This window comes from Alexandriicola marinus, from assembly GCF_004000435.1.
Lineage (GTDB): Bacteria > Pseudomonadota > Alphaproteobacteria > Rhodobacterales > Rhodobacteraceae > Alexandriicola > Alexandriicola marinus.
The window spans coordinates 780934-838604 of the sequence record NZ_RBVZ01000002.1; the positions used below are offsets into that span (position 1 = coordinate 780934).

The 57671-nt window shown below is 61.9% G+C and carries 54 protein-coding genes and 1 tRNA gene (2 of these 55 only partly in view); 20 read left to right on the forward strand and 35 right to left on the reverse strand.

Annotation, left to right across the window (positions count from 1 at the left end):
- On the reverse strand, positions 1–113 hold the 5' end (the start) of the coding sequence (locus EP376_RS10215; protein WP_127655433.1) for an ABC-F family ATP-binding cassette domain-containing protein. Its footprint begins 1414 nt before the window's first position; 113 of the gene's 1527 nt are visible here — the first part of the coding sequence; its start codon is at positions 111–113; its stop codon lies off the left edge, out of view.
- Positions 114–439: 326 nt separating this feature from the next.
- On the opposite strand from EP376_RS10215, the gene rsfS reads away from it, so the two are divergent.
- From rsfS to EP376_RS10255, 8 genes are all read left to right on the forward strand, one after another.
- Entirely contained in the window at positions 440–868 is a 429-nt protein-coding gene (rsfS, locus tag EP376_RS10220) for a ribosome silencing factor (protein WP_420837126.1), read from the forward strand.
- A gap of 13 nt (positions 869–881) precedes the next feature.
- Positions 882–1352, forward strand: coding sequence for a 23S rRNA (pseudouridine(1915)-N(3))-methyltransferase RlmH (rlmH, locus tag EP376_RS10225; protein WP_127655435.1), 471 nt, complete (start codon positions 882–884; stop codon positions 1350–1352).
- Positions 1353–1445: 93 nt separating this feature from the next.
- A complete protein-coding gene (gene gpmI, locus EP376_RS10230; RefSeq protein ID WP_127655436.1) occupies positions 1446–2969 on the forward strand; it encodes a 2,3-bisphosphoglycerate-independent phosphoglycerate mutase in 1524 nt (507 codons plus the stop codon).
- Position 2970: 1 nt separating this feature from the next.
- The gene (locus tag EP376_RS10235; protein WP_127655437.1) at positions 2971–4089 is read left to right on the forward strand and encodes a murein hydrolase activator EnvC family protein; all 1119 of its coding nucleotides are present in this window, start codon (positions 2971–2973) and stop codon (positions 4087–4089) included.
- 19 nt (positions 4090–4108) lie between these two features.
- The gene (locus EP376_RS10240; RefSeq protein WP_127655438.1) at positions 4109–5461 is read left to right on the forward strand and encodes a S41 family peptidase; all 1353 of its coding nucleotides are present in this window, start codon (positions 4109–4111) and stop codon (positions 5459–5461) included.
- Positions 5462–5466: 5 nt separating this feature from the next.
- The gene (locus EP376_RS10245; protein ID WP_276317301.1) at positions 5467–5970 is read left to right on the forward strand and encodes an RNA pyrophosphohydrolase; all 504 of its coding nucleotides are present in this window, start codon (positions 5467–5469) and stop codon (positions 5968–5970) included.
- Positions 5967–6464, forward strand: a complete 498-nt coding sequence (locus EP376_RS10250; protein WP_127655439.1) for a hypothetical protein — start codon at positions 5967–5969, stop codon at positions 6462–6464. Before EP376_RS10245 ends, EP376_RS10250 begins: the two co-directional genes overlap by 4 nt.
- A gap of 112 nt (positions 6465–6576) precedes the next feature.
- Positions 6577–7683 carry a Do family serine endopeptidase gene (locus EP376_RS10255; protein ID WP_127655440.1) on the forward strand — a complete coding sequence of 369 codons (1107 nt, stop codon included), beginning with the start codon at positions 6577–6579 and terminating at the stop codon, positions 7681–7683.
- An 84-nt stretch (positions 7684–7767) separates the two neighbouring features.
- Here EP376_RS10255 and EP376_RS10260 read toward each other — a convergent pair whose 3' ends face one another.
- From EP376_RS10260 to dapE, 7 genes are all read right to left on the reverse strand, one after another.
- Positions 7768–9120, reverse strand: a complete 1353-nt coding sequence (locus tag EP376_RS10260; RefSeq protein WP_127655441.1) for a sensor histidine kinase — start codon at positions 9118–9120, stop codon at positions 7768–7770.
- Entirely contained in the window at positions 9117–9791 is a 675-nt protein-coding gene (locus tag EP376_RS10265; RefSeq protein ID WP_127655442.1) for a winged helix-turn-helix domain-containing protein, read from the reverse strand. Before EP376_RS10265 ends, EP376_RS10260 begins: the two co-directional genes overlap by 4 nt.
- A 111-nt stretch (positions 9792–9902) precedes the next feature.
- A complete protein-coding gene (locus tag EP376_RS10270) occupies positions 9903–11141 on the reverse strand; it encodes a lytic murein transglycosylase (protein WP_420837127.1) in 1239 nt (412 codons plus the stop codon).
- The gene (locus EP376_RS10275; protein ID WP_127655444.1) at positions 11141–12370 is read right to left on the reverse strand and encodes a lytic murein transglycosylase; all 1230 of its coding nucleotides are present in this window, start codon (positions 12368–12370) and stop codon (positions 11141–11143) included. The genes EP376_RS10270 and EP376_RS10275 overlap by 1 nt, the downstream gene beginning before the upstream one ends.
- Positions 12371–12468: 98 nt before the next feature.
- The gene (gene rnr / locus EP376_RS10280) at positions 12469–14724 is read right to left on the reverse strand and encodes a ribonuclease R (RefSeq protein WP_127655445.1); all 2256 of its coding nucleotides are present in this window, start codon (positions 14722–14724) and stop codon (positions 12469–12471) included.
- Between the two features lie 54 nt (positions 14725–14778).
- Positions 14779–15201, reverse strand: coding sequence for a GNAT family N-acetyltransferase (locus tag EP376_RS10285; RefSeq protein WP_127655446.1), 423 nt, complete (start codon positions 15199–15201; stop codon positions 14779–14781).
- A complete protein-coding gene (gene dapE, locus EP376_RS10290; RefSeq protein ID WP_127655447.1) occupies positions 15198–16343 on the reverse strand; it encodes a succinyl-diaminopimelate desuccinylase in 1146 nt (381 codons plus the stop codon). Before dapE ends, EP376_RS10285 begins: the two co-directional genes overlap by 4 nt.
- A 264-nt stretch (positions 16344–16607) precedes the next feature.
- Between dapE and EP376_RS10295 the strand changes: the two genes are divergently transcribed.
- On the forward strand, positions 16608–17750 hold the full coding sequence (locus EP376_RS10295; RefSeq protein ID WP_127655448.1) for a Hint domain-containing protein: 1143 nt from the start codon (positions 16608–16610) through the stop codon (positions 17748–17750).
- On the opposite strand, the gene EP376_RS10300 is transcribed toward EP376_RS10295, so the two are convergent.
- The 13 genes from EP376_RS10300 to EP376_RS10360 all read right to left on the reverse strand — a co-directional run bounded on the left by EP376_RS10300 (position 17751) and on the right by EP376_RS10360 (position 32574).
- Positions 17751–18098: a hypothetical protein gene (locus EP376_RS10300; protein ID WP_127655449.1), complete on the reverse strand. Its 348-nt coding sequence runs from the start codon at positions 18096–18098 to the stop codon at positions 17751–17753.
- 40 nt (positions 18099–18138) lie between these two features.
- Entirely contained in the window at positions 18139–19059 is a 921-nt protein-coding gene (locus tag EP376_RS10305; protein ID WP_127655450.1) for a DMT family transporter, read from the reverse strand.
- Positions 19060–19120: 61 nt separating this feature from the next.
- Positions 19121–19309, reverse strand: a complete 189-nt coding sequence (locus EP376_RS10310) for a hypothetical protein (RefSeq protein WP_127655451.1) — start codon at positions 19307–19309, stop codon at positions 19121–19123.
- Positions 19310–19367: 58 nt separating this feature from the next.
- Positions 19368–20552 (reverse strand): PQQ-dependent sugar dehydrogenase, encoded by a 1185-nt coding sequence (locus tag EP376_RS10315; RefSeq protein WP_127655452.1) that lies wholly within the window; start codon positions 20550–20552, stop codon positions 19368–19370.
- A 26-nt stretch (positions 20553–20578) separates the two neighbouring features.
- Positions 20579–21631 carry a tRNA epoxyqueuosine(34) reductase QueG gene (queG, locus tag EP376_RS10320; protein WP_127655453.1) on the reverse strand — a complete coding sequence of 351 codons (1053 nt, stop codon included), beginning with the start codon at positions 21629–21631 and terminating at the stop codon, positions 20579–20581.
- Positions 21632–21697: 66 nt separating this feature from the next.
- Complete coding sequence (gene fzlA, locus EP376_RS10325) at positions 21698–22381, reverse strand: FtsZ-binding protein FzlA (protein ID WP_127655454.1); 684 nt, start codon at positions 22379–22381, stop codon at positions 21698–21700.
- 31 nt (positions 22382–22412) lie between these two features.
- Positions 22413–23171: a monofunctional biosynthetic peptidoglycan transglycosylase gene (mtgA, locus tag EP376_RS10330; protein ID WP_127655455.1), complete on the reverse strand. Its 759-nt coding sequence runs from the start codon at positions 23169–23171 to the stop codon at positions 22413–22415.
- Between the two features lie 96 nt (positions 23172–23267).
- Positions 23268–24200, reverse strand: coding sequence for a Hint domain-containing protein (locus EP376_RS10335; protein ID WP_127655456.1), 933 nt, complete (start codon positions 24198–24200; stop codon positions 23268–23270).
- A gap of 145 nt (positions 24201–24345) precedes the next feature.
- Positions 24346–28887, reverse strand: coding sequence for a glutamate synthase large subunit (gene gltB / locus EP376_RS10340; RefSeq protein ID WP_127655457.1), 4542 nt, complete (start codon positions 28885–28887; stop codon positions 24346–24348).
- Between the two features lie 129 nt (positions 28888–29016).
- Positions 29017–29706: a hypothetical protein gene (locus tag EP376_RS10345; protein ID WP_127655931.1), complete on the reverse strand. Its 690-nt coding sequence runs from the start codon at positions 29704–29706 to the stop codon at positions 29017–29019.
- A complete protein-coding gene (locus EP376_RS10350) occupies positions 29706–30377 on the reverse strand; it encodes a hypothetical protein (protein ID WP_127655458.1) in 672 nt (223 codons plus the stop codon). The genes EP376_RS10345 and EP376_RS10350 overlap by 1 nt, the downstream gene beginning before the upstream one ends.
- On the reverse strand, positions 30374–31099 hold the full coding sequence (locus EP376_RS10355) for a hypothetical protein (protein ID WP_238928716.1): 726 nt from the start codon (positions 31097–31099) through the stop codon (positions 30374–30376). Before EP376_RS10355 ends, EP376_RS10350 begins: the two co-directional genes overlap by 4 nt.
- Positions 31100–31116: 17 nt before the next feature.
- Positions 31117–32574: an NAD(P)-dependent oxidoreductase gene (locus EP376_RS10360; RefSeq protein WP_127655459.1), complete on the reverse strand. Its 1458-nt coding sequence runs from the start codon at positions 32572–32574 to the stop codon at positions 31117–31119.
- Between the two features lie 210 nt (positions 32575–32784).
- Between EP376_RS10360 and EP376_RS10365 the strand changes: the two genes are divergently transcribed.
- Positions 32785–33588 carry an undecaprenyl-diphosphate phosphatase gene (locus EP376_RS10365; RefSeq protein ID WP_127655460.1) on the forward strand — a complete coding sequence of 268 codons (804 nt, stop codon included), beginning with the start codon at positions 32785–32787 and terminating at the stop codon, positions 33586–33588.
- Positions 33589–33631: 43 nt separating this feature from the next.
- Here EP376_RS10365 and EP376_RS10370 read toward each other — a convergent pair whose 3' ends face one another.
- Entirely contained in the window at positions 33632–34612 is a 981-nt protein-coding gene (locus EP376_RS10370; protein ID WP_127655461.1) for a complex I NDUFA9 subunit family protein, read from the reverse strand.
- A gap of 210 nt (positions 34613–34822) precedes the next feature.
- Between EP376_RS10370 and EP376_RS10375 the strand changes: the two genes are divergently transcribed.
- Positions 34823–34909, forward strand: a tRNA-Leu gene (locus tag EP376_RS10375).
- A gap of 15 nt (positions 34910–34924) precedes the next feature.
- On the opposite strand, the gene EP376_RS10380 is transcribed toward EP376_RS10375, so the two are convergent.
- Positions 34925–35146, reverse strand: coding sequence for a hypothetical protein (locus EP376_RS10380; RefSeq protein WP_127655462.1), 222 nt, complete (start codon positions 35144–35146; stop codon positions 34925–34927).
- An 845-nt stretch (positions 35147–35991) separates the two neighbouring features.
- Here EP376_RS10380 and EP376_RS10385 point away from each other — a divergent pair.
- The gene (locus EP376_RS10385) at positions 35992–39990 is read left to right on the forward strand and encodes an Ig-like domain-containing protein (protein ID WP_127655463.1); all 3999 of its coding nucleotides are present in this window, start codon (positions 35992–35994) and stop codon (positions 39988–39990) included.
- A 287-nt stretch (positions 39991–40277) separates the two neighbouring features.
- On the opposite strand, the gene EP376_RS10390 is transcribed toward EP376_RS10385, so the two are convergent.
- The 3 genes from EP376_RS10390 to EP376_RS10400 form a co-directional block, all read right to left on the reverse strand.
- Positions 40278–41009 carry a DUF4386 family protein gene (locus EP376_RS10390; protein ID WP_127655464.1) on the reverse strand — a complete coding sequence of 244 codons (732 nt, stop codon included), beginning with the start codon at positions 41007–41009 and terminating at the stop codon, positions 40278–40280.
- A 249-nt stretch (positions 41010–41258) separates the two neighbouring features.
- Complete coding sequence (locus EP376_RS10395) at positions 41259–42284, reverse strand: AraC family transcriptional regulator (RefSeq protein WP_127655465.1); 1026 nt, start codon at positions 42282–42284, stop codon at positions 41259–41261.
- Between the two features lie 109 nt (positions 42285–42393).
- Positions 42394–43374, reverse strand: coding sequence for an NAD(P)-dependent alcohol dehydrogenase (locus tag EP376_RS10400; protein ID WP_127655466.1), 981 nt, complete (start codon positions 43372–43374; stop codon positions 42394–42396).
- A gap of 97 nt (positions 43375–43471) precedes the next feature.
- Here EP376_RS10400 and EP376_RS10405 point away from each other — a divergent pair, with 97 nt between their 5' ends.
- On the forward strand, positions 43472–44356 hold the full coding sequence (locus EP376_RS10405; RefSeq protein WP_127655467.1) for a LysR family transcriptional regulator: 885 nt from the start codon (positions 43472–43474) through the stop codon (positions 44354–44356).
- 13 nt (positions 44357–44369) lie between these two features.
- On the opposite strand, the gene EP376_RS10410 is transcribed toward EP376_RS10405, so the two are convergent.
- From EP376_RS10410 to EP376_RS22975, 5 genes are all read right to left on the reverse strand, one after another.
- Positions 44370–44744: a hypothetical protein gene (locus EP376_RS10410; protein ID WP_238928717.1), complete on the reverse strand. Its 375-nt coding sequence runs from the start codon at positions 44742–44744 to the stop codon at positions 44370–44372.
- Between the two features lie 91 nt (positions 44745–44835).
- A complete protein-coding gene (locus tag EP376_RS10415) occupies positions 44836–45345 on the reverse strand; it encodes an anthrone oxygenase family protein (protein WP_127655468.1) in 510 nt (169 codons plus the stop codon).
- Positions 45346–45412: 67 nt separating this feature from the next.
- Positions 45413–46240, reverse strand: a complete 828-nt coding sequence (locus EP376_RS10420; RefSeq protein ID WP_127655469.1) for an NmrA family NAD(P)-binding protein — start codon at positions 46238–46240, stop codon at positions 45413–45415.
- Positions 46241–46358: 118 nt separating this feature from the next.
- Positions 46359–47357, reverse strand: a complete 999-nt coding sequence (locus tag EP376_RS10425) for an AraC family transcriptional regulator (RefSeq protein ID WP_127655470.1) — start codon at positions 47355–47357, stop codon at positions 46359–46361.
- A 40-nt stretch (positions 47358–47397) separates the two neighbouring features.
- Positions 47398–47538 carry a hypothetical protein gene (locus tag EP376_RS22975; protein ID WP_164744905.1) on the reverse strand — a complete coding sequence of 47 codons (141 nt, stop codon included), beginning with the start codon at positions 47536–47538 and terminating at the stop codon, positions 47398–47400.
- 180 nt (positions 47539–47718) lie between these two features.
- Between EP376_RS22975 and EP376_RS10430 the strand changes: the two genes are divergently transcribed.
- The 7 genes from EP376_RS10430 to EP376_RS10460 all read left to right on the forward strand — a co-directional run bounded on the left by EP376_RS10430 (position 47719) and on the right by EP376_RS10460 (position 52478).
- Complete coding sequence (locus EP376_RS10430; RefSeq protein ID WP_127655471.1) at positions 47719–48330, forward strand: ribonuclease D; 612 nt, start codon at positions 47719–47721, stop codon at positions 48328–48330.
- A 1-nt stretch (position 48331) separates the two neighbouring features.
- Positions 48332–49300, forward strand: a complete 969-nt coding sequence (locus EP376_RS10435; RefSeq protein ID WP_127655472.1) for a KpsF/GutQ family sugar-phosphate isomerase — start codon at positions 48332–48334, stop codon at positions 49298–49300.
- Positions 49301–49317: 17 nt separating this feature from the next.
- Positions 49318–49911 (forward strand): hypothetical protein, encoded by a 594-nt coding sequence (locus EP376_RS10440; RefSeq protein ID WP_127655473.1) that lies wholly within the window; start codon positions 49318–49320, stop codon positions 49909–49911.
- A gap of 85 nt (positions 49912–49996) precedes the next feature.
- Positions 49997–50410 (forward strand): LptA/OstA family protein, encoded by a 414-nt coding sequence (locus tag EP376_RS10445; RefSeq protein WP_420837128.1) that lies wholly within the window; start codon positions 49997–49999, stop codon positions 50408–50410.
- Positions 50411–50413: 3 nt separating this feature from the next.
- A complete protein-coding gene (lptB, locus tag EP376_RS10450; RefSeq protein WP_127655475.1) occupies positions 50414–51172 on the forward strand; it encodes an LPS export ABC transporter ATP-binding protein in 759 nt (252 codons plus the stop codon).
- 238 nt (positions 51173–51410) lie between these two features.
- Entirely contained in the window at positions 51411–51974 is a 564-nt protein-coding gene (gene hpf, locus EP376_RS10455) for a ribosome hibernation-promoting factor, HPF/YfiA family (RefSeq protein ID WP_127655476.1), read from the forward strand.
- Between the two features lie 39 nt (positions 51975–52013).
- A complete protein-coding gene (locus EP376_RS10460) occupies positions 52014–52478 on the forward strand; it encodes a PTS sugar transporter subunit IIA (RefSeq protein ID WP_127655477.1) in 465 nt (154 codons plus the stop codon).
- Between the two features lie 16 nt (positions 52479–52494).
- Here EP376_RS10460 and EP376_RS10465 read toward each other — a convergent pair whose 3' ends face one another.
- The 4 genes in view from EP376_RS10465 to EP376_RS10480 are tightly spaced (at most 48 nt apart) and all read right to left on the reverse strand, a layout consistent with a single transcriptional unit that may run on beyond the window.
- A complete protein-coding gene (locus tag EP376_RS10465) occupies positions 52495–53928 on the reverse strand; it encodes a sulfotransferase family 2 domain-containing protein (protein ID WP_127655478.1) in 1434 nt (477 codons plus the stop codon).
- A gap of 3 nt (positions 53929–53931) precedes the next feature.
- Positions 53932–55629, reverse strand: coding sequence for a DUF5927 domain-containing protein (locus tag EP376_RS10470; RefSeq protein WP_127655479.1), 1698 nt, complete (start codon positions 55627–55629; stop codon positions 53932–53934).
- The gene (locus EP376_RS10475; RefSeq protein ID WP_127655480.1) at positions 55626–56636 is read right to left on the reverse strand and encodes a glycosyltransferase family 2 protein; all 1011 of its coding nucleotides are present in this window, start codon (positions 56634–56636) and stop codon (positions 55626–55628) included. The genes EP376_RS10470 and EP376_RS10475 overlap by 4 nt, the downstream gene beginning before the upstream one ends.
- A 48-nt stretch (positions 56637–56684) precedes the next feature.
- Positions 56685–57671, reverse strand: partial view of a glycosyltransferase family 4 protein gene (locus tag EP376_RS10480; protein ID WP_127655481.1) — the 3' portion only. Its footprint extends 201 nt past the window's final position; only the last 987 of its 1188 coding nucleotides appear in the window; the start codon falls outside the window, past its right edge; its stop codon occupies positions 56685–56687.

Here is a 57671-nt window from a genome sequence, read left to right on the forward strand (position 1 = left end):
CCGTTCGCGGCGACAAGCCCAAGTCTGCTGCCCTTGTCGAGCGTCAGGTCGAGGTCGGAGAACAGCGGGGTGCCAAGGGTAATGCCAAGGGCGCGAAGATTGATCTGGGTCATCAGGAGAACTTTCGGTCTGTCAAAGGAAACGACGCCGCTGAAAGCGGCTTGTCGGGCAGACCGGGCAAACGCTTTCCCTGATCAGCCCTGCAAACGCATCTGCAGGGCAAGAACAGGTCCGCGTTGTCTGTGATGACGCCAGCGCGCGGGCATGGTCTCTCCTTCTGAACTTCGGGTATTTCTTGCATGACCGGTCGCAACGCGCAACAGATGAGCCTCGCGATTGCGGGTTCGATGGCTTACATTGAAATGTCACCCGGGCGAGGTTATTCTAGGTTGAGCCCGGCGTCGGGGCTTTGATCGGCGCGCGTCAGGAGGAAAATGAACTGTCCCTTCACTCTCAGGCAGCACCGTCTGCTTCGACATCGGATCATGGGCCCACGCCCGGAGACCGGACAATGACCCGAACCACCAGCGACATGCTGTTGGACGCGGTCCTCAAATCCCTGCAAGACGACAAGGCCGAAGAGATCGTGCAGATTGATCTGCGCGGCAAGTCCGAGATGGGCGACTGGATGGTCATCGCATCCGGCCGGTCTTCGCGTCAGGTCACGTCCATGGCGGAAAAGCTGACAGACCGGCTCAAGGCCGATCACGGCATCCTGTCCAAGGTCGAAGGGCGGGAAACCGGCGACTGGGTGCTGATCGACACGGGCGACATCATCGTTCACCTTTTCCGTCCCGAAGTGCGCGAGTTCTACCAGCTCGAGAAGATGTGGATGCCGCAGGGCGGGGCCGCGGCGCAAAGCCGCTGATACCGCTGGCATCATGAAGGTAACGATTTGCGCCGTGGGCCGACTGCGCGCCGGCCCCGAGCGCGACCTGATCTCTGACTACCTCAAGCGATTCGACAGGACAGGCCGTGCCCTCGGGCTCGGCCCCGTCGAGATGCGCGAAGTCGAAGACCGCAAGGGCGGCGGCATGCCCGCCGAAGCGGCGCTTCTTGAAAAGGCGATCCCCGATGGCGCGCTGATCTGCACCCTCGACGAAAGGGGGCGCGATCTGACCTCCCCCGAACTTGCCGGGCAGATCGCCCGATGGCGCGATGATGGAAGATCGGATCTGGCCTTTGTGATCGGCGGCGCCGACGGCATCGACCCTGCCCTGCGCGAAAAGGCCGATTTCGCGATTTCACTGGGCAGGATGGTCTGGCCGCACATGCTGGTTCGGGTCATGCTCAGCGAACAACTCTACCGTGCCGCCACGATCCTGTCGGGTGGCCCCTATCACCGGGCCTGATCCGGGCGAATTCTTGCCTTTCGGCGCGGCGGGACCGTTCAACTTTCCGATCCAAGCCGCTACAAGGCGCACAAACACGAAAGGAACAGCCGAATGTCCGGTCGCAAACCCGTGGTCTTGTGCATTCTGGATGGCTGGGGGCTGAGCGATCGCACCGAAGCCAACGCCCCCTACCTTGCCAATACACCGAACTTCGATCGTATCATGGCAAACTGCCCCAATGCGCAGCTGATCACCCACGGTCGCGACGCGGGCCTGCCCTCGGGCCAGATGGGCAATTCCGAGGTCGGGCACACGAATATCGGCGCCGGTCGGGTCGTGGCGATGGACCTTGGGCAGATCGACCTCGCGATCGAGGATGGATCCTTTGCCCAGAACGAGGAAATCAAACGGTTCTCGGCAACGCTGTCGGACACGGGCGGGGTCGCGCACCTGATGGGCGTGATCTCGGACGGTGGGGTCCATGGCCATATCGATCATGTTGTCGCCGCCGCGGACATCATCACCAAGGCCGGCGTGCCGGTGGTCATTCACGCGATCACCGATGGCCGCGATGTGGCACCCACCTCGTCGGAGCATTTCGTGGGCGACCTGATCGACCGTCTTCCGACAGGTGCGAGCATCGGCACGGTGATCGGGCGCTACTATGCGATGGATCGCGACAACCGGTGGGAACGGGTCGAAACTGCTTATGACGCGATGGTCGGTGGAAATGGCCCCCGCGCCAAGACCCCGCTGGATGCCGTGCGCGACGCGCTTGCCGACGGCAAGACGGACGAATTCATCCCCGCCACCGTGATCGGCAACTATGCCGGCATGACAAGGGGCGACGGGCTTTTCTGCCTGAATTTCCGGGCCGACCGGGCGCGCGAAATCCTCGCGGCGATTGCCGATCCCGAATTCGACGGCTTTGATCGGGTTCAGATGCCGGAACTGTCGGCGCGCCTTGGCATGGTTGAATATTCAGACCGGCACAAACATTGGTATCGCACCGTCTTTCCCAAGCGGGAGATCGTGAACACGCTGGGCGCCTGGGTTGCGTCCCACGGCCTGCGTCAATTCCGCCTGGCCGAGACCGAGAAATATCCTCACGTCACTTTCTTCCTCAACGGCGGGAAAGAGGAGCCCGAAAAGGGCGAAGACAGGGATATGCCCAAATCCCCCAAGGTCGCGACCTATGATCTGCAACCCGAAATGTCGGCAGGCGACGTCAGCGACAGCCTCGTCGCGGCGATTGGCGCGGGATACGACCTGATCGTGGTGAATTTCGCCAATCCCGACATGGTTGGGCACACAGGCGATCTTTCTGCCGCGATCCGCGCCTGCGAGGCCGTGGACACGGGCCTTGGTCGCGCGCTCGAGGCACTCGAGGCGCAGGGCGGAGCCATCGTCGTGACCGCCGATCACGGCAATTGCGAGATGATGGTCGATCCCGAAACCGGCGGGCCCCACACGGCACATACCACCAATCCCGTGCCTGTCATCGTGTGTGGCGCGCCCGACGGCGCGACCCTTCGAAACGGACGGCTCGCTGATCTTGCGCCCACGGTCCTCGATCTCATGGGGCTGAATTTGCCGCCGGAAATGACCGGCAAGACCCTGATCGTGACGGACTGAGATGCGCAGATTATCGCTGCTTCTGGTTTTTCTTTCGGGCCCGGTCTGGGCTCAGGGCGATACCGCGGCCACAGCCGCGGCTGCCGCAGAAAGACTGGAAGCGGCGGCGGTCCTGCTCAACGAGGCGGGCAGCTCGCGCGACAGGGTCGCTGCACTGACCGAGACGGTTCAGGCCTATGAAGACGGGCTTGTCGCCCTGCGGGACGGATTGCGACGCGCCGCGATTCGCGAACGCGCCCTGCGCACCGAACTCGAGGCACGCTCGGAGGAGGTCGGTGAATTGCTGGCCGCGCTTCAGATCATGGGCCGTGCGCCCGCGCCGCTCTTGCTGTTGCATCCTTCCGGACCGCTGGGAACGGCCCGGTCTGGAATGCTCGTCTCCGAGGTGACACCGGCCGTCCAGACCCGGGTCGATGCGTTGCGCGCCGACCTCGAAGAAGTGACGCAGCTGCGTGACCTGCAGGTCAGCGCAGCCGAAACCCTGCAAGAGGGGCTGGTCGGCGCACAGGAAGCGCGGTCACAGCTGGCCAACGCGATCCAGAACCGCACGGATCTGCCCCGCCGGTTCACCGAGGATCCTGTTGCGACCGCCGTCCTGATCGCATCGACTGAAACGCTCGATGCCTTTGCAAGCGGTCTGGCCGATGTTGTGGATCGTGAACTCGCGGGGCCGGTTCCCGATGCCACCGATCGCAAGGGCACGCTGCCCCTGCCCGTTCAGGGCGAGGTGATCCGACGCGCCGGAGAGGCCGATGCCGCGGGGATCGTCCGCCCCGGCATCGTGATCGCCGCCCGTCCCCGGTCGCTCGTGACGACACCCGCGGCGGCGACCATACGGTTTCGCGGGCCGCTTCTGGACTATGGCAATGTCATCATCCTTGAACCGGCGGCGGACGTGCTGTTCGTGATCGCGGGTCTTGCCGAGGTGTTCGGCGAAGCCGGGCAAGTGATCCCGGAAGGCGCGCCGCTGGGCCTGATGGGCGGATCCACCCCTGGTGTTGACGCGATTTTGACTGAAACTCTGACGACAGGAGCGGGCAGCCGGAGCGAGACGCTTTATCTCGAGGTGAGAGAAGGGCAGTCTGTGCCAGATCCGGCGACATGGTTCGCGATTCAATGAGACATATGGGAAGGCAGGCATGAAAAAATTCTTGATGGCCGCGGTTGGCGGCACGTTTCTAGGCCTCGTGACCACGTCACAGATCGCGGGCCCCCTTGTCGCGCAGGAGGCCGAACGCAATTCAAGCGTCTACGAACAACTTGATCTGTTCGGCGACATCTTCGAACGGATCCGCGCGCAATACGTCGAGGAAGTCGATCCGTCCGAACTTATCGAGGCCGCAATCGACGGAATGCTGACCTCGCTCGATCCGCATTCCAGCTATCTCAGCCCCGAGGATGCCGCCGACATGCGGTTCCAGACCCGTGGCGAATTCGGCGGCCTCGGCATCGAGGTCACGCAGGAAGAGGGTTGGGTCAAGGTCGTCTCGCCAATGGACGGAACGCCTGCTGACGCCGCCGGTATTCAGGCGGGGGATTTCATCACCGCCGTCGATGGCGTCAATACACTTGGCCTCACGCTTGACGAAGCGGTCGAGATGATGCGCGGGCCCGTCGGTTCCGAGATCATCATCACGGTCGTCCGCGAGGGCGAGACCGAACCCTTCGAGGTGTCGATCATCCGCGACACGATCCGGCTGACGGCCGTGCGCGCCCGGTCCGAAGGGGAAAGCGTCGTTTTGCGGATCAGCACGTTCAACGACCAGACATTGCCGAACCTGCGCGACGGTCTGGCCGAGCAGATTGCCGAGGCCGGTGGCGTGGACAACGTCAATGGCATCGTGATCGACCTGCGCAACAATCCCGGCGGCCTGTTCAACCAGGCGATCTATGTGGCCGACGCCTTCCTTGACGCGGGTGAGATCGTTTCGACCCGGGGCCGTCAGCCCGAGGATGGCGATCGCTATAACGCGACGCCGGGTGACCTTGCCGAAGGTCTGCCGATCGTCGTTCTGATCAACGGCGGCTCGGCCAGTTCGTCCGAAATCGTGGCCGGCGCGCTTCAGGATCATCGCCGCGCGATCGTCGTGGGCACGCAATCCTTCGGCAAGGGGTCGGTCCAGACCGTCATGCCCCTGCGGGGTGACGGCGCGATGCGGATCACGACGGCGCGCTACTACACCCCGTCGGGCCGGTCGATCCAGGCGCTGGGCATTTCGCCCGACATCATCGTCGAACAGCCGCCCCGCCGCCCGCAATCCGAAGAGGAAGAGGATGCCCAGTTCATCAGCGAGGCGGATCTGCCCGATGCCCTGTCGAACGAGACGCTGACCGAGGATCAGCTTCGGGTGATCGAAGAGGATCGCGCCCGCGCAGAAGCATCCGCCGCGCTGCGCGAGCAGGATTATCAGCTGGCCTATGCGCTCGATATTCTGAAGGGTCTTTCGGCTCTTGCTCCGGCCCGGGCAACTCCGACGACAACGGCGGAGTGATCCGGGTGACCGCGAACGACACCGTCCCCTCCGCCGAACAGATCGCACTGCTGCCCTACAGGCCCTGCGTCGGCGTGATGCTTGTCAATGCGGAGGGGCGGGTCTTCGTGGGTCAGCGGCGCGACTGGCCGGAACCGGCATGGCAGATGCCACAAGGCGGCATCGACGAGGGTGAACCGGCCCGTGAGGCCGCCTTGCGCGAACTGGAAGAGGAAACCGGCGTCAGCCGCGATCTGGTGCGGATCGAACACGAAACGGCGGGATGGATCCCCTATGATCTGCCCCTGGAAATCGTGAACAAGCGCTGGAAGGGCCGGTTTCGCGGACAGGAACAGAAATGGTTCCTGATGCGGTTTCTCGGAACGGACGACCAAGTGAATATCGAAACGGCCGAGCCCGAATTTTCGGTCTGGCGCTGGGCTGACCCCAAGGATCTGGTTCCGGGAATCGTCCCATTCAAGCGGGAGGTCTATGCCCGCGTTCTGGATGAATTGGGGGACCTGATATGACCATGGCGTCACGCATCTTCGCAATCGCAGCACTTGCCGGCCTGACGGCGGGGCCAGCGCTTTCCCTGTCCTGCATGCGGCCCGACCCCGTCCGCGCATTCGGACAGGCCGCCGCGTCGGAGGACCGGTATGTCGTCCTGTATGGCAGCTTTGCCTTTGACGGATCGGCCATGCCGTCCTTTGACGACCGCAGTGATACCGAGACGATCGACCCGGTTCCGGCAACCTTTTCGGGAATGGCGCTCAACACCGACGGGTTCACCATCCCGTACACGACGGACCTTTGGCTTCAGCCCACCTGCGCAGGCATCTGGTGCGGCGGCATGCAACCGGCCGACGATGTTCTGGCCTTTGTCCGGGATCGGGGCGACGGCACCTATGAACTGGAGCTTGGGCCCTGCCCCGCCTGGGCCTTTTTCGATCCCTCCGCGCAGGTTCTGGATCGAATGGCGGCCTGCCTTGCCGGCACGGCTGAATGCGATCCCGGCCGCTAGGCTTCACCTGCGCGTGACAAAGTATGCATTTTTGTAAGGCTGCGGCCACGCATCTGTGAAACCCGGCATCTATGTCTGTCTCATCGACCAGTCAGAGACAGGAGTTCTCACGATGCCAAGTTTGCGAACTGCACGCAGCCTGTCGCTTGCGGCCATGTTGGCCACCGCGACCGCCCTTACCATTCCCACAACGTCCCTTGCCGCCCCGGAAGGCGGATATGCCGACCTGGTCGAGCAGGTTTCGCCCAGCGTCGTCTTTATCGAGGTGACCGGTGCAGCCCCCGCCGAGATGGAGCTTCCTCCCGGGTTCGACAACGAGGAGTTCCGCCGCCGCTTTGGTGACCGTTTCCCCGGGATGCCGTTCCCCGACATGGACCCCGAGCCGATGCGGGGCCTTGGAACCGGGTTCGTGATCTCGGAAGACGGTCTTCTGGTAACCAACAACCATGTGATCGACGGCGCATCGGAAATCTCGGTCACCTTCGAAGATGGCCGCACCTTCACCGCCGAGGTCGTGGGCAGAGACCGGCTGACGGATGTGGCGCTTCTTCAGATCGACAGCGACGAGACCTTTGCCGCGCTGAAATTCGGTGATTCCGAGGCGATGCGCCGTGGCGATGACGTGATGGCCATTGGCAATCCCTTCGGCCTTGGCGGCACCGTCACGACGGGGATCGTCTCGGCTCTGGCGCGCGACATCAATTCCGGGCCTTACGACAACTTCATCCAGACCGATGCAGCGATCAATCGGGGCAATTCCGGCGGCCCGCTGTTCAATGACGATGGCGAGGTGATCGGCATGAACACCGCGATCTTTTCGCGGTCGGGCGGATCGAACGGGATCGGCTTCGCCGTGCCGTCGAACATGATCGAACGGGTTGTCACCGACCTTGCCGATGACGGCACGATCTCGCGCGGGTGGCTTGGCGTCCAGATCGGCCCGATGAGCGAAGAGGTCGCCAATGTCCTTGGCTACGACACGCCCGTCGGCGCGGTGGTCGGCGACGTGACGCCCAACAGCCCGGCGGAACGCGCAGGCTTTGCCAATGGCGACATCATCCTCGAAGTCGAGGGACAGGAGCTTGAGGATCCGCAGGCTCTTCAGCGGGCGATCGCCGATATTCAGCCCGGCACCGATGTCGACGTGACCATCTTCCGCAAGGGTCAGCAGATGACGCTGGACGTCACGCTTGGCGAGCTGCCCACAAGCGACACCTGATATCGCGCAAGACCCCGTCCCGGGGCTCTACTCCAGCGATGCCTTCGCGCCGCCCGAATCCCCTCCGGGCGGCGCGAAGCGCGTTCAGGCCTCTGGAAATGTCAGCGTGACAGAGAGCCCGGGGCCCGCATCACCCAGTTCCAGCTTGGCGCCATGCAAATCGGCGATGGCCGAAACAAGCGCGAGCCCAAGGCCGCTGCCCTCGGTCGTCCGGCTCCGCTCAAGCCGGTAGTGACGTTTGAGGACATTGGCCCGTTCTTCCTTCGGAATGCCCGGCCCGTCATCCGTCACCTGCAGGAACGGACGGGGCTTTGCCCCGACCTTGACGTCGATCCGGCTGCCCGGAGGGGCATGTCGCAAGGCGTTCTCGATCAGGTTGGCCGTCACCTGACCCAGAAGCTGTCGTTCCCCCGTGACGGGCGCGGGCCCATCGCGCACAAGCACGAGCTTGTGGCCGCTTTCCTCGGCTGTCGGTTCAAAGACATCGACGATCCCGGCCACGACCTCGGCCAGATCCATCCGGGTGAACCTTTCTTCGATCCGGCCCCCTTCGATCTGGGCGATTTGAAGCAGCGATTGAAACGTCTTGACGATGCCTGTCGTCTCTTTGCGGGCGCGCGCGGCGATCTCGGCCTGTTCCCCCGAAAGGCCCGCCTCCTCCAGCCGCGACAACAGGACCGAGACCCGCTGAATCGGTGTCTTGAGGTCATGTGCGATATCGGCCGAAACCTGCTTGAGCGAGGCGATCGATGCCGCCTGTGCGACAGCCATCCTGTTCACCGCGCGCCCGATATCGGCGATGTCGTCGGGCGCGTCGTCCAGCCCGGTCACCCGCGCCTCGAGATTGCCGCCGGTCATCTCGCGAAGCGTGCCCCGGATCGCCTCGACCCGGTCGCGGGCCCGGCGCGCCGACCACAGGCCCAGCACCGACCCGATCGCCAGAGTCGGCAGAAGGTTCACCACGAGGACGATCCCGAAGATGCGGAACAGATCCTCGACGTGATCGCGGTTGCGGGCCAGCGTCAGCTGACCATTGCCGACCCGGCCCTCGACCACGAGATAGCTGTCGGCCAGCTGGTCTTCTGACAGCGGGATCTCGGAGGCGCCCACGATCGAAAGGCCGCCCAGAGACGGCAATCCCTGCACATTCGAAAACCGGTTCCCATCGTCGGACCGGTAATCGATGATCGTCGTCCGGGGTGGCACGGTCGTGATCTCCTCGATCACCTTTTCGACCAGGTCCCTTTGCCGTCGTTCCAGCCGGTAGCTTTCGAATTCCTGCAAGACCTGTTCGCGCAGGACCGCGTCGGCCGAGCGTTCGACGATCATGTAGGCCGCCCCGAAGCTGAGCGCCGTCGACACCGAGAATACCGCAATCAGGCGCACGGTCAGACGGAGCGGCGTCGACCTGAAGATCGCTCCGCGTGCGCGGGTCATTCCACGTCGATCCGATAGCCCGAGCCGCGCACCGTCTTGATCAGTTCGGTGTCGAACGGCTTGTCGACCTTGGCCCGCAGGCGGCTGATATGGGTTTCGACCACATTCGTCTGGGGATCGAAATGGATGTCCCACACCGACTCGAGCAGCATGGTCCGGGTCTGCACCCGTCCCTTGCGGCGCAAGAGGTGCTCTAGAAGGGCGAATTCCCGGGGCAGAAGGTCGATCTCCTGCCCGCCACGGGTCACTTTCCGGGTCAGCAGATTCATCTCAAGATCCCGGGCCGACAGGACGGTAGGCTCGTCAGACACCGGTGGCCGGCGACCCAGCGCATTGATCCGGGCCGACAATTCGCCGAAGGCGAAGGGCTTGACGAGGTAATCGTCGGCGCCGGCGTTCAGCCCCTCGATCCGATCCTCGACCCCGCCCAGCGCGGTCAGCATCAGAACGGGCGCCTTCTGTCCCGCGCCCCGCAATGTCTTGACCACGGCCAGCCCATCGATGCCGGGCAACATGCGATCAACGACGATCACGTCGTATTGGCCGACCGTAGCCTGAACGAGGCCGTCATTGCCGGTGTCGATATAATCGACGGAATGGCCCTCCTGCCTGAGCCCGTCGGTGATATAGGCACCGGTCGTCTCGTCGTCTTCGATGACAAGTATTTTCATCGGGTTCCCCATGCCTCCCTGCCCGGCAGGATCTGATGCTGACGGCAAGGGTTCAAGCGTATCATATGCAGACAGGTTCGACCTTGCTGCATCATGACAGGGATGTAAGGTTCACTCCCCCGCGCGCAACCGATCAAGAAGGGATGCCGGAGCATATCCGTCAGGGATCAGTCCACGCGCCTGTTGATAGGCGCGGATCGCGTTGACCGTGTTCGGCCCGATCAGGCCGTCGACGCCCAGCGTATCGAAACCCGCCGCCGACAACAGGCGTTGAAGCTCCCGGCGTTCCTCAAAGGTCAGCGCGCGGTCACCATAGGGCCAGTCGCTGGTGATCGGCCCACCGCCCCGAAGACGATCCGCCAGATGACCGACCGCGATCACATAGGCATCGGCGGTGTTGTACCGCTCGAGCGCTGCGAAATTGTCATAGACAAGGAACGCGGCCCCACCTGCCCCGGCAGGCAGAAGAACCGACGCACGCCCATGATCGGGCATCGCGGCACCATCGGCCCGGGCCACACCCATCGCAGCCCACGCCTGTTCGTCACGCAGGATGCGGCGGTCGGCCTGCATGTAGTCGAACCCGTCAGGCAGAGTGATTTCGAACCCCCAGGGCTGGCCGCTCTTCCAGCCCGCATTGCGAAGGAAATTCGCTGCTGAAGCCAGGGCATCGTCGGGCGCGTCCTCCCAGATGTCGCGCCGCCCGTCACCGTCGAAATCGACGGCGAGCGCCTCGAACGAGGTCGGCATGAACTGCGTGTGCCCCATCGCGCCGGCCCAGCTTCCCCGCAGCCTCTCGGCGGTCGTATCGCCGTTTTCAAGAATGCGCAGCGCCGCGATCAACTGGGTCTCGAAGAACGCGCCACGCCGCCCGTCGGCCGCCAGTGTCGCAAGCGCCGACAGCGTGTCGGTATCGCCGCGCACCGCGCCATAGGCGCTTTCCAATCCCCAGATCGCCGCGATGATATGCCGATCCACGCCGTATTGGGCCTCGATCCGATCAAAGAGACCCGCATGCCGTTCAAGCGCCCGACGGCCATTGTCGATCCGCGCGTCGGAGACCGCGGTCTCGAGATAGACCCAGACCGGTCTGCTGAATTCGAACTGGGTGCGGTCGCGCTCGATCACCGATTCGAGCGGTCGGATATCGCCCAGCACCGCCAGCGTTTCGGCAGAGATGCCTTCATTCCGCGCGCGCTGTCGAAACGAAGCCAGCCAATCGTCAAAGCTTGCAGATATCGTCGTGTCCACGGGTCGAGGCTCCCATTCCGGGTCGGGAACGACAATCTCGGCCATCGCCGTCCCAGCGGCAAGGATCAACGACCCGATCAACATCGCATGACGGCGCATCATCGCAACCGCACCAGAAGATCGCGCGACGCCACACCTGTCACCGGCAGGCCATTGGCGGCCTCCCATGCCCCGATCGCGGCGGTCGTCCTGTCGCCGATGACGCCGTCCACATCGCCGGGATCGAAACCCGCGGCGGCAAGCCTGCGCTGGATCTCTTGTCTGTCAGACATCCTCAGCCCCTGCGCATCTGGCGGGAACCCGCCACGAATGGGCGGACCCCCGGCGATCCTGTCCGACAGATAGCCGACGCCGATGATGTAGTTCTGCGAATTGTTGTAACGGCTGAGAACGGTGTAGTTGGAAAAGATCATGAAGGCAGGCCCCGCGGGGCCCATAGGCGTCAGGATCGACGCGCTTCCGTTGTTCGGAACGACGCGGCCATCCATATCGCGCACGCCCAGCGCGGCCCAGCTCTCCGCGCTGCGCCCGCCGCCGCGCCCGGTAAGGCTCTGGTCAAAGTCTTGCGGCAGACGCACCTCGACGCCCCAGGGCTGACCGCGACGCCAGCCGGATCGCGCAAGGTAGTTCGCAGCGGAGGCAAGGCCGTCTGTGGGATCGTCTTCCCAGATGTCGCGTCGGCCGTCGCCACGGAAATCGACGGCATAGGCCTCGTAGGTCGTCGGTATGAACTGCGTGTGCCCCATGGCACCGGCCCAGCTGCCGGTCATGTTGCGGGGCGAGATGTCGCCGTTCTGCTGAATGCGCAGCGCAGCCAGCAATTGTCGCTCAAAGAACGCGCCCCGGCGCCCTTCGTAGGCCAATGTCGACGTGGCAGAAATCACCGGGATCGACCCGCGTCGGGCGCCATAGCGGCTTTCGACACCCCAGATCGCAGCGATGACATGGGCCTCGACCCCATATTGCGCCTCAAGCTGGCGCAAGAGCCCACCGAACTGCGAGAACTTGGCCCGGCCATCCCGGACTTGCTCCTCGTCGGCCACGATGGCGATGTAATCCTCGAGCGTGCGCACACGCTCTGTCTGGTTGCGATCCCGTTCGATCACGCCGGGGGTAAAGCCCGCGACGGAAAACGCCGCGTCAAAGATCGGGGCACGGATGCCCGCAGCCAATGCACGAGACCGGAACGCATCGACCCATGCATCCCAACCCGGATTGCGGGCTGTGGGCAGGGCATCAGTCGTGGAGAACGCGGGCTGACCTGAGGCGCATCCTGACAGCGCCAAAGTGCTGATACCCAGCAGAACGGACCTTCGGGACAATCCCATGACAACTCTCTAACCAGATCATTCGAATAGACAGTATCTCAGCCGGATCAGGCTCGACACCCCGGCGTCTCGGCTGCGCAGATTGTTGCCAATCGGGGCTATTTCCGGCGGCGGCGGACCTTCCGGGCCTTCTGTGCGGCCTTCTTGGCGGCGCCGGCCTTGCGTCGTGGCGGCTTGCCCCGGCTGCGTTGAGGACCCTTGGGCAATGCCTCGTCCTCGATGGCCACAAGCTCGGCCACGATCCCGCCTGTGACGGGCACGACCTCGCTCAGTTTCACGGTCACGCGCTGCCCGATCGAGATCTCCCGCCCCGTGTCGCTTCCCATGAGGGTCTGGGCGTCACGGTCATAGTGGAAATATTCCGCCCCCAGAGTGCGGATCGGGATCAACGCATCAGCGCCTGATCCATCGAGGGAAACGAAGACGCCGAATTTGGCGATTCCACTGATCCGGCCAGTGATTTCTTCGCCCACCCGTTCATTCAGGAAAGCGGCAAGGTAGCGGTCATTCGTATCGCGCTCGGCCATCATCGACCGTCGTTCGGTGTCGCTGATCTGTTGAGCCGTCTTGTCGAGGTTGTCGATATCTTCGCGGCTTAGCCCGTCATCGCCCCAGCCATGGGCCGAGATCAGTGACCGGTGGACGATCAGATCGGAATAGCGCCGGATCGGTGAGGTGAAATGGGCGTACTTCTTCAGCGCGAGCCCAAAATGGCCGAAATTCTGCGGGCTGTAATAGGCCTGTGTCATCGACCGCAGGGTGGCGAGGCTGATCAGCTCTCCCTGTTCGGTGTCATGGGCCTGTTCCAGCAGGCGGTTGAGGTGCTGCGTCTGAAGGACCTGCCCCTTGGCCAGCGTCAGACCCGACGCCTTGGCCACCTCGCGCAAAGTATCCAGTTTTTCGGGGCTGGGTTCTTCGTGGACCCGGAACAGAAGAGGGCTGCGCTTGGCGATCAGGGTTTCGGCGGCGGCGACATTGGCCAGAACCATGAATTCCTCGATCAGGCGGTGGGCATCCAGCCGTTCCTTCTGATCGACGGAGACGACCTTGCCATCATCCGAGATCACGATCTGGCGTTCGGGCAGGTCCAGTTCCAGCGGCTGCCGCGCCGCACGAGCCCTTCGAAGGGCGGCATAGGCACCGTAGAGCGGCCTGAGAACCGGCTCGAGAAGGTCTTCGGTCCGCTCGCTCGGTTCGCCATCGATTGCCGATTGAACCTCGACATAGTTCAGCGAAGCGACAGACGACATCAGCCCCCGGACAAACCTGTGCGACAGCTTGTTGCCCGAGGAATCGATCTTCATTTCGACCGCGATACAGGCGCGCGGCACATTTTCGTGGAGCGAACACAGATCCCCTGACAGCCGGTCGGGCAGCATCGGCACGACACGGTCGGGGAAATAGGTCGAGTTGCCCCGCTTGCGCGCCTCGCGATCGAGCGCAGATCCAGGGCGCACGTAGTGGGCCACATCCGCAATGGCGACCCACAGGACAAAGCCGCCTTCGTTCCGCGGATCGTCATCGGGGATCGCCAGAACCGCATCGTCCCGATCCCGCGCATCGGCGGGGTCGATCGTCAGGAGCGGGATTTCACGCAAATCCTCGCGCCCGGACAGGCCCGCGGGTTTCGCGCTGTCGGCCTCGGCGACCGCCTCGTCGGGGAAATGGTCGGGGATGCCATGCTGATGGATCGCGATCAGGCTCACGGCCTTGGGCGCGGTCGGATCGCCCAGCCGGGCGACGACGCGGGCCTTGGGCAGGCCCAGACGCCCCTTTGGCCCGGCCTGCTCGGCCTCGACCAATTCGCCGTCCTTGGCGTTCATCGTCTTGTCGGAGGCCACGAGCCATTCCTTCGTGGACCCTTTGTCGACGGGCAGGAGCCGGCCACCTTCGGACGATTTGCGGAAGACCCCAAGAATCCGAAGTGGATTTGTCCCGATCCGGCGGATCAGACGCCCGGTATAGGTGTGATCGTCGCCGGGTTCCGCCTCGGTCAGGCGCGCAAGAATCCGGTCGCCGCCGCCAAGGGCGGGATCGGACTCCCTCGGCAAGAGCAGGATCACGGGCTCCGGCCCTTCGCCATGCCATTCAAGTGGCTTTGCAAAAAGATCGCCGTTGCCGTCGGGCTCCCGCACCTGCAGGACCGTCACGGGGGGCAGCCTTTCGGGATCGCGATAGCTTTTCTGCCGCTTCTGCAGAAGCCCTTCGTCCTCCAGCTCGCGCAAGAGCCGCTTGAGGTCGATCCGCGCGGCGCCCTTTACGCCAAAGGCCTTGGCGATGTCGCGCTTCGAGGTCAGGGTCGGATTATCGGCGATCCATTCCAGGACAGCCTCTCGCGTGGGGATACCGGTCATGATCCTCGCCTAGCACGGGGCGCAAGGCACGTCACCGGACAATCGATCCCGAGGTCACAGGGCGCGGGTCATGTCCCGATGGGGAATGCCGGCGTCGTCATAGACCGGCCCCTCAGCCGTAAAGCCCAGCGCCTCGTAGAACCCGATCGCATGGGTCTGGGCGCCCAGCTTGGCCATTGTAACGCCGGGGCGTTTGGCCGCCGCTGCGCAACAGGCCTCGACCAGAGCAGAGCCATGGCCATTGCCGCGGTAATGCTTCAGCACGCAGACCCGGCCGATCTTGGCTACGTCGTTCGAGACCAGAATGCGCGCCGTTCCGATGGGTTCGCCCTGATGATGGACCAGAAGGTGAACGGCCTCGTCGTCGCGGCCGTCACGTTCATCCGCAAGGCTCACGCCCTGTTCCTCGATGAAGACGACCCGCCGCAATTCAAAGCAGGCGTCCAGATCCCGGGTCTCTGCAATCGAGATACTCATGCAAAGTAGTCCGCGAGGATCCGGGAATAGACGGATTTGAGCGTTCGGATATGCTCCACCTCGACGCATTCATCGACCTTGTGCATCGTCTGACCGACAAGCCCGAATTCCACAACAGGGCAATGGTTCTTGACGAACCGCGCATCCGACGTGCCGCCCGTGGTCGACAGTTCCGGCCTGCGGCCCGTCACCGCCTCGACCGAAGACGCCACAAGATCGGACAGCTCTCCCGGCGGAGTAATAAAGCTTTCGCCCGAGATCTTGACCTTCATGTCGACGCTCACGCCGAATTCATGGGCAACGCGGTCGGCCTCGGATTGCATCCATTCCGTCAGGGTCGCGCCCGAATGCAGATCGTTGAACCGCAGGTTGACCGTCGACCGGCATTCCGCCGGGATCACGTTGTTCGCCGGGTTTCCCGTGTCAATTGTCACGACGGCGAGGGTCGAGGGATCGAAATGATCGGTCCCGGTATCAAGCTCGTGGCTCGACAACCTGTCCATCAGTCGCGCCATCGCAGGAAGCGGATTGCGGGCCCGGTCGAGATAGGCGGAATGCCCCTGCACACCAGTCACGGTAAACCACGCCGTCATCGAACCGCGTCTGCCGATCTTCATCATCTCGCCCATCGTCGTGGGGCAGGTCGGCTCGCCGACAAGGCAATGGCTCATCGCCTCGCCATTCTCGGCCATCCAGTCAAGCAGCGCCGTGGTGCCGTCGACCGCGTCGCCCTCTTCATCGCCGGTGATCGCCAGAATGACTGCGCCGTCCGGCGGCGTCTGGGACACGAAATCGATGGCGGCCGCGGCAAAGGCGGCGACACCGGATTTCATGTCGGCCGCGCCACGACCATAGATCGTGCCATCGCGCAGCTCCGCCCCGAAAGGATCGACGGACCAGTCGTCACGATTTCCGATCGGCACGACATCGGTATGCCCGTTAAAGCCGAATGTGCGCGCCTCTCCCTTGCCGCCCCAGCGGGCGAACAGGTTCGATACGTCACCGCGATCGACGCGGGTGCAGTCGAAACCGTGGGTATCAAGCAAGGCTTCAAGCAGGTCGAGCGCGCCACCCTCTTCGGGCGTGACCGAGGGGCATCTGACAAGCTCGCGTGTCAGTTCGACAGGATCTATCTGGTCCATCTGATGGCTCCTGGGTTGGTATGGGTCTGACTACCGGCACCCGCTAGGGCGAACAATCCCGAAATGACTGTGGCCACCATGCGACAATCCCACATCTAGTGGTGCGCCGTCAGCGTTTGGCAACATGACGGATCGCCAAGCCGCCCTAATGTGCAATCTGGGGCTTGGGTTCGCCCGGCCGGTAAGGCCGGTATCGCATGGGTGACTCTTCTCTTCTTCAGCCATCACGTTTCAGATGGCATTCCAAGCGGAGTGGTTCAAGGCATGGACGCCGGAGCATTGTTTTGCCGCTGGATCGGCTTGCGGGACGCGAGTGCCAGCAGTTTCGCGCCGGCGGGCCTTGGTCGGCCGCACCCATCCTCCACATCGACCACGCCCCCGCTTGCCGAAAGCGCGACACCGGCGCGCGGAACGATCCGCATCGAACGGCTCGCCGATCCCGCGAACTCGCCTGAAAACGTGCTTCGGATGTCGATGCGCGATCCCGACCCGCTGCTGTTCACGATCAGGATCGATCCCGACGGGACGGTCGCCCTTCTGATGCGCCGGGGCCAGACGGACCTTCTGGTCACCCTCGACCTTCCTGCCTGTCCAGCGGGATCGCGGATGACGATCCAGTATGGCTGGGATCTCGATGCGCGGCTTGGATACTTCTGGGCAGAGGTGCCCTCCATCGGGGCCTACTGCATCCGGCCGATCCCCTCGTCGCTTGGTCTGTCGATGGCGGAACTGCGCAGGCTGGTTGACGATCCGCAAGCCTGCCAGATCTCCGACGAAGTGATCTATGTGGCCGCTGCCGAGGGGCTTGCCCCGGCCGGTCCGTTGCCCGGGCTTGATGGCGCGGGACTGGTCGAAACGAAGGACGGCCAGCTAAAACCGTTGGCAAGCATCGCACGCGGCGACGAGGTCAAGGCAGCCGACGGCGCGCCGGCACAGGTCAGGTGGGTGGGGTCGAGCGAGATGCCCGCCGGCGGCCGGATGGAACCGTTCCGCGTCAACACGCCCTATCACGGCGCAAGAACTCCGCTGGTTCTGGCAGGGACGGCGCGGCTGAGGCTCGGCGGTATCGCGGTGGAGTATCTGTTTGGCGAAACCGAGGTCGCCGTTCAGGTCCGCCATCTTAGAGACAACGTGGCCATCGTCCCGGCCCGCCATGCGCATGAGCTTCTGTCGGATCCGCTGATCAGGTATTATCAGCTGGTCCTCGACCGGCCCGTCCCGATCAGGCTGTCCGGCGTCGTGGTCGAGACGCTGGATTGCAGCCAGCTCAGAGGCAATCCGAACCTGCATTTCCGATCAGTCCTGACAGCACTGCCGCCCGAGATCCTCTCACCGGAAATAGCCACGCAATGCAAACTGCTGCGGGTCTACGAGGCACAAAGCCTGCGTCAGATGCAGGCCGCCTGATCAGCCCTTGTCGTCATCTTCGAAGAATGGCGTCATCTGCGCGACGATCACGCTGTTTTCATCGAGCGCGCGATCCATCAGGGCGCGTTCCTCATCGCTGATGTCGTGACCTTCGGCCAGACGTTCCTCCAGCGTGCCATAACCGCTGACATCAAGGGGGTTCAGATCGGCCTGTTTCAGGATCGCGACGGTCTCCCGCACGGCCTCGGCCTCATCGACGCCAGAGGCAAAGCACATCAACGCGCCGCCTGTCGCGCCTTCGGGCAGACCGTCGCCGGCCTTCCTGCCGACCTCGACCAGAAGGGTGAAGACCTGTTGCTTGCGACGAAGAGATTTATCCTGAGCCATGGGATCGGGCTATATCGAGCAGATCATCTGCGCAAGCCGCTCATCCGTTGGAGGGCGGCATCGCCTTGCGTTGCCGCGCGCGTTCGAGGCCCAGATGACGTTCGCGCAGGATGATCGACACGCCGGCCACGATGATGATCGCGGCGCCGATGATCATGGTCAGCGTCGGCACCTCGTCAAAGACGAGGTAGCCCACACCCAGGGCGAGCAGCATCGAGGTATATTCGAACGGCGCAATCAGCGATGCATCCGCATGCCGGTAGCTGGTTGTCAGCAGGATCTGACCAATACCCCCCAGAACACCGGCCAGAATCAGAAGGCCCGCCTCGCGTGGCGAGGGCCAGACCCAACCCCAGAAAATAGTCAGAAGCGACATGCAGGTTGCCGTGACAGAGAACCAGAAGACGATCGCGGCCGTCCCCTCGGTCCGCACCAACTTGCGGACGAAGACCTGCGCAAGGGCCGCAAAGATCGCCGAACCAAGAACGACAACAGCGCCCAGCGTCTCGGCCGTGTTCAGATCGGCACCGACCGACAGACGCGGTGACAGCACGATCATCACGCCGATCATACCGAGTGCGACCGCCGACAGCCGGAAAAGGCGCACGTTTTCATTGAGGAACATCGCCGCGAACACGACGACAAGCAAAGGCGCCGCATAGCCGATCGCGGTGACTTCGGGCAGGGGCAGCAGTCCAAGGCCCGCAAATCCAAGGCCCATTGACGTAGTCCCGATCAGACCACGCCAGAGATGGCCCATAGGATTATCGGTCTTGAGACCGGAGCCGAGCTCGCGGCGCGCGGCCAGCCAGACAAGGATGACGGGGATCGCGAATAATGACCGGAAGAAGACCGCCTGCCCCGGTGGAACATGCTCTGACGTCGCCTTGATAAGAGAGACCATGGCGACGAAGATGCAAACGGATACGATTTTGAAAGCGATACCGCGGAGGGGCTGCATGGACATTCCTTTCCATGCAGCAATATCAATCCCAGCCGCGGGGAAAAGTCCCTATCGCCGGTCAGTCCTGAGTCTGACGATCGATCCGCAGAAACTGGCCGAGGCGTCCGTCGCTGCTGCGTTCGGTCGCCCGGGCATGGGCCTTGCGGACCGCCGGATGAAGCCTCTTGGACTTGTCGAGCCTGAGGAATGCGGCCCGCATCTCCTTGGTGACGGGGTCTCCGGATTTGTCGATAAGATGACGTGTCATGTCGTCTCCTCCTTTTGTCAGGGGACTTACCCTAACATGGAAACCCCGAACGCCAAAATCAACGGGCGGTCATGCGCACGATCTCGCCAAAGGGTTCGGGGGCATCGATCAGCAGCAGAAGTGATCCGTCGGCCAGTTCCTCGACATCCCGGACGCGCCCCAGTTCGGGCACAAGCCGTTCCTCCCCGGCGACACGGTCCCCGTTGAGTTCCAGCCGCACCAGCCCACCGGGATTGAGCGATCCGATCAAAAGATCGCCCGCCCAGTCGTCGAACCCGTTGCCGCTGTGAAAGATCATGCCACCTGGGGCGATCACCGGATCCCAGTAATAGACCGGTTCTTCGAAGCCGGGCGCACGCGCCTGACCGGAGCCGACATCGCTGCCGCGATATTCGATGCCATAGCTGACGACGGGCCAGCCATAATTGCCGCCGGGCTCTGGCCGGTTCAGCTCATCACCGCCCCGCGGCCCGTGCTCGACCGTCCAAAGGGCACCGTCGACGGGATGCACCGCGGCGCCTTGCATATTGCGGTGACCAAGCGACCAGATCGTATCGATCCCGTCGCGGCCGATGTAGGGATTGCCGGGTGCAGGGTCGCCGTCGCGGGTCACGCGGACAACCTTGCCATAGGTCGTATCGATCTCTTGCGCCCGGTCGCGTTCGTCGGCGGCGGAATGTTCGCCGGTGGTAATCCAGACCGTCCCGTCAGCCTGCGGCAGAATCCGGGAGCCGTAGTGCATCGGGTGCCGTGACGGCGGCTCCTGCACGAAGATGTCCTGCACCTCGGTCATCCGGGTGAAATCCCCGGAAATGACCCCACGGGTCGCGGCCGTGACCGTCCCGCCCGGAACCCGTTTCGCATAGGTCCAGAAAACGGTGCGATCCTCGGCGAAATCGGGGCTGACCGCCACATCGAGTAATCCGCCCTGCCGCCTGTCATCGACCTCGGGCAAGCCCTCGACCGGGATCGACATGCGACCGTCGGGCGTGATGACCCGCATCCGGCCCGGCCGTTCGGTAACCAGCCAGCCACCACCGGGCAGGGTCGCGATCCCCCAGGGATGCGACAGGCCATCGACGAATACCTCGGTCGCGACGGCAGTGGTCGGCAGAGCGGGGGCACGGGTCTGGTTTTCGAAGGCTGGAGCGAAATCCGCATTGGCCTCGCCTTGTGCAACTTCCTGGGCGGTCACGCCAAGAGGGGTGAACAACATCGCAGCAATAACAAGTTTCTGTCTCATGGGGCCTCCTTCGTTCACCCAAAGACCTAGCCCATCCCGGCGCCCGAGCCAGTTGACAGGCGTGCAACCGCCCATGTCGCGGCGTCTGCCACGGCAGGATCGGGATCGTCCAGAAGACGCTGCGCCGCACCGGTCAAAGCCAGATCAGCCGAATTGCCGATGGCGTAGAGAACATTGCGCACGAACCGGTCGCGTCCGATCCTCTTGATGGGACTGCCGGAAAACCGCGCGCGGAAAGCGGCATCGTCAAGGCCGGCAAGGTCTGCAAGCCGGGGCGCCTCCTCGGCATTGAGGTAGCGCATCTCGTGGGCGGCAACGGCGAACTTGTTCCATGGGCAAACGGCAAGGCAATCGTCGCAGCCATAGATCCGGTTCCCGAGGCCGGGGCGAAGCGCCTCGTCCACCGGGCCCTTGTGCTCGATCGTGAGGTAGGAAATGCAGCGCCGCGCATCGAGCTGGAACGGCGCGGGAAAGGCGTCGGTCGGACAGACATCAAGGCAGGCCCGGCATGAACCGCAATGCTCGACCTCGGGTGGGTCGGGTTCGATTTCGACGGTGGTATAGATCGCCCCGAGGAACACCCAGTTGCCTAGATTGCGGCCCAGAAGGTTGGTGTGCTTGCCCTGCCAGCCAAGACCGGCAGCCTGCGCAAGCGGCTTTTCCATCACCGGTGCGGTATCCACGAAGACCTTGATTTCGGCATCGGGCACCTGCGCGATGAGCCATCGGCCGACACGTTTGAGGCGCTTCTTCACTATGTCATGATAATCGCGGCCCTGTGCATAGACACTGATTGCCGCCCGGTCCTTGTGTTCGAGAACCTCCAGCGGATCGTGCTGGGGCGTATAGGCCTCGGCCAGCATGATGACCGACCGCGCCTCGGGCCACAGCGCGGCCGGGTCGCCGCGCCAGTGCATCCGCTCGGCCATCCATCCCATCTGCCCGTGCCGTCCGTCCGCGACGAATTCTGCCAGCCGACCGGCCGCGTCGGGGATCGCATCGGGGCGGCAGACACCCATATCGACGAAACCGGCATCCAATGCTTCGGCGCGGAGGGCTTCTTTGAGCCCGTCCGTCATCTGTCCTGCGCAAGTCTGGGCACGTGGATGTCAGCCGCGGACAACGTGCCGTCCGGCACCTGCCGCTCAGAAATCGAGGTCGGCATAATGCGCGGGTGGCAGGAAGCCGGGGATCTGATCGGCAAGGATGGACCGGAAGGCCGGACGCGACTTGATCTTGGCATACCAGTCCTTCACCGCGTCCGACCGGTTCCAGTCGACATCCGAGATGTAGTCGAGGCAGCTGAGATGCGCGGCGGCCGCGAAATCCGCCAGCGTCATCGTATCGCCGGCAAGCCAGCGCCGCTGATCCAGAAGCCAGGCCATGTAGTCGATGTGATACTTGATCGCGCGGGCACCGGACTTGACGTTGGCGCTGTCGGGATAGCCGGTGCCCATGACCTTGCGAAACACCCGTTCGCCCATGAGTTTGGACGTCACTTCGGAATGGAACTTGTCATCGAACCACGACACAAGGCGGCGCGCCTCGTAGCGGGTCTCGGCATCGCGCGGCAGCAGCGGGGGATCGGGATAGGTATCTTCGAGATATTCGCAGATCGCGCTGCTTTCGGAATAGGTCCGGCTTCCGATTCGCAGGACAGGGACCTTGCCCGCAGGGTTGCGACGCAGAAAATCGGGATCCTTTTCCCAATACTTCTCTTCGATCAGCTGAACCTCGATCTTCTTTTCGGCAAGGCTCAGGCGAACCTTTCGGCTGAACGGCGAAAGAGGAAAATGATAGAGGGCGTTGGTCGAGCGTTCCGGTTGCATGGCTGATCAATGCCACCGCGGCGGGACGTATTCAATCCCGATCACCACTGAAACAGGCCGCCCGCCCATCCGCGAGGATCGTTGCCGCCCCATCCGCGATGCTGGCGGCCCTGCTGCGCACGAAAGATGACGGGTTCGACGCCGACCGGTTCTTGGGATTGGGGAGCACCGCGGCAAGGCGGGCTGCCTGAACCGCGCTCAGGTCGGCGGCATCAACGCCGAAATAGTGTTGCGCAGCAGCCTGAACACCGAACACGCCCTCGTCGAATTCGGCGACGTTCAGATAGACCTCGAGGATGCGCCGCTTGGACCAGACCGCCTCGACCACCGGCGTCAGAAGGGCCTCGACGGCTTTGCGCACATAGGACCGGCCATGCCAGAGATAGACGTTCTTCACCGTCTGCTGGCTGATGGTCGAGGCCCCCCTGACGGCGCCGTCTTCCATCGCCTGCCGGATCGCATCGAGATCAAGACCCCAGTGTTCGCAGAAGTTGGCATCTTCGGCGGCCACTGCCGACCGGGCCATCACGGGTGCGATTTCGTCAAGATCGACCCATTCGGACCGGATCTCATCCAGCCTTTGCCGTTCCTGATACATGTAGGGCGTGATGGGCGGGTCGATCGCCGCGATGGCAATGACGGCCAGAAGGACGACCGCGATCGCCCCGAAGAACAGGCGCATGATCCAGCGAAACAGCCAGCGGAACGGCCGGAACCGGCGACGCGGCGCTGGCCTTGCGTCGTCAGACCCCTTGTTCCTTGCCTGCCTTGTCTTTGCTTTCTTGGCCATGGCGCCATAAGCCTTTCACGTAGATCAAACGTCAAGTCCGGTATTCGCCGGCATCGGGCAATTTGCCGAGCCGACGGCAGGTGCCTGTCCGGTGATCTAGGCCGCCATCAGGACCGGCGCGCCAAGAACAGACGCTTCGCTCCCCTTGAGAACAACGCGCGCAGTGCGCGGCACGGCCGTCTCGGGCTTGGCTCTCAGTTCGGGGAAAAGCTCGAATATCTCGTTACGCATGACGTCATCGGTGCCCATGATATAGGCACCGGGGTGAAAGCTTTCCGACAGGATACCTTCGGATTCGACGATCTCGTGACCGTCGAACAGGATGTGGTGGTATTCGACCTGCCGCATCGGCGTGACCCGGATCGACGTGCCGTTGACAAGATGCTTGGCAGCCACGAGAACCTCCTCCTCGCCGAACCACAACTCTGCTCGCCAGCCCGTGACAAGCATCCGGTGCTGCGGTGATACAAGCAGGGGCCGCGGGTTGCCGAATGCACCCGCATCGAACCGGATGGGGGCGAAGTCTCCGATTCCGGCAATCCGTCTCTTGCCGCGCCATCTGATCGGGATCGGACCATGATCCTTTGTCCAGACGTCATCGCCAACCACGAGGTCCTCGATCGGCAAAAGCCCGCGCGCGGTTCGTATGAAGGTGCCCGCGACGAAGCAGGGGGGCCCAAGGTCGCCGACATCATGTTCGGTGCTGACGGTCACAAAGGTTGAAGAGACGAAGGTCGAATCCTGCAGGATCGTGCCGTCATTGGGCGTAAAGACCGCCCGGCCATCCGCAGTATAATAGGTGATCCCTGTAATCGTATCCGAGGTCCCGTCGGAATAGACGACGGTGATCTGGTCGTTGACCCAGACAGATGTGATCTCGGAGCCGTCGAATTCGTCTCCGACATTCGGCTCGATCAGATCGTTGTCGTCGGCATCTTCGAAATCAAACGTCTCGACTGTCAGCGGGGTCCCGACGGGCGGCGGATTGCCCGGATCCATGACGTAGAACTGGTCTGTATAGATCGCCATAGATCACCTCGACATTGATTACCGAGGAAACAATCGCCGCTGAAACGGGCCTCAATTGGAAACAACCAAGGTAAATTTGGGTGGATCTGCACGAAAAGGGCCCCAAGCGCATGCCGGGGCCCTTCAATTGTGTCCAAATTGAGGATTACTCCGCCGGAACCGAAGCCGACTCCTCGCTCAGGGGAACCTTGAGATGGGGCAACATCTCCTTCGGGCAGATCTGGACGAAGTGGCCCTTTTCACTGGCCCAGTGCTGAAGGATATCGGCGGCTTTCCGACTTCCCGTCTCGGCCAGATGCCTTTCGATCAGACCGCGCAACTCGGCTTCCCAGTGATCCATAGTCACCGGACAGGTCACCAGCGTTTCCATGTTCATGAGCGACGGGGCGAGCCCTTCAGGATCATAGACATAGGCCATGCCACCAGTCATGCCGGCCCCGAAATTGGCTCCGATCTCACCAAGGATGACGGCGACGCCACCGGTCATGTACTCGCAGCCGTTCGACCCGCAGCCCTCGACCACGACCTTCGCACCCGAATTGCGCACAGCGAACCGTTCGCCCGCGCGACCGGCGGCAAAGAGATATCCGTTGGTCGCACCATAAAGAACGGTGTTGCCGATGATCGTGTTCTCATGCGCCACCAGTGGCGAGGCCATGGGCGGACGCACGACAATCGTGGCGCCGGACAGACCCTTGCCGACATAGTCATTGGCATCGCCCGACACCTCGAGCTTGAGGCCCGGCGCACCGAATGCACCCAGCGATTGGCCGGCAGAACCCTTGAGTTTCACCGTCAGGTGATCGGGCTGCAACTCGTTGCGCATACCGAACCGGCTGACGATATGGCTCGAGGTGCGTGTGCCGATGGTGCGGTGGGTGTTCTGAACCGCGTATTCCAGCTGCATCTTTTCGCCTTCGGCGAGGAACCGTGCCGCATCGCGCACGATCTCCGCATCCAGCGTATCCGGCACTTCTTCGCGCGGCTTGGTGCGATCGTATCTGATCTGATGCGCACCATCGACAGTGATCAGCAGCGGGTTCAGGTCGAGATCGTCCAGATGCGCCGAGCCGCGGCTGACCTGCGTCAGCAGGTCCGCGCGACCGATCACTTCCTCGAGGCTGCGCGCCCCGATCGAGGCAAGGATCTCACGCACTTCCTGCGCATAGAAGGTGATCAGGTTCACGACCTTTTCTGCATTGCCGGTGAACTTGGCCCGAAGCCGTTCATCCTGCGTGCAGACACCAACGGGGCAGGTGTTCGACTGGCACTGACGCACCATGATGCAGCCCATCGCAATCAGGGCGGCGGTGCCGATGCCATATTCCTCGGCCCCCATCATGGCGGCCATGACGATATCGCGACCTGTCCTCAGGCCACCATCCGTCCGCAAGGTGACCCGTTCGCGCAGGTTGTTCATCGCCAGAACCTGATGCGCTTCGGTCAGGCCCATCTCCCACGGGAGGCCCGCGTACTTGATCGACGTCGCAGGCGAGGCACCCGTGCCACCATTGTGACCCGAGATCAGGATCACGTCGGCCTTGGCCTTGGCCACGCCGGCGGCAATCGTGCCGACACCCGAGGACGAGACAAGCTTGACCGTCACCTTGCAGCGCGGGTTGATCTGCTTGAGGTCGTAGATCAGCTGCGCCAGATCCTCGATCGAATAGATGTCGTGATGCGGCGGCGGCGAGATCAGGGTGACACCCTTGGTCGAATGCCGAAGCCGGGCGATCAGATCCGTGACCTTCATGCCGGGCAGCTGCCCGCCTTCGCCGGGCTTGGCGCCCTGAGCGACCTTGATCTCGAGTTCCTCACACTGGTTGAGGTATTCGGCCGTCACGCCGAACCGGCCAGAGGCCACCTGCTTGATCTTGGCAGACGGGTTGTCGCCGTTGGGTTCGGGCACGAAATGCGCCGGATCCTCGCCACCTTCGCCGCTGTCGGACTTGGCGCCGATACGGTTCATCGCGACGTTCAGCGTCTTGTGGGCCTCGGGCGACAAGGCGCCAAGGCTCATCCCCGGCGTCACGAACCGCTTGCGGATCGCGGTGATCGATTCGACCTCTTCTAGCGGGATCGCCTCTCCCAACGGCTTGATCGCCAGAAGATCCCGCAGATGGATCGGCGGGTTGTTCTGCATGGCGCGCGAATACTGCGTCCACAGCTCATACGAGGCGCGGTCGCAGGCGGCCTGCATCATGTGCATGGTCGTCGCTTCCCAGGCGTGCTTTTCGCCGGAACGGCGCGCCTTGTAGAACCCGCCGATCGGCAGGACATCGGTCGCGCTCTTCCAGCCCTTGGCGTGGATTTCCTCAAGCTTCTTCTGGATACCGGCGATCCCGATCCCGGAAATGCGGCTGTGCATCCCGGGGAAGTATTCGGCGCAAAGTGCCCGGCTCAGACCCACGGCCTCGAAGTTCAGGCCGCCCCGATAGGACGAGATGACAGAGATGCCCATCTTGGACATGATCTTGAGGAGCCCCGCATCGATCGCGGCGCGATACCGGCGCATCGCATCCGTCAGGCTGCCTTCGATCAGGCCACGGCGGATACGGTCTGCAATCGAATCCTGCGCCAGATAGGCGTTGACCGTCGTCGCGCCCGACGAGATCAGGACCGCGAAGTAATGCGGATCGATACATTCCGCCGACCGGACGTTGATCGAGGTGAAGGTCCGCAACCCCTTGCGCGTCAGCCAGCTGTGAACGGCGCTTGTCGCGAGGATCATCGGCATCGGCACCTTGTCGGCGTTCTGATGCTGGTCCGTCAGAACCAGATGACCGGCACCCGACCGCACGGCGTCCTCGGCCTCCTCGCGGACACGGGTCAGCGCGGCGCGAAGCGCGGTCCTGTCACCGCCCGCAGGGAAGGTGCAGTCGATGATCGCGACAGCATCGCCGAACTGCTCGACCATGGCGTCGAATTCGGCATTGGCCACGAACGGGCTTTCGAGAACCAGGATCTCGGCCTGGCTCGAATCTTCGTCGAGCACGTTCTTGAGGTTGCCGAACCGGGTCTTGAGGCTCATGACCCGCGCTTCCCGCAGGCTGTCGATGGGCGGGTTTGTGACCTGACTGAAGTTCTGACGGAAGAAATGGCTCAGGGGCCGATACTTTTCCGACAGGACAGCAGAAGGCGTGTCATCGCCCATCGAGGCAATGGCTTCCTTTCCGTCTTCGGCCATGGGTGCCAGGATCTGTTCCAGCTCCTCCATCGAATAGCCGGCTGCGATCTGACGCTTGCGCAGCTCTTCGCCTTCGAAGACCGAGGCTTCGGGCACATCGCTCAACACCTCGTTCAGGTCGACGACCTTTTCGATCCAATCGGCGTAGGGCTGCGCCGAGGCGAGTTTGTCCTTCATCTCGCGGTCGTGATACAGAACGCCCTCTTCCATATCGACGGCGATCATCTGGCCCGGGCCAAGTGCGCCTTTTTCCACGACCGTGCGTTCGTCCACCGGGACCATCCCGGCCTCGGACCCTGCGATCAGAAGGTTGTCGCCGGTCACCACATAGCGCATCGGCCGAAGGCCGTTCCGGTCAAGCCCGCCACAGACCCAGCGCCCGTCTGTCATCGCCAGCGCGGCAGGGCCGTCCCACGGCTCCATCACGGCGTTGCAATAGGCATACATGTCCTGCCAGGACTGAGGCAGATCCGTCGCGGTCTTGGACCACGCCTCGGGCACCATCATCGTCTTGGCCATAGGCGCGTTGCGCCCGGCCCGCACCATGACCTCGAACACCGCATCCAGTGCGGCGCTGTCGGACGAGCCCTGCGGCACGATCGGCTTGATATCCTCGGCCTGATCGCCGAACGCCGAAGAGGCCATGCGGATCTCGTGGCTGCGCATCCAGTTCAGGTTGCCCTTGAGCGTGTTGATCTCACCGTTGTGGGCCAGCATGCGGAACGGCTGGGCAAGCCACCATTGCGGGAAGGTGTTGGTCGAATAGCGCTGATGATAGATCGCAAAGGCGCTTTCGAAACGCTCGTCCTGAAGGTCGGGATAGAAATCCGCCACCTGCTCGGCCAGCATCATGCCTTTGTAGATGATCGACCGGCAGGACAGCGACGCCATGTAGAGCCCGCCGATCTGGGCCGCGGCCGCGGCCTTTTCGATGCGGCGACGGATCACGTAGAGTTCACGCTCGAACTCTTCCTGGCTCATGTCCTTTTCGCACCGGATCAGGATCTGCTCGATCTCGGGTCGGGTCGCGTTCGCCTTTTCACCGAGGACCGCGACATTCACCGGTACATGCCGCCAGCCATATATGTAATGGCCAAGGCGCAGGACCTCTGTCTCGACGATCGTGCGGCAGATTTCCTGCGCGCCGAAATCCGTGCGGGGCAGAAATACCTGACCGACCGCGATCAGCTTGTCCTTGATCGGCTCGTGACCGGTGCGCCGGATCTGGTCGTCGAAGAAAGGGATCGGAATCTCGACGTGGATCCCGGCACCATCACCCGTCTTGCCGTCTGCATCGACGGCCCCCCGGTGCCAGACGGCCTTGAGCGCCGCGATACCGTTTTCCACGACCTTGCGGGATTTCGTCCCATCGATCGAAACGACGAGGCCCACGCCGCAAGAGGCATGTTCGTCCTCTTCGCGATAGAGGCCGTTCTCGGCCATCCACTTGCGCTTGGCTTCCTCGGCAGCAACCCATGTTTCGTCATATGTGTTGGTCATTGCTTGCTCCTCGACCTGTGTTACGCCGCAATCCGCGGCCGTAACGGTATTGGCTTATCGACGGGTCACGGTTTCCGCACATGCCTGCACGGACACCTTGGGACCCTGCCCCGTATCTGGTTTGAGATGTCATTGCCCTGAATCCGGGCTGAAAGACGACAAGACGGCATTGCAACCATAAACGGGGTTGGGCGAGAGGAAGCCCCTTTCGCCCGGAAAGATGAAATCGACCGGCGTGTCGTCGACCTCGAATGTTTCACCGTCCGGCATCCGGTAGGTGCCCTCGCCCGCAAGAAAGACGCGCCACTCCGGGTGGATGAATTCGCGGCCTTCGGACGACCAAAGCTCTTCGCCCGCTTCGTTGACGGCACGGATACGATAGGTCGTGCGCAGAAGATCTTGCCCGTCGATGACCACGGTCTCTCCGGTCAAGGTGTCTGCACCGACGTAGCGGGTTGTTCCGACTTCGTCGGACAGCGTGCGGAAGTCGTAGGTGTCCGCGCCGGTTTCGGTCAGAAGCGTGAACGAGGCGGGGTCCGTCGGGCTTTCTTCCAGCCGTTCGGAATGATCGGACCGGAAATGGAAGCTCTCGATCCACTGGGTTTCGGCATCGACTGCCCCGGTATATGTCAGACCGCCGTCATCTAGATCGACGCGCCGACGCAAGCCATCGGGATCGGCCTCGCAGGTAAAGTGATGACTGACGGTGCAGGACTTCATCTGAACGGTCACGAGGCCGGTACAGCCGTCGGGTAGGGAGACCTGATCCTGCGCAAAGGCGGCTGACGGGATCAGCAAAAGGGCATATAAAATTCGCATCATGAACCCTTTGAAATCATTTCACCACAATCGTGCCGTGGTTCCGCCGAGAGGAAACCCTGCTCTCCGGGAAAGATGAATTCGACCGGACGACCATCGGTCTGATATTCATCGATCGGGGTCGTCATCGTGCGGACGCCTGAAAGAAAGATGCGCCAGTCGCGATGAATGAATTCCCGTCCCTCGACCGACCACAGGAATTCGCCAAAGCCATCGGTCACGGTGACCTCGAATTCCGTCTCTTCCAGTGGAACGCCATCGATGGTGACCGTCGCGCCCGTTAGCCTGTCGAAACCACGGTAAACGGTAACGGCGAAGGGATCAGACGTTGTCTGGAAATCCCAGCTGTCGATTCCCGTCGCGACCAGTTCAGAAAAGGATGCCGGATCGGCGGGCTGGGGGGAAAGGCGCTCGACGCTTTGGGCGCGAACGTGAAAGCTTTCGATCCACTGCGTTTCGCTGTCGATGCGGCCCATGTAGGTCATGCCGGTCGCATCGTAATCGACACGACGCTGGTGCCCCGCGGGATCGGTGTCACAGGTGAACACATGGCTCACGATGCAGCTTCGCTTCTGGATCGTCACATAGGCGTCGCAGCCGACCGGCAAGGTAACCGGGGCTTGCGCCACCGCCGAAACGGGGAACAGAAGAAGGGCTGCAATCCGGATCATTCGTCAGCCGCTGTCGGGATCGCGCCGCAATCATAAACCGGGCTCGAGGCAAAGAACCCCGGCTCGCCCGGATAGATGAAATCGACGGGACTTGCGTCCATTACATCATCAGGCTCGTCGGCCGACCATGATGTCCCGAGGAAGAACAGCCGGTGTTCCTCGCTCACGAACTGGGCGCCCGCACCCCGGTAGGAAACTTCTCCATCAGGCAAGACGGTCTCATAGCCGAACTCGGTCGCAAGCAGGGGTTCGCCGTCGATGACCACGGTCTCCCCGGTCAACAGATCGAAACCCCGGACACGTTCATCCGGTTCACCCATATTGTTCTGGATGACGAAATCATACGTGTCGGTCTGCGTCTCGAACAGCTCCGTCAGGCTTGGCGGATCGGCCGCGGGGACGACCATCGTCTCGACCTTGCCATCCTGAGCGTAATAGGTCTCGAGCCACTGGAAATTCTCGTCGACCTTGCGGATGTTGAACGGCCCGATCCGGGTGAAGAGCGCGATCCATTTCTCGCCCTCGGCATCGCCTTCACAGGTCCAGACGTGGGTGACGAGGCACGACTTCGACTGAACGGTCAGAACTCCGCTGCAACCGGGTGGCGGCTCGAATGTCTGCGCGGCGGATTGCGTCACGGCGGTGACCGATCCCAGCGCAGCAAGAGCCGCGATCCGGACGGAGACCCGGACCGGCCTGCGAAATCGCCGGGATGATGACATTTTGCGGGATCCGATGATCATTCCGCTGCCACCGCTGCACTCTGGCCCAGCTCCTCGAGGATCGCGGCGGAACAATCCCGCCCGTCCCGGATCGCCCAGACAACAAGGCTCGCCCCGCGAACGATGTCCCCCGCGGCATAGACGCCCGGCAGACTGGTGCGGCCGGTTTCGAATTCTGCCTTCACGGTGCCCCAACGGGTCACTTCGAGACCTTCGACACCCCATAGCGCCGGAAGGTCTTCAGGTTCGAAGCCGAGCGCCTTGATCACGAGGTCGGCCTCTTCGATGTAGTCGGCACCCTCGATCAGCTCGGGCATCTGGCGGCCAGTGGCATCTGGGGCACCCAGCCGCATCCTGTCGACGACAACGCCGCGCACGGGGCCGGTTCCCTCGCTCGACCCGGCTTCGCCGGTGAACCCCTTGGGCGCGGTCAGCCAGATGAACTCCACGCCCTCTTCTTCTGCATTGGCAACCTCGCGCTGCGATCCGGGCATGTTGGCGCGGTCGCGGCGATACAGGCATTTGACGCTCTCGGCGCCCTGACGGATTGCGGTGCGCACACAATCCATGGCCGTGTCGCCACCGCCGATCACGACGACCCGCTTGCCTTCGGCATTCAGTTCGCCACTGTCGAACTCAGCCACGTCATCGCCGAAGCTCTTGCGGTTTGAGGCCGTCAGGTAATCGATCGCACGCACGATCCCGTCTGCACCGACGCCCGGCGCCTGCAGATCGCGGGACTTGTAGACACCCGTCGCAATCAGGACGGCGTCATGCGCGGACCTGATTTCCTCGAATGACATGTCCTCGCCGACGTTGCAATTCATGACGAACGTCACGCCGCCATCCTCGAGCTGCGCCATACGCTTCATCACCACATCCTTCTCGAGCTTGAAGCCCGGGATGCCATAGGTCAGAAGCCCGCCGCCGCGGTCATAGCGATCATAGATCGTGACCTGAACGCCTTCGCGGCGCAGCATATCGGCCGCGGCAAGCCCGGCAGGGCCCGCACCGATGATGCCGACGCTTTCCTTCCGCTCCTGCGCGGGGCGGATCGGGGCCACCCAACCCTGTTCCCACGCCGTATCGGTGATGTACTTCTCGACCGAGCCGATGGTGACGGTGCCATGACCGGATTGTTCGATCACGCAATTGCCTTCGCACAGGCGGTCCTGAGGGCAGATCCGTCCGCAGATCTCGGGGAAGGTGTTGGTCGCCTGGCTAAGCTCGTAGGCTTCGCGCAAACGGCCCTCGGCCGTCATGCGCAGCCAGTCGGGGATGTTGTTGTGAAGAGGGCAATGGGTCTGGCAATAGGGCACGCCACACTGGCTGCACCGCGCGGATTGCTCGGCGGCCTTTTCAGCGGCGTATTCACCATAAATCTCGTCGAAGTCCTGACGGCGCGCCTCTGCATCACGCTTTTCGGGCATATCGCGTCCGACCGTCACGAATTTGAGCATCTTGTTCTCAGCCAAGTTACGTCCTCCAACTGTTACCGCTTCTGTAATCCGGGCTTTTGGAAAAGAAAAGTCAGTAAACCTGACTTAAATTATCTTTTCTGCATCACGACACCTGATCTTGTGATTGATTTCGCCGGAAAAAAGGTCCGGATCGGTACCCAATGACCCTCTTTCACCCTTCGCGGTTCCAGCTAGGGTGCGATCAGTCGAATCAAGGGGCGCTCGATGGCACTCTATCACCTGATCCTCGTTGCCCTGATTCAGGGCCTGACCGAGTTTCTTCCGGTCTCGTCCTCGGGGCATCTTGTCCTGCTGCCGGGCCTGACCGGTCTGGACGATCAGGGGCAGGTGATCGACGTCGCCGCCCACGTGGGAACTCTGGCCGCGGTCGTCCTGTTCTTCCGGGCGGATGTGGCGCTGGCACTGGGGGGCCTCGGCCACCTCGCCCGGGGGCGTCTTGATACGCCGGGGGCATTTCTGGCCCTTGCGCTTGTCGTGGCGACGATCCCGGTGATCATCGTGGGCCTGATCCTGAAGGTGACGGGCCTGTCGGAGGCGATGCGGTCGGTTGCGGTGATTGGCTGGGCGATGCTGATCTTCGGGCTGGTTCTTTACTGGGCTGACCGGCGCGGCACCGAGGAGCGGGTCGCAGGGCAATGGACGATGCGGCACGCGGTGATCATGGGGCTGTGGCAGGCAGTCGCGCTGATCCCCGGAACCTCGCGGTCCGGCATTGCGATCACGGGCGCTCGCATCCTGGGATACGAACGGCGCAGCGCGGCCAAACTCTCGATGTTGATGTCGATCCCGACGATCATCGCCTCTGCCACGCTGCTTGGCCTCGATGTCGTAAGAGATGCCGATCTTGCCGCGGCCCGCGACGGGGCGATTGTCGCAGCCCTCAGCTTTGTCGCAGCGCTGGCAGCGCTGAGTTTCATGATGCGGCTTTTGCAGAGCGTGAGTTTCACGCCCTACGTGATCTACCGGGTGATCCTCGGCGTGATTCTGCTTTGGGTGGCCTATACCTGATCTTCCGCCGCGCGCGTTCAGACGTTCAGAAAATCAGGTCGGATCAAGTTTTGAGGTTGCGCGCCGAATCCTTGATCTCGGCATATTGGCCGGACGGGCGGAACCGCCACAGGTATTCCGGCAGCACCGCTTCCATCGAGGTCGGCGTGATCCCGAGATCGGGCAGACCCAACGCGCCGTCGGCAACCACGTTGTCGACCTTGAGGCTTTCGACCTGATCGGCGGTGATCGGCGCCTTCACGATGCCAAGGCTGAGGATGTTCCCGACCCGGAAAAGCCCCGCCATGATGCGCGCGAACCAGAACGGCATGTTCAGGATCAGGCGGCGCCGCCGGATGATCTCCAGCATCTGGGTCATCAATTCGCGGAATGTCGCCGTCTCGGGACCGCCCAGCTCATAAATGCCGGGGGCAGCCCGGCCCAGGATCCCGGCCTCTGCCGCCGCTGCCACATCATCGACAAAGACCGGCTGGAACCGGGTCTCGGCGCCCACGACGGGAAGGACTGGTCCAAGGCGCGCCATTTCGGCAAAACGATTGAAGAAGCCGTCTTCGGGGCCGAACACGATCGAGGGCCGAAGGATCACCGCCGACGCAAAGTTCGACAGGATGCCCGCCTCTCCCGCGGCCTTGCTCCGGGCATATTCGCTGGCGCTTTCGGCATCCGCACCAATGGCCGAGATATGCACCAGACGGCCCACGCCCTCTTCAGAGGCGAGCCGGGCAATACGCGTCGCCCCTTCGTTCTGGACAGCCTCGAAGTTGTTCTTGCCCCGGGCATCGAAGGTGCCCACGCAATTCACGACCGCATCGGCACCGGACATGACATGACGCACGCTGGCGTCATCGCGGATGTTGCAGAACACCGGCTCGACCTGACCAACGACACCATAGGGTTTGACGAACATCGCCTCGTTCGGATTCCGAACCGCGACCCGCACACGCCAGCCCTGCTTGGCCATCCGGCGGGCGATATAACGCCCCACGAATCCCGAACCGCCGTAAATCGTGACCAGCTTGGACATGCCCATCATTCCTCTGCCGCAGGTAAAATCACCTGCCCGTTTACTCCCGCGACCTGCATGGCACAAGCAATATGGACCCCGCCGCCCGGCGATCAGACCTCACATGCGCAGGGCCTGCCCGGTTGAATAGCCGATTGCCCGCGAAAAGCGCCTGGAATCCCGTTGACACGGCCCTCGGCTCACCTTAAACGCCGCTCTCACGACATCTGTGCCCAGATGGCGGAATTGGTAGACGCGCCAGCTTCAGGTGCTGGTGTCCGTATGGACGTGGAGGTTCGAGTCCTCTTCTGGGCACCATTTTCCACCCGATATCTATGAAGTCCAGTCTTCCGAGATGTGGTGGAACGTCGATCTCGAAACTCCGTAAAAACGACTTGGTAATTCAGCCGGCAGCGTCTGGATTTCATCAATGCTGACTTGCCCATCGGGCAAGTTGATGCGCTGCCTTCGCCAGACATCTACATCCAGAACGGTGGCCGCAAGCGGCTTGAGGAATCGGTCGGCACAGCTGCGCCGCCCGTCTACCTTGATCACGTCAACATCTGACAATAGCAGCCAACCTGCCGGCAGGAGGCGTGATGACCGTCAACTTCAGGCGCGATCACCAAGTCGGCTCGCCCGGAGATCGAGGCGGGAAAGACAGCAGTCGGTCAAATCAACTGTTCAGCTGTCTCATGGTCAATGTTGGACGTAATCGCCTGTGCCCTTGAACCGGGTAATCCAGCGATGAATTGGCCACCGCCTGAACGCATCGAGGCCTCGTTCCGACGACCAACGGCCCCGTCCCCTTAGCGCACCGCCATGGGCGATGCTCAAATCTTTCCGCACATTATTCTTGCAGCACTTTTGACCTTTTGGATGAAGGAATTATCCTTAGTTTCCAGATGGTTACAATTATGCAACAAAGCGCAATATTTGAATATTTGGCTTTTCCGACCGTCGATCTTTTCTTGTCGCTCAGCGCGCGGCGAGGGCACGGACGTCTCTGGCTCATCGCGCAGGACTCCGATTCGGGACGTATCGGTCTTCCTGCTCCGAAGATGCCATCGGCTGCCCATCCGCATGAGCAATCGCGGTGCGGGCCTCCGAAGTGAAGGTTGGTAGGTCAGGCCCGTTCGAGCCTAGTCGGAATTGTTTGCAGTGCTGTCTCGCACAGCCGGGGATCGGGGAACATCATGTCATTTATCGCAAAGCCGCGCGCGGTATTACTGGGTCTTTTTGCCGCGTGTCTTGTCGGAGCTGCGTCGTAGTCGTCCGCACAATCACTGACGATCAACAACGTCGGTTCGCCGACGCAGGTCGGTTCAGGGGCTGGCAAACGAGCGATCTGGCTGAGCGGCGGGACCGTTGGCGGAACGACGGTCGATATCGTGGCCGAAATGACAACTGCCACCCAGAACCACAATTTCGAAACGATCTCAAACCGCCCGGCGATTAGATCGGTGGGCCAGGACCCCGTCTTCATCAGCTGGACCCTCTATGAAGCCGGAACGCATAACATCACCACCAACACTGGAGGTGTCCCAGTCACGGCGGATATCCATGTCCAGTTTAACGACGTTGATGGTCCGAACAACGAACGAATCTTTGTGCCCGTCTGCGGAGGCACTGTCGATTGGATCCGCATCGACCAAACCGCGACCACCGGGCGTGATTTTGGTACTGTCGCCGGCCGACCCGAGACCTTCAGCCTGATCGGAGACAAGGAATACAGCAACCAGCCCGAATCCGGCCTTGAAATCAGTTACTCGAACCAGTCGACCTTCACGATGGGTCGCACGGCAGACAACAACTTCTTCATTCGGTTGGACAATCCGACCTATTCGGCCGCTGACACCATCGATTATGAATGCGGCGATTTCACCTCGCCCGTAGCTGCGGATGACACCCTGACTGGGGTCGCGACAAACAGTGCGGCCGTCGTTTCAATCCTGCTGAACGATTCCGCAGCGCTTGCGAACGATAACCCGCCAAACAACAACAGCTTGCAACCCTCCGAGTTCGTGCGTCAGGCGGTCAGCGTTGCTGCACCGAGCGGAGCGACCGGCATTTCGACGGACACGGCAGGCGATGTGGTGTCGTTTACCGTCCCTGGCGAAGGCACCTGGAGCCAGGATGACTCGACCGGTGACCTGACCTTCACGCCGGAAGCCGGTTTCACCGGCGATCCAACGCCGGTTACCTACACCTTCCGAAATGATGTCGGACAGGTTTCCAACTCGGCAACCGTGACGATCGACTATGATGCGCAACCGCCCGCAGCTGTGGATGACACTTTCGTCAGCGGGCCCATTGGGCCTGTGACCGACACCCCGCTGAGCAACGATAGCGACGCCGACGGCACGCTCGATGCCACGACGGTCGTCCTGACCGGAACCGGTGCGCCCGCCGGCTCGACCCTTGCATCCGACGGCAAGACCCTCACCGTGCCGGGCGAAGGCACCTGGACCGTCAACGCGACCACCGGCGCGATCACCTTCACGCCCGAGGCCGGCGTCACGGCCGATCCGACGCCCGCTTCCTACACCGTCGACGACAATGACGGGAACACGTCCAACGAGGCGACCGTGAGCGTCACCTTCGGCGATGCGCCCGTTGCCGTCGACGACATCTTCGTCAGCGGTACAATCGGTCCGATCAGCGTTGATCCGCTCGCCAACGACACAGATGGAGACGGTGCTCTGGACGCCGCAACCGTGATTCTGACCGGTACTGATGCGCCCGACACCACATTGTCCCTCGATGGCAAGACACTGACTGTGCCGGGGGAGGGCGTCTGGACCGTGGACGCAACAAGCGGCGCGATCACCTTCACGCCTGAAGCCGGATTTACGACCGATCCGACGCCGGTCACCTATACGGTCGACGACCTGGACGGAAACACGTCGAACGAGGCGCGTGTATCCATCGACTTCGGCGATGCGCCCGTTGCTGCCGATGATGCCACAACCAATCCGTCTGTCGTCTCCGTAACCGTTGCACCTCTGGACAACGACAGCGACGCCGACGGGACACTTGTCGCGGCCTCCGTTGTTCTGACGGCGACCGGTGCGCCTGCCGAAGCGACGCTTTCGTCGGACGGAAAGACTTTGACCGTTCCCGGCGAAGGTGTCTGGACCGTCAACTCCAGCACTGGAGAAATCACCTTTGCTCCAGAGGCGGATTTCAACAGCGATCCTACGCCGGTCGCCTATACGGTCGATGACAATGACGGGAATACCTCGAATGAGGCATTTGTCAGCATCGACTACGATGAACCGCCGATTGCCACCAACGACACTGTTCAGGCAACCGAGCCAGGACCCGTGACGATCAATCCGCTCAACAATGACAGCGGCACAGTGCCGCTTGATCCGACAACGGTTGTCTTTACCGGCACGGGTGCGCCAGCTGAGTCGACCCTGTCATCCGACGGCAAGGCATTGAGGGTTCCGGGCGAAGGCCTCTGGACGATCGATCCGACCACGGGTCTGGTCACCTTCACGCCCGATGCGGGCTTCTCCGGCTCGCCGACGCCCGCAGCCTATGTGGTGTCGGATGTCTTGGGCCGTGTGTCGACCGAGGCAACCCTGAGCGTCGTCATTCTGGCTCCGGCAGAGATCATCGCGTCCGATGACGGGCCGATCCTCCTCAACGGTGCCGACGGAGCAACCTCGACCGTGTCATTGCTGAGCAACGACACCATCGACGGAACCGCGATCACAGATCCGACGCTTGTCAGTCTGACGCCGGTCACCCTGCCGACGCTTGCATCCGGATCGATTTCGATCAACGCGGATGGTACGGTCACTGTGGCACCCGGCACGACGTCAGGCATCTACACGATTGCATATCAAATCTGCGAAACCGCGAATCCGACCAACTGCGCCACAGCAAGCGCCGAGATCGTTGTGCTAGAGAGTGACACGTTGATTTCCGAAATCGAGGTAGATCTCAGAGCGATCCTGAACGAGGACCTGGTCAATACGCTTGCCATGCAAAGCCGGCAAATCAGCGGCTATTCCGCTGATGCACTCAACCGGCTTCGCAACCGGAGCGCGGATGCCTGCCTCGATCAAGTCAATGCACATCTGTCGGAAAATGACATCCGGTTCGACGTCGGTCAGGCGATCATCACGCCCCAGACCCAAGTCGTGATCAACGAGCTTGCAACGATCCTGATGGCCTGCCCCGGTGTCGATTTCGAGATTGCCGGTCACACTGACAGCGATGCGTCGGAATCATACAACAACGATCTTAGCCAGCGGCGCGTCGATGCGGTGCTGGGTGCACTGGCCGACCGCGGCGTCGACACTGCCGGTTTCATTGCGCGCGGCTATGGCGAAAGCCAGCCCATTGCCAGCAATGCGACCGAAACCGGCAAGGCTCAAAACCGCCGTGTCGAATTCCGGCTCTTGGGAAATCAGACAGAGGCCGTCAGCGCATGTGATGACGAATTCAATCTCGTGCGCTCGTTCAATGCAAATGCGTCCGAGGCTGGGACTACGGCCGATGGTCGCTTCCGGCAGGATTCGCAGAATTGCGTGACTGACAGTCGCGAGATTTACGAAGGATCTCTGAACTATACCGATACCGGCCAAGGCCAGACGCAAAGCGCCATCACGCTGTCCTATCGCAGAGAACAGTACAGCGGCACCGAGAGCGTCTTTGGATACTTCGCCGGGGTATACGGCAGCCAATCCGACGTTACCGGCTTGGCATCGGGCGAAGTCACCGGGTTCGGGGTCAACGGTGGTGTTTATGGCGCGCAGCGTCTGCACGATGCCGTGTTCCTGGATTACTATCTGGGTGCAGCCATGGGCCGCCACGAGTTCGCGATGAGCTTTGATCGGGCCGTCGGGACAATCGATGCCTCGGGGGACTATACCTACATGGCCGGTTTTGCCGGGGCCGCCATCTCGGGCGAACTCGACTTGGGGGAAAGCACCCTTACTCCGCGCGCAGGGTTCGACTACATCTTCGCTCCCTCGGCCGAAGTCGATGTACTGGCCGAACTTGGAACGTTGTCCGAGATCGGGAGCCTCGACCTAGACGCGATCTCGGGCGGTCGCCTGTACTCGGAGATCCGCAGCGATCATTTGCTGAGCGATGGCATGGCGAATCTCTGGATCAATCCCCGAGTGTCCTGCTTCCAGTCGCTCGGCTCACTTGACGGCGTTTGCGGCTTTGGTGGCTCAATCGGCATCGAAAGCGTGGGTGACGACGACGAGCTATCCTACGCTCTCGAACTGAGTGGTGATTGGGGCAAGGATTACGCGATGGGTAGCCTGAACCTCAGCACAAGCCGCCCGATCGGAAATGGCTCGATCGACGGTGATGCCGGGGTCGACTCTGACGGCAACATGACAATGGGCGCGACGGTCGAGTTCGAATTCTGACTTTGAGGGGCAAGTTTCAGTGAATGGACTGAAACTTGCCCCAAGACGTTTCGGAACTCTTCGCACACCGACTTGGCTTTGGGCGTGCTGTCCGGGCCTCTTGTCGATCGGATCAAGGACGAGTCACCCCGGATCGTGCCGACGCGTATCAGCCGGGAGATCTGGCCGCACAAACCCACCGTGCCACGCGGGCAGGTTTGTGCGGGACCCGTGCGGACCGGCGCAGGAGGTCGACCGCTGACCTGGCTTCGGTCAGCACATCAGAGCAAGCCATCGCGGGAACGTTCCTAGGCTTGTGGCACGACTTTCCCGGAATCGCCGTTGCACTGTCTGTCGCTGGCAGAACCTCGTTCAGGTCCGGCACCGCCGCGGTTGAAGACAAGCGCCAGACCAATCGCGACAAACCATGCAATGGCGCCAAGACCAAAGACGACTCCTGCGGTTTCACCCAGCGGCGGCAGGATGGTCAGCAATCCGCCAACCCCGGTCAGCAGACCCAGACCGATGACGATCTTGCCAAACGCGCGGTGCAGAAGGCCGGCAAGGCTGACGCAGAAAATCCAGACACCCCCGGCAATTTCATTTCCCCCGCCTAGGCCTAGCTCGACCGCGTGCAGGGTCTCCCACGTCTGGACCGCGGCGGAAAAATCGCGCTCCGCCAAGGCGACCGTCTGCTCGGTGGCCACGTTGGCGATCATGCCTGCCCCGAGAACCAGCGTGCACCAGATCAGACCGAAGGCCAGTGTGATGACGCTCCAGTCAGGGGAGACGGGTTTCAGGCGGGCCGCCAGTGCCACGACCAGAAGGACAAGGGCAAGCGCGTTGACGATGTAGATGACCGTGTTCCACGTCACCATGACGGCCTGATTTGCCCGGGTGAATTCGACCACCGCAGCCGTATCGACGTCATTGGAGCCAAAGCCCAGCGGGGCCAGAATCGTCACCAGCAGGGCAAATCCGAACATGTAGGTGCCCGCGCAGGTCAGGGCGGCGATCCCGCCGATATGCCGAAGTGTCATTGTTGTTTCCTTTCGATTGGAAGGTGATGCATGAGCGCGGCGTCGGCAGGTACCGGCGCGCCATCATGAATGAGTGTGTGCGCGGCATTGCCCGAACCGACCGTCGTGCGGACGAAACCAGCGCCCGGGAGGATGCCTCGTGTTTTCATTGCTTTCCCCGTTTCGATATCGAGAAAGCAGGTAACCGGTCGCCGTCAGTCACGGCATGACCGCAGGCATCAATGAATTGACACTTCGTAGCAGATCGGATCAGGCGGCCCGGTTCAGATAGGCGGTCGGGCTGAGCCCCGTCCACCGCTTGAAGGCACGGACAAATGACGACGCTTCGGAAAACCCCAGAAGGTAGGCGGTTTCGTTCACGGTCACCTTCTGACCGCCCAGATATTCCATCGCCATGCGTTGGCGCAGGTCATCGTGGATTTCGGCAAAGGTGACACTCTCGTCCCGGAGCCTGCGATAGAGGGTCTGACGGCTCATCCCGATGTCCCTCGCCACCCGATCCATCGAGATCGTCCCCTCGTGCATCCTTGGCAGGATCCGCGATTCAATCCGGGCGCGGATCGATGTTTCCGACTGCAATTCTTCGAGGATCGCGTCGGCATGACGGGTGAAGATGCCAAAGGCATAGGCGTTTCCCGGCTCGAACAGCGTGTCCGGACTGTCCCAGACGGGATCGATCTGCAGCGCATTGCGGCGCGCGTTGAACTGGACGGGCACCCGGAACAGGTCTGGATACTGATCCGCGTGCGGCGGGGGCGGATAGGTGACCTCAAGCCCGATTTCGAACGTCGCGTCCGGAAAGGACCGGCGGAATTCGCTGATGAACCGTGCGAAAGAGGCCTCGACCCCCAGATACTGATCATGCGGAACGATCTGATGATCGACGATCCAGAGCCCGGCTTCCGTGTGCTGCAACTCGAAGCGGTCCGTCCCCGGCGGCAGATCAACCTCGACCATGAGGTGCAGATAGCGGTTAAGCTGTTCGATCGAATGACGCAGCGACGCGGAACTGTGCACGATCTGCCCGACGACCGAAATGGTTTCGAGCTTCGATTCCAGAGTGTGCCGCAGCAACAGGGCCGTCTCCCCGGTTTGCTGGACCGCGGCCAAGATCAGCGCCTGATACGAGGCCGCGGGGATGCGATTGTCCTGATGCGAAAGATCAGTCTCGGTCAGCTCGCTCGCGGTCAGGAGAGCTTCCCGGTTTGCACCGTGATCGCAGGCATAATCTGCGAAGGCCGCCGCAAAGCCTGCTGCCATTGTCTGCGCCGTCACGATACTCGCCTCATCCCGGATTGATCTTCGCAGACTACGGTCTGTGTTCCTCGTCAATCAAGAGACACGGGGCTTGCCCGGTAGATTAGGGCACGAGGTGATCACTGCCCTAGACGACGACGACATTTCCGCGTTTGCGGCCCGTTTCGACATATTCGTGGGCTTCGACCAGATCAGAGAGCGGATAGGACCGATCCATCACGGGCGAGAAGCGGTTCTCGGCCATCAGAGCGAGGACTTCCGACAATTCTTCGCGATGGACCTGTGGCTTTGACATGCCGGCCGCGGCAAACTTGGCCTTCTTGTGCCCGATACATGCCGTCAGGATCATGTCCCGCAGCAGCCCGAGCCCCAGAACCGGGCACATATACCGCCCCCCCTGGCCAAGCGCAGGTCTGGCCGCCCGGTACGATGAAATCCCAAGCGTGTCGAAGACTACATCGTAGCCGGCCCCTCGCGTCAGGGGGTCTTCGGCCCTGTAGTCGACCACGTGATCCGCCCCGATCGACCGAAGCAAGTCTGCGTTTCGTGCGCTCGCACTGGCCGCCACCGTCGCGCCGAGCGCCTTGGCGAATTGAATGGCCGCCGTTCCAAGGCTTCCCGACCCGCCAAGGATCAGAACCCTGTCGCCCGGCTGAACCTGCACCACGCGGGTCAGGAAGTGCCACGATGTCATTGCCCCATCAAACAATGTGGCTGCTTCTTCGTAGGTGACGGTATCGGGCTTCTTCAGAATGCTGCCGCCCTCATCGATGCAGATGTGCGAGGCATTGGCCCCGAACTGAAGGCCCGCTTCGCCAAAGATGGCGTCGCCGACCCGGAACTGGGTCACGTTGTCGCCGACCGCAACGACATCGCCGGAAAAGCAGGTTCCGACCAATCCGGCGCGCGGACGCGAGAGGCCCAGAAACAGTCGCGCGAACTTCGGCTGCCCGGCGCGCATCATGCCGTCTGCGCGCGAGACCGCAGAGGCGCGGATGCGAACCAGAACTTGCCCGGCTTTCGGCGTGGGCACCGGCCTTGTGACAGGTTTGAGGACGGCGGGCCCACCGTAGCGGCTGACGTCCCAAGCATTGAATGTGACTTCCATGATAATCTCCTTTCTTGACTGCGACAGGAGATACCGGATTTAAATTGATCCAATAACTGTCTGAAGTAATCCGCTAAGGTTCGAATATGATACACTCATGATGGATTGGAAATCGCTGCCCGCGTTTCTTGCCGTGGCGCGGACCGGGTCCCTTCGGGCCGGGGCAGAGCAGATGGAGGGCACTCACGCCACGGTGCGCCGTCAGATCGAAGGGCTTGAGGCGCAACTGGGAACGACGCTGTTTCGCAGGACCGCGGGCGGGCTGATCCTGACGCCGGCGGGGCGGCGTTTGTTGCCGCAGGCCATCGAAGCAGAAGCCGCTCTGCTCAAGGGGTTCAGCGCTGTCAAAGGGCTGGATCGTGAAGCCTCGGGGCGCATCCGGCTGTCTGCCGATCCGATGACGGCGCATTATGTGCTTGCCCCGGTTCTGGCGGATTTCGCAGCGCTCTACCCCGAGATCGAGATCGAACTGAAGCTGTCATACTTCCTCGACTCGATTGAAAAGGACGAGACCGACATCTCGATCCGCCATGTTCTGGAGGTTGAGGAAGACGCCGTCGGGCGAAAGCTTTTCCCGCTGTCGCTGGGTGTCTTCGCGTCCCGCAGCTATATCGACGTCGAATTGCCGAAGGCCGGTCCGAAAGGAAAGGGGCTGAGCTGGATCGGGTACGGAGAAGTGCCCGAGATGCAAGAGATGATTGCGGCCACGCCATATGCGCAGGCCCGCATTCGGCACATCGTCATGGACCCGCAGATGCACCTGCATCTGGCCCGCGCCGGCGCGGGGATGACGCTCCTGCCCAATTGGGCTCCTTCGGTGTTTCCGGAATTGCAGCGCGTGCCGGGAACCCGGTTGGATCAAAGGCGCTCAACCTGGATCCTCTTGCACGGGTCGCTGCAGCGTGTCCGGCGCGCGCGGCTTTTGATGGATTATCTCAGCGCAGCCCTGCTGGAGCGGCGTGCCGATTTCATCGGTCAGTGAAAAGGTCAGTCGGCTAGAGCCACAGGATCGCAAGTGCGAGCGCCAACAGCACCGTCATGACCGGCGCCCAGAGTTTGCGTTCCGCCGCGGACGGCGTGATCCAGTTCAGAACGGTTGAAACGACCATGACGCCCAGGGCGGGCCAAGCTGTCCAGCGCGGCCAGTTTGGCCAAGAGCCATCGGCCGACAGGATCGCCAAGGCGGTGGCCGCCAGGATCACGATCGAGAGCGCCGCAACGATCCTGCCCGAAAGCGGCAGGGGGCCGTCGACCTGGCCGCCCTGGGTCAGCCGACCCCAAGGGGCGCCAAATATCAGGGCGACCTGAAAGCCGATCACCCCAAGGATCATGAGAGAAAAGAGATAAGCCATGACAACAATCATATCCATTCAAGCGCCTCCGGATCAATCAAGGCAGACGGCAGACGTTCGTTGAGGGGCGGTGCAGACGCGATGCGCACCACCCCTCCGTGATCATCCATCATACAGGCCGGGCTTGGTTCTGGGTCGCCCAAAGCAGCCCGAAAAGCAGCAGCGCAGCGGATGCGGCGCAGGCGATCGTCCGAACCGAGTTCCAGAAGGTCCAGCGCGGGACATAGGTCTGGAGCCAGTAGGCCCGGGTTGTGTCGGACGACATCTCCATCCCTGCCAGCGCCTCGTTCATCGGGACGTTGAAGACGACAGTGACGCCGAAACACCCGATAAGGTAGACGAGACCCGCCAGCAGAATCAGCGTTCCCGCCGGGCCAGACAGGCCAAAGGCGCCATAGCCCGCAAGGATCAGCGAAACGGCTGCCATGCCCAGAAACAACGTCATGAAGACCCAGCGAAAGACCTCGCGGTTCAGGATCTGCATGGCCTCGACGCCGCCGTGTCCCCCGGTCAGCGCGAGAGAGCGCATGATGAAGTCAGAGAAGGCCAGGAAGACGCCCGCGACGATGGCGTAGGCGAGAATGGCGAATTGGGAGAGAAAGAAGAAAGTGGTCGACATGGTCGCAACTCCGGATTGGGTTGTTGCGGCAGGAGACCGAGGTCTCCTGCCTTTGGTGTGAGGAGGATCAGGCGGCGACAGACCAGGTGCCCGTGGCCATCGCGGTCTTTGCGAATTCCGCAAAGTCACGGGGTTTGCGGCCCAGCGCCCGTTCAACGCCATCGGTCACATGGGCGTTGCGACCGTCGAGAGTTTCCCGTGCAATCGAGGTGAAGATGTCAGCCACGAACTCACCACCGGAGGCCGCGACATTGGCGTGGAAGTCATCGAAGCTGATCGGCACGTATTGGATCGGACGGCCCAGCGTCTCGGTCAGCACTTCGGCCATCTCGGCGAATGTCATCAGGCGTGGGCCGGTAACCTCGTAGCGCTCGCCCTGATGGCCGTCTTCGGTCAGGGCGGCGACCACCACATCGGCGATATCGTCAATGTCGATGATCGGCTCGGGCATGTCGCCGCCCGGCATCGGCAACGCGCCACCAAGGATCGGGTCGCGCAGATAACCTTCGCTGAAGTTCTGCGCGAACCATGCAGCCCGCACGATAGTGAAGGGTATGCCCGAGTTGCGAACGACCTCTTCGCCTACGGTCGCGAAATGCTCGCCCCGGCCCGACAGAAGCACGACATGTTCCAGCCCGCTGTCCGCCGCGACCTTGGTAAAGGCCTCCAGCTTTTCGACGGCACCCGGAAAGGCGAGATCAGGGAAATAGGTGACGTAAGCCTTGGAGACACCTTTCAGAACAGGGGCCCAAGTGGCCGGGTCTTCCCAGTCGAAAGGCGTCTCCGAGCGCCGCGCACCGCGCCGGACGGCCACGCCCTTGGCTTCGAGTTTGGTAACAACGCGGGAGCCGGTCTTGCCGGTGGCGCCGATGACGAGGATGGGGTGATCAGTCATTTTCGTTCTCCTTGGGTCAAGTTGATGACCAAGGTTTAGAAAGACTGCCCGCCGCCGGTATTGACCGCGCATGCCAGGGTTTTGACACCGGCGGCCAACCTCGCCGGTCAAGCGCGGCTTATCTGAGAGACTTCCGATAGGCCGCCGGCGTCACGCCCATCCAGCGCTTGAAGGCGCGGTTGAAGGCGCTTTGCTCTGAATATCCAGTGAGGAACGCGATCTCGGACAGCGCGTAGCGTTCCTCCTGCAGCATGGCGATGGCGATCTCGCGACGGGTCTCTTCCGTCAGGCTCTGAAAGCTGAGCCCGTGTTCCGCGAGGCGGCGGTGAAAGGACCGGGCGCTGAGCCCCAGCCTGCGCGCGATATCCGTCATCTTGGGCAGACCTTCGCTAAGCGCGCGCGCGATTTCGCTTTTGGTCTGCATCTGCAGGGCGGGCACGTCGCTGATCTGGGCAAGCTCCTGATCGAGGTGGGAGTCCAGAAACCGCGTGATCCCTTCGTCACCAAGAATATTGGGTTCCGACAACGACTGTCGGGACAGGAGCATCGCATCCTTGTCTGCCCCAAAGTGAACCGGACAGCCGAAAAAGGCCTCGTGATGGGCCAACGTGTCCGGCGCGGCATGCCTGAAATAAACCTCGAGTGGGGCGAATGGCCTTGGCGACACCTGACGGCTCAGCGACACACCGCTGGCCAGATCAGCTTCGATCGAGATGCGCATGCCCAGCCGCCGCGGACCTTCGCGGTGTTCGATGAACAGAACGCCTGCATCCGTTTCCTGCAATTCGTATCGCGCGACACTGGTCCAGAGCCGCCAATACCGTGCCACGCGCGAAAAGGAACCGCGCAGATCGGGGGCGGCCTTCCAGGCAAGGCCGAGGGCGCCATATTCATCAGGGCGCATCGCCGCGCCGGCATTCAGGGGCAGCGACATGATGTCCATCTGCTCGGCCATCATCTCGATCATGCGGTAGAAGTCGCCCTCATCCAGCATGTGACTTGGGTCCCACGGTCCGTCCAACTCCAGCCCCGCGACGTGAAGGACGGCCCGTGCATCGATGTCGTCGCCCGCAACGCCCACGACCTTTCGGGCAAAGAGTGATGTTACCTGACCCATGGAGTCAGGGTAGGCGGATCGAAAGCCTGATCCAAGGGTATCAGCGCGTGCCGATGGCGTTCGTCGTCGCCAGCACGACTGCACAGGCCACGACTTCGCCCGGCCCACCACCACAGCCATGCCCGGCTGGGAACTTGGCCGTTGGCACGGATGTGACCGGGCCAGCCGAAAGGCGTCTCATGGGTCGCACCGGGTATCCGCTCACGCGGAAGGGACAGGTCTGGACATTCCAGGAGGGCGCGGACAAGTATGCGCGCTGATTTTCCGATTCCCCGGATCAGGGATGGACAGTCAAGAGCAATAAGAAGAATAGGTTGGCGCTTCTTCCGAGCACCATGCCTTTCACCAGAGCGAGGGACAGATGGCGAACCATCTATATCAGGGCGACCTGCCCGACGGGCTTGATCTTGGTCCGATTGTCGCCATCGATTGCGAGACGATGGGTCTGAACCCGCACCGGGACCGGCTTTGCCTGATCCAGATGTCGGGCGGTGACGGGGAATGCCATCTTGTGCAGGTGGGCCAGGGTCAGACAGCCGCGCCGAACCTGACCCGGATGCTCGAGGATCCGAATGTCCTCAAGCTGTTTCACTTCGGACGTTTCGATATCGCGGCCCTTGAAAATGCCTTCGGGGCGCAGACAGCGCCTGTCTATTGCACCAAGATCGCCTCGAAACTCGTGCGCACCTTCACCGACCGGCACGGGCTGAAAAACCTGCTTCAGGAGCTGTGTGGCGTGGATATCTCGAAACATCAGCAGCAAAGCGACTGGGGGGCGGAAAACCTGACCGAGGCGCAGCTTGATTATGCCGCGTCAGACGTCCTCTACCTGCATCAGCTGAAGGCGCGGCTTGACGAGATGCTGGCCCGCGAGGGCCGCACCGAAATGGCGGCCGCATGTTTCGAATTTCTGCCGATGCGGGCCCGGCTAGACCTCAAGGGGTGGCCCGAAATCGATATCTTTGCCCACTGACATGGCTGATGCCCCGGATCATCGCGAGATTGGCCGACGTGTGATCCTTGAAGAGGCGCGCGCACTTGACGTGCTGGCCGACGGGCTGAGCGTCGAATTCGACGCGGCGGTCGAGATGATCCTTGCCGCCGAAGGACGGGTGATCGTCTCGGGCATCGGGAAATCGGGTCATATCGCACGCAAGATCGCGGCGACACTCGCCTCGACCGGGACGCCCGCCCATTTCGTACATCCCGCCGAGGCCAGCCATGGTGATCTGGGGATGATCCAGACCTCGGATATCGTGCTGGCCGTTTCGAATTCCGGCGAGGCGCCCGAACTGGCAAACCTCGTCGCCTATGCCCGGCGGTTCGGCATCCGTCTGATCGGGATGTCCAGTAATCCCGAAAGCACGCTGATCGCGCAATCCGACCTCGCCCTGATGCTGCCCAGCCTTGGCGAAGCCTGCGGTCATGGCGTCGTGCCGACGAATTCAACGACCATGACCCTTGCCCTCGGGGATGCGCTGGCAATCGCGCTGATGGATGCGCGCGCCTTCACGGCGGAGCATTTCCGGGACTTCCACCCCGGCGGCAAATTGGGTGCCCGGCTGTCGCGCGTGGGGGATTTGATGCATGCCGGCGAGGCGGTCCCCCTCGTCGGAACGCACACCCCAATGAGCGATGCCCTGCTGACGATCTCGCAGAAGGGCTTTGGTGTTGTTGGTGTTCTGGACGAAGACGGCTATCTTTGCGGCATCATCACTGATGGCGACCTTCGGCGTCATATGGCCAACCTGCTCGACAACATGGCGGGTGACGTCATGACACGGGCGCCACGAACAATTTCGAAAGGCGCGCTTGCCGAAGAGGCAGTGTCGATCATGAACGACGCCAAGATCACCTGCCTCTTCGTTGTCGATCCTCCCGGATCCGGCAAGGTCGCGGGCATTCTTCATATCCACGATTGCCTGAGGGCGGGCGTGGTCTGAGCAATCCGGAGGCAGACATGGACGGGGCCGACAACCTGTATTCCCGCATTGTCACCGGCCTCAAGATATTGCTGCCGCTGGGCGCGATCATGCTGTTGTCGACGATGTTCCTCTTTGCGAGGAAACCATCCGAGGACCCCACGTTACCCTATGCCGAAATCGAGGATATCGCGCGCGAGCCGCGGATTACCGATCCGTATTTCGCGGGCATATCGGATGACGGATCGATCATCGCGATCGCGGCCGACGAGGTCAGGCCGGACCCGGACCAGGCCGACGCCTTCGAAATTTTTCGCATCCGCGCCGAAATCGATGCCACCGACGGAAGCCGGGTCGTCGTTGCCGCCGGGCAGGGGCGCATCGACCCAAGGGCACAGAGTGCCGTTCTGGATGGGCTGGTCCGGATCAGTTCTTCCTCGGGCTACGTGATGGAAACAACAGGATTGGCAGCAGACCTTCGTGCAGGCACGATCGTCTCGAATGGCCCGCTCGAGGCACAGGCGCCCTTTGGGAGCCTGACCGCAGGGCGCGTCATCATCGGGCCAGAAAGCGACGGCAATGGTCAACAGATAGTGTTCGAAGGCGGAGTTCGACTTATATACGAGCCATGACAGGGGAGCGTTGGTTGTGCGACTTGCTGCAATTATTGTTTTATGTATCGGATTTGTCGGAACCTCCGCCTCATCCCAGACAGACATCTCTTTGCGAGGACTTGCCGCGGACCCGACGGCCGCAGTCGAGATAACGGCAGATGCGCTTACCGTGAATCAGGGCAGCCGGTCGGCGGTTTTCGCCGGCAACGTGGTGATCGGTCAGGGCGAATTGCGGATCGCTGCAGGCCGTGTCGAGGTCATCTACAGCGACGAAACAGGCGATATCGCCCGGCTCGACGCCTCGGGCGGGGTAACATTTGCAACCGAGACGGAGGCCGCCGAAGCGACCGGCGCTGTCTATGACCTGACAAGCGGCATTCTGACATTGAACGGTGATGTGCTTCTGACTCAGGGGGCAAGCGCCCTTTCGGCTGATCGGATGGTCGTCAATCTGAACGACGGCACGGCACAGATGGACGGCCGGGTGCGAACCGTGTTCGGCCAGACTGGAGAGTGATGCTTGTCAACGCGCGCTGATTTGAAGGTGACCGACGGGCGGGGCGGGCTTGAGGTTCGCAACCTCAGGAAAAGCTATCGGAACAGGCCCGTCATCCGCGACCTCGGGCTTGAGTTGCACCGGGGCGAAGTCGTCGCGCTTCTTGGCCCCAACGGATCAGGCAAGACCACGTCGTTCTATGCGATCGCCGGATTGGTAAATGCCGAGGGCGGTTCGATCATCGTGGACGGCCGGGATGTCACCGGTCTGCCGATGTATCGTCGGGCAAGGCTGGGGATCGGCTATCTTCCACAAGAGATGTCGATCTTTCGGGGCCTGTCGGTCGAGGATAACATCAAGGCGATCCTCGAGATCAGCACGCCAGACCGCACGGGCCGGCGCGAACGGCTAGAAGAACTGCTGAGCGAATTTTCCATCGAACACCTGCGCCGGGCGCCCGCGCTTGCCCTTTCGGGCGGCGAGAGGCGCCGGGTCGAGATCGCCCGCTGCCTTGCCGCCGATCCGAAATACGTTCTTCTGGATGAACCGTTTGCAGGCGTGGACCCGATCGCCGTTGGCGAAATCCGCACGCTTGTCGCCGCGCTGAAGGAACGCGGGCTGGGCGTGCTGATCACCGACCACAATGTCAGGGAAACCCTTGGGATCGTTGATCGGGCCTATATCCTGCATGACGGTCAGGTCCTGATGTCAGGCACCGCCGACGAGGTGATCCGCGACGAAAATGTGCGCCGGGTTTACCTTGGTCAGACCTTCTCGCGTTAACCTTTTTTCCTTCGTGCGCCGCGACGCAGACGTTGACAAGGCGGCCCTGCTTGGGGCCGAATGAAGGGGATGAAACGGTTTCTCTCCATGCGCATCGCTGGCCCGGCATTCCTTGTCGGAAGACGGCCAGTCGCAAGGAGAACCGCGCCATCATCACCAACTTAGCCGCGATTCTCGGATGGCGGACCCACGGGTCCATTGTCCCTGATTCCCTGCGCCCAGAACTCAAGGAGGACCGATGCGGTATCAGATCAGCGGAAAACAGATCGACATTGGCGAAGCACTGCAGACCCATGTTCGAACGGAACTCGGGGAAATGGTCGAAAAATATGCGGGCCGTCCAACCGAAGCGCAGGTTGTCTTTTCGAGGAATGGCCACGAATTCGCCTGCGAGACCGTGATCCATCTGTCAACGGGCCTTACTGTGCAGGCCAAGGGGCGCGCGCACGAGATCTATGCTGCCTTCGATTCCTGTTCCGAAAAGATGGACAAGCAGTTGCGCCGCTATAAGCGCCGGTTGAAAGACCATCACAAAGACCGGGCGGTACCCGTTGAACTTTCGGATGCCGGCTCATATATCCTCGCGCCAACAGGAGAAGACGAATCGTCCGAAGCAGACACCAACCCCGTCATCGTGGCGGAGATGCAGGCCAAAATCCCGTCACTCTCTGTCGGCGATGCGGTCATGCAGATGGAGTTGGCACATGCACAGGTGCTCGTCTTTCGAAATGAGAAGCATAATGGGATAAACGTCGTCTATCAGCGTGACGACGGAAATGTTGGCTGGATCGATCCGAGCTAGGATCGCGGTCCACCATCGCAGCACCGGAGAGACCTGGACATGCAGTTGTCGAAGATTCTTCGACCGGAATGCGTCAAGCTCCTGAACGGAGCGACAAGCAAGAAGCGGTTGTTTCAGGACATCGCCGAGCTTGCCCAATCCGTCTATGGACTTGGTCAATCGCAGGTTCTGGACGCGCTTCTGGAACGCGAGACACTGGGGCCGACAGGTGTCGGGCAGGGCGTCGCCCTGCCCCATGCGCGGCTTCATGAGATCGATCGGGTCTGCGGCCTGTTCTTCCGGCTTGATCGCCCTCTCGAATTCGAGTCGGTCGATCGTCAGCCGGTCGATCTGGTCTTCACGCTGTTCGCACCCGAGAATGCAGGCGTCGAGCATCTCAAGGCACTTGCCCTCGTGTCGCGCACGCTCAGGGATCCGGGGATTTGTGCAAAACTTCGGGCGAATGACGATGCGCACACGCTCCATACGATCCTGACCGAGACGACTTCGTCTCAGGCGGCCTGACGTTCAGGCCCGCATTTCAGGCCCAGTTTCCGAACGAAAAACTGTCGTAGTCGCGACCCACAGCCTCCCGGGTCGCGGCCTCGATCTCGGCATCATATATCTTCTCGAGCGCCGGTCGGTGAGGATCGGTCTGATCCGGAATCGGAGGCGGATTCGATAGCCCGACCTTGTGCGCCAACCGAACCAACTCCTCGGCCATTTCTTCTTCGCGAATGATCATTTCAGGCGGAAGGAAGTTCGTCATCCCCTGCAAGAGACCGGTTTGCGAAGACCATGCCTGATCGATGCGCAGATTCGTCTGGCCATTGAGATTGGCCTTCACGAAGGCGAGGAACGCCTTGAACCCGTTTCGATGCGCATCGATGTCATAGTCTGACCCAAGCTTGCCCTCGGGCAAATCCAACCCGAAATGTTGCCGAAGGTTCTGCCGGATCTCGGGAAAGGCGTTGGGCCCGCTCGCCGGAAGGATACGTTCGCAATAGGCGGCATGCGCCCGGGCGACGGGATGGCGGATCACCGTGAACGACCTGTGTCCGGCATGATCGGCCTTCCACCGTCTGAGCGTCTTCTGGTTGAATTTCTCGAGCAGGTCCTTGCCGTCATCCAGCGCGCTGAGCCATGCACGGACGGTCGCTTCGGGACCAGAGCGGAGGGTCTGATAAATGAGCGGGGATTCCGGCGCCGCCACATAGTGCGGGATAAGTGCACCACGGCGCGGTTCGAAATTCGGGGTCCGGGTCAGGTTGAACCGATCGATCCCGGCCAGACCGCGTTCCATCTCGGCATAGTTGGTGACCTTGTCTTCAAGCGGCTCGGGGTTCTGTTTCTTGAGCTTCTTGTCCAGCCCCTCCAGCCGGGCGGGCACCCCAAGCCACGATGCGATCCCGTTCATGACGGCCACATCCTGCAAATCTTCATAATCAAGGTAGAACGCTGTCTGCCCCGTTCTCTGAAGCGCGTTCAGAATGCGTATCTGAAAGTTCTGGATCGCCTCGGCGTGCTTTTCGAATTCGGCGGCATCAAAGCGGATCTTCTCTGACCTCGCGTGTTTGACATTCGTCAGCTTCCACTGGCCGGTGGAGGCCGCGATCTTGCGGCTGACATAGCTTTCGACGGGATTGCGCGTCAGCACGATCTTGGCGCAGCGCGGATCGTTCAGGATCGTGTCCAGGATGCGCGGGTCGTGATCGTTGAAATAGCGAAACCCGCTGATCACGGTTTCGCGCCCGGCCCGTTCGGCCTTGATCGCGGCGATCAGTTGCTTGGGGTTGACGTCCCGCTCGGCCTGCGTGATCCCCAAGACCTCGGTCCGGTTCGGATAGCCGATGAAATGCGGGTTGAAGGCCTCACCATGGCAGGTGACACCATCGAAGGCATTGAGATTTGATTCGAGAAAATTCGACCCTGTCCGCATTTCGGCAAAGACGACGAAGTAGTCAAATGAGGCCATATTCTACCGAACCAGATAAGGTTTGCGCTTGCGCGGCTGTTCGTGTTTTGGCGGCGGATCGACGGGGAAGTCACCCATCAGATAGGGGTGCATGCCCTGGTTCTTCAGGTTTTGCAGGAACTGGCCAAAGCCGGTCAGATCCACCATCCGGGGGGCCTCAGTCAGCTGGGGCAACCCTTTGGTCGCGATCTGATCGACCACGCTTTGCAGGGCCTCCATCGGCGATTCGATGAATTCCGCCATCGTCCAGATCCGGATACGCGCCTTGGCATAGGGTGAGCGGAGTGCATGAAGGTGATCGGCCTCGATCCGCTGAAGATTGGCGGCCTCGACCCGCAGGTCAGCGAAGTTCCGGTTCGACTGAAACAGCGGCACCGCCCATGCGCCCGAGATGACAGAAATATGGGCATTGGGATCCTTGGCAATTTCCCAGCTGATATCCTGCGTATCGCGGGGGCCATACTGAAAACACTGGCGTTCACCCCGGGTGTTCCAGATCAGGTTCGTCAGGAACATCCACGCATTGTGATCGCGCAGGGCCGCGCTGTCGGAGAGAGCGCCTACGAACGTCTTTTGACGACCCTCGAACTCCACCCTCTCAGGGTCGAACAGGTGACCATGGACCCGGGTTCCGGTAGCCCGGGCAAGCCAGCTTTCGAAATCCTCGAACAATTCGGCAAAGCCTTCGAAGACGGAATAGGGTGCCGACGACACTCCGTTTTCCCAGTTGGGATTCGGGAACCGGCTTTGCATGTAAAGACCGGGCCGCCCCTGTGTGCGCCGTTCGACGGCCTTGGCGAAGATCCGGTCGATCTTGCCCGGGTTTGGCTCGGCCAAGGCACCGCTATCGCGATCCGCGTTGAGAAAGTTGTCATAAAGCCTGTCGGCATGGGGCCAGATCTTGCGGGCGACAAAGCAATCAGACCGGCGCAACAACTGAAGGTGATCGTCATAGAAGATGTGCGGCTTGCCCTGAAAATCGAACTTCGACAGGGTCAGGGAGCGACTTTCGATCTTTTGCGAGTAAAGACGCGACAGTGTCTGGAAATAGCTCTCATCCGGGATCCAGACCTTTCGGAAATAGGCGTCATAGGTTTCGCGTTCCGGATCTTGCAGGATCGCCGACAACGTCCGCCGCGTCAGGCACCACCATTGCGACCCCATGTGAGGCAGGATGCCTTCGGGGATGCGCCGGCCGAACCCGATCCACCGCTGAAATTTCACATACCTGTCAAACAGCCGGCGGTGCCGCTTCCATGAGAACGGAAACCGAAGGGTGAAACGTTCTTCCGACAGGCCACCCACCGTCCAGGGCACATCTGCGGTCGTCGCACTTTCGATGAAATCGGTGTCGGGCCGACTGTCGAGGTAGGATCGCAATTCCGACGGATGCCGCAGCGGCAGACACGATCCCGACGCCAGATAGACGTGCCGGACCTGTGGAAAGGATTCCAGCATGAGTTCCGACGCGGCCTGTGTGCCGGCGACGATCCCCCAGGTGCCCCATTCACATCGGTGCCGTTTCGAGAACAGGACCTCGTCGAGGTCCGACAGGGATTGGACGAACGCGTCATGGATTTTCGAGGAGACCGACTTGTCGACATGCACGACAACGGGGCACCCGGCGGCGACCCAATACCGGATCACCTGCTCTGCCCGATCGAGCGCGGTATGAACCAGCATGACGACCCCGACCGTCATGCCCAGTTCCCCTTCGACATCAATCCGAGGATCTCAAGCTGGCGCCAGTTGATGTATTTCTCGCTCCACTTGCACCAGAGGTCAGGGTTCTCGGACAGACCCGCGGCATAGGCGCGGTATTCGTGGCTGGCCGCATAATGCTGTTTGCGGGTCAGCTCCTCACGCGCCTTTTCGGTAAATGTATCCAGAAATTTGGTGTGAAGCAGAACGCCCGATGCCTTTTCACCACCCCATTCGTCATAGACGAGGTTCAGCCCCCGCGGCAGAAGCATATGGGTCGAGCTGACATAGGCATACCGCCGGTCCCACTTGACCAGCGGTATCTTGTTCAATGCAGGCGCACGGGCCGGGTTCTCGGGGAAGAACATCCGCGCGCGCGGGCCGCCCTGGATCCACAAATTTCCGAAACGAGCGTTCCTGGTGATGGTGTAATTGCCGGCATCGAACCAGCACGCCGTTTCAAGGGGATCGTCGCCGGGACGATACTTGTTCTGATCGATCCGGCCCTTGGGATACATGTCGAGAAGCATCGCGCCGAACGACTTGATCGATGATGCATCGAGCCAATCCGTAAGGGCCTTGAGAGGACGGGTATCGCAGAACGGATAGACCAGCAATTCGTCGGGATCGACGACAAGGCACCAGTGCTTGTGACCGTATTGCCATTGCAGCCAGTTCAGCCAATCGACACCGAACCTTGCCCGTTTGTAGCTGGCGTCGGTGGTCCAGAGAGAGACGTCAGGTTGACTTGACAGGTATTCGCGCCCGCCATCGTCACTCCCGTTGTCGACCATCAGGAAATGGCGAACCCCGATCCCGCGATAATACTCGAGGAAGTGCTTGAGCCGGGGATACTCGTTGCGAAACGTCGAAAAGACCAGAATGTCCGAAGGTTCGATCAGATCGGTCCTGTCGTTGACACGGGTCAGCTGACGCCCCTTGCGCCACGCCCTGATCCGCCAGCGTTTCCGCTGCAACCTTAGCCGATATGACTGAAGCAGTCCCAATCGTGTCCCTTGCCGCCCTAGTCGAGGATGTGCCGGTCGGAACGAGTATCATGCATCTCTTAATGCGATCCTGAAGTGGTTATCCCAAGTATGCACTTTGAAACCCTGCACTTGAACTCGTTTAGACCCGTCTCGCCTCGAATATTCCTCTAAAGTTTTTTTCCATAGATAGCGGTCGGTGACCGGCAGGTAAACGCCCGCATTCCCCAGCGTTTCCCGAAACACCGCCAGATCAGAACAGATAACCGGCACGCCGAGGGCCGCTGCTTCGATTGCGGGCAGGCCATAGCCCTCGGCCAGCGATGGAAAAAGAAGGGCCTGCGCCTGTTCAAGCAGCGTTCGAACCTGACCGTCGGTCAGCCCGCCAAGCTCTGTCACGCGCGGCAATCCGGCATCGAGCCGGGCAAAGACGTCTTCGTTGCGCCAGCCTCGCCGTCCGCAGATAAAAAGCTGCGGGCCCTTCCCATCGAACTCCTCCCAGATATCGAGAAGGAGGACATGGTTCTTCCGAGGCTCGATTGTGCCGAGAACCACGAACAGTGGCCGGGACAGGTCGATCCCATCGGGCAGACGTTCGGCAGCTGGGGCCTCTACACCCAGATGTGCGGCGATGACAGGCGGGCAGCCGTCACCCAGATGCCGCAAGATATCAGCCCGGCTGGCCTCCGTCGGGGTGAGGATCCGATCCGCCATCAGAGCCGCCAGTCGCAGCTTGTGCCCGAAGGCATCAACACTGCCCGGTCGTTGAAGATCAGGTAGATCCAGCGGGATCGTATCGTGGATCATCACGGTCACCCGGGCATCGGGGACCGTGCGAACCGCCGCAAAGACCTGCCGATCGAAATTGCTGTGCCCGACGTTCAGATAGCTGATCCCGGACGGCAGATGCCGTTTCAGCATCCGACCGAGGTTGCGGGGCAGGCAACGCTCAATGGCCTGGGCGCGGGCATGGCTCTGACCAGCCTGCCGCGCCCGGTCAAGTTTCAAGGACAGTCGTGACAAGAGGTCGGGCCTGCCCCAGTCTCCGGTCTTCGT

What these genes read in the sequence shown, in the direction of transcription:
- rlmH (WP_127655435.1), top strand. Translation starts at nt 882, where the DNA reads ATGAAGGTAACGATTTGCGCCGTGGGCCGACTGCGCGCCGGCCCCGAG.
- gpmI (WP_127655436.1), top strand. Translation starts at nt 1,446, where the DNA reads ATGTCCGGTCGCAAACCCGTGGTCTTGTGCATTCTGGATGGCTGGGGG.
- EP376_RS10235 (WP_127655437.1), top strand. Translation starts at nt 2,971, where the DNA reads ATGCGCAGATTATCGCTGCTTCTGGTTTTTCTTTCGGGCCCGGTCTGG.
- EP376_RS10240 (WP_127655438.1), top strand. Translation starts at nt 4,109, where the DNA reads ATGAAAAAATTCTTGATGGCCGCGGTTGGCGGCACGTTTCTAGGCCTC.
- EP376_RS10250 (WP_127655439.1), top strand. Translation starts at nt 5,967, where the DNA reads ATGACCATGGCGTCACGCATCTTCGCAATCGCAGCACTTGCCGGCCTG.
- EP376_RS10255 (WP_127655440.1), top strand. Translation starts at nt 6,577, where the DNA reads ATGCCAAGTTTGCGAACTGCACGCAGCCTGTCGCTTGCGGCCATGTTG.
- EP376_RS10260 (WP_127655441.1), bottom strand. Translation starts at nt 9,120, where the DNA reads ATGACCCGCGCACGCGGAGCGATCTTCAGGTCGACGCCGCTCCGTCTG.
- EP376_RS10265 (WP_127655442.1), bottom strand. Translation starts at nt 9,791, where the DNA reads ATGAAAATACTTGTCATCGAAGACGACGAGACGACCGGTGCCTATATC.
- EP376_RS10270 (WP_420837127.1), bottom strand. Translation starts at nt 11,141, where the DNA reads ATGCGCCGTCATGCGATGTTGATCGGGTCGTTGATCCTTGCCGCTGGG.
- EP376_RS10275 (WP_127655444.1), bottom strand. Translation starts at nt 12,370, where the DNA reads ATGGGATTGTCCCGAAGGTCCGTTCTGCTGGGTATCAGCACTTTGGCG.
- rnr (WP_127655445.1), bottom strand. Translation starts at nt 14,724, where the DNA reads ATGACCGGTATCCCCACGCGAGAGGCTGTCCTGGAATGGATCGCCGAT.
- EP376_RS10285 (WP_127655446.1), bottom strand. Translation starts at nt 15,201, where the DNA reads ATGAGTATCTCGATTGCAGAGACCCGGGATCTGGACGCCTGCTTTGAA.
- dapE (WP_127655447.1), bottom strand. Translation starts at nt 16,343, where the DNA reads ATGGACCAGATAGATCCTGTCGAACTGACACGCGAGCTTGTCAGATGC.
- EP376_RS10295 (WP_127655448.1), top strand. Translation starts at nt 16,608, where the DNA reads ATGGACGCCGGAGCATTGTTTTGCCGCTGGATCGGCTTGCGGGACGCG.
- EP376_RS10300 (WP_127655449.1), bottom strand. Translation starts at nt 18,098, where the DNA reads ATGGCTCAGGATAAATCTCTTCGTCGCAAGCAACAGGTCTTCACCCTT.
- EP376_RS10305 (WP_127655450.1), bottom strand. Translation starts at nt 19,059, where the DNA reads ATGCAGCCCCTCCGCGGTATCGCTTTCAAAATCGTATCCGTTTGCATC.
- EP376_RS10310 (WP_127655451.1), bottom strand. Translation starts at nt 19,309, where the DNA reads ATGACACGTCATCTTATCGACAAATCCGGAGACCCCGTCACCAAGGAG.
- EP376_RS10315 (WP_127655452.1), bottom strand. Translation starts at nt 20,552, where the DNA reads ATGAGACAGAAACTTGTTATTGCTGCGATGTTGTTCACCCCTCTTGGC.
- queG (WP_127655453.1), bottom strand. Translation starts at nt 21,631, where the DNA reads ATGACGGACGGGCTCAAAGAAGCCCTCCGCGCCGAAGCATTGGATGCC.
- fzlA (WP_127655454.1), bottom strand. Translation starts at nt 22,381, where the DNA reads ATGCAACCGGAACGCTCGACCAACGCCCTCTATCATTTTCCTCTTTCG.
- mtgA (WP_127655455.1), bottom strand. Translation starts at nt 23,171, where the DNA reads ATGGCCAAGAAAGCAAAGACAAGGCAGGCAAGGAACAAGGGGTCTGAC.
- EP376_RS10335 (WP_127655456.1), bottom strand. Translation starts at nt 24,200, where the DNA reads ATGGCGATCTATACAGACCAGTTCTACGTCATGGATCCGGGCAATCCG.
- gltB (WP_127655457.1), bottom strand. Translation starts at nt 28,887, where the DNA reads ATGACCAACACATATGACGAAACATGGGTTGCTGCCGAGGAAGCCAAG.
- EP376_RS10345 (WP_127655931.1), bottom strand. Translation starts at nt 29,706, where the DNA reads ATGCGAATTTTATATGCCCTTTTGCTGATCCCGTCAGCCGCCTTTGCG.
- EP376_RS10350 (WP_127655458.1), bottom strand. Translation starts at nt 30,377, where the DNA reads ATGATCCGGATTGCAGCCCTTCTTCTGTTCCCCGTTTCGGCGGTGGCG.
- EP376_RS10355 (WP_238928716.1), bottom strand. Translation starts at nt 31,099, where the DNA reads ATGTCATCATCCCGGCGATTTCGCAGGCCGGTCCGGGTCTCCGTCCGG.
- EP376_RS10365 (WP_127655460.1), top strand. Translation starts at nt 32,785, where the DNA reads ATGGCACTCTATCACCTGATCCTCGTTGCCCTGATTCAGGGCCTGACC.
- EP376_RS10370 (WP_127655461.1), bottom strand. Translation starts at nt 34,612, where the DNA reads ATGTCCAAGCTGGTCACGATTTACGGCGGTTCGGGATTCGTGGGGCGT.
- EP376_RS10385 (WP_127655463.1), top strand. Translation starts at nt 35,992, where the DNA reads ATGACAACTGCCACCCAGAACCACAATTTCGAAACGATCTCAAACCGC.
- EP376_RS10390 (WP_127655464.1), bottom strand. Translation starts at nt 41,009, where the DNA reads ATGACACTTCGGCATATCGGCGGGATCGCCGCCCTGACCTGCGCGGGC.
- EP376_RS10400 (WP_127655466.1), bottom strand. Translation starts at nt 43,374, where the DNA reads ATGGAAGTCACATTCAATGCTTGGGACGTCAGCCGCTACGGTGGGCCC.
- EP376_RS10405 (WP_127655467.1), top strand. Translation starts at nt 43,472, where the DNA reads ATGATGGATTGGAAATCGCTGCCCGCGTTTCTTGCCGTGGCGCGGACC.
- EP376_RS10410 (WP_238928717.1), bottom strand. Translation starts at nt 44,744, where the DNA reads ATGGATATGATTGTTGTCATGGCTTATCTCTTTTCTCTCATGATCCTT.
- EP376_RS10415 (WP_127655468.1), bottom strand. Translation starts at nt 45,345, where the DNA reads ATGTCGACCACTTTCTTCTTTCTCTCCCAATTCGCCATTCTCGCCTAC.
- EP376_RS10420 (WP_127655469.1), bottom strand. Translation starts at nt 46,240, where the DNA reads ATGACTGATCACCCCATCCTCGTCATCGGCGCCACCGGCAAGACCGGC.
- EP376_RS10425 (WP_127655470.1), bottom strand. Translation starts at nt 47,357, where the DNA reads ATGGGTCAGGTAACATCACTCTTTGCCCGAAAGGTCGTGGGCGTTGCG.
- EP376_RS22975 (WP_164744905.1), bottom strand. Translation starts at nt 47,538, where the DNA reads ATGAGACGCCTTTCGGCTGGCCCGGTCACATCCGTGCCAACGGCCAAG.
- EP376_RS10430 (WP_127655471.1), top strand. Translation starts at nt 47,719, where the DNA reads ATGGCGAACCATCTATATCAGGGCGACCTGCCCGACGGGCTTGATCTT.
- EP376_RS10435 (WP_127655472.1), top strand. Translation starts at nt 48,332, where the DNA reads ATGGCTGATGCCCCGGATCATCGCGAGATTGGCCGACGTGTGATCCTT.
- EP376_RS10440 (WP_127655473.1), top strand. Translation starts at nt 49,318, where the DNA reads ATGGACGGGGCCGACAACCTGTATTCCCGCATTGTCACCGGCCTCAAG.
- hpf (WP_127655476.1), top strand. Translation starts at nt 51,411, where the DNA reads ATGCGGTATCAGATCAGCGGAAAACAGATCGACATTGGCGAAGCACTG.
- EP376_RS10460 (WP_127655477.1), top strand. Translation starts at nt 52,014, where the DNA reads ATGCAGTTGTCGAAGATTCTTCGACCGGAATGCGTCAAGCTCCTGAAC.
- EP376_RS10465 (WP_127655478.1), bottom strand. Translation starts at nt 53,928, where the DNA reads ATGGCCTCATTTGACTACTTCGTCGTCTTTGCCGAAATGCGGACAGGG.
- EP376_RS10470 (WP_127655479.1), bottom strand. Translation starts at nt 55,629, where the DNA reads ATGACGGTCGGGGTCGTCATGCTGGTTCATACCGCGCTCGATCGGGCA.